53 protein-coding genes and 1 pseudogene are annotated in these 49,128 nt (G+C 51.9%); 19 read left to right on the top strand and 35 right to left on the bottom strand.

Annotated features, from left to right (window positions below):
• Positions 1-279 (bottom strand): annotated as a pseudogene (locus tag B2R29_RS12420) (aconitate hydratase); the annotation flags it as partial.
• A gap of 186 nt (positions 280-465) precedes the next feature.
• Between B2R29_RS12420 and B2R29_RS12415 the strand changes: the two are divergent.
• The gene (locus B2R29_RS12415) at positions 466-948 is read left to right on the top strand and encodes an FKBP-type peptidyl-prolyl cis-trans isomerase (RefSeq protein ID WP_301181358.1); all 483 of its coding nucleotides are present in this window, start codon (positions 466-468) and stop codon (positions 946-948) included.
• A 4-nt stretch (positions 949-952) separates the two neighbouring features.
• The gene (locus B2R29_RS12410) at positions 953-1,282 is read left to right on the top strand and encodes a TfoX/Sxy family protein (protein ID WP_301181357.1); all 330 of its coding nucleotides are present in this window, start codon (positions 953-955) and stop codon (positions 1,280-1,282) included.
• A gap of 29 nt (positions 1,283-1,311) precedes the next feature.
• Here B2R29_RS12410 and B2R29_RS12405 read toward each other — a convergent pair whose 3' ends face one another.
• Positions 1,312-2,712 (bottom strand): DEAD/DEAH box helicase, encoded by a 1,401-nt coding sequence (locus B2R29_RS12405; protein WP_301181356.1) that lies wholly within the window; start codon positions 2,710-2,712, stop codon positions 1,312-1,314.
• Positions 2,709-3,260, bottom strand: a complete 552-nt coding sequence (locus B2R29_RS12400; protein WP_301181355.1) for a YaeQ family protein — start codon at positions 3,258-3,260, stop codon at positions 2,709-2,711. The genes B2R29_RS12405 and B2R29_RS12400 overlap by 4 nt, the downstream gene beginning before the upstream one ends.
• Before the next feature lie 142 nt (positions 3,261-3,402).
• Between B2R29_RS12400 and B2R29_RS12395 the strand changes: the two genes are divergently transcribed.
• Together B2R29_RS12395 and B2R29_RS12390 are read left to right on the top strand one after the other, a co-directional pair.
• Complete coding sequence (locus tag B2R29_RS12395) at positions 3,403-3,783, top strand: helix-turn-helix domain-containing protein (protein ID WP_301181354.1); 381 nt, start codon at positions 3,403-3,405, stop codon at positions 3,781-3,783.
• Complete coding sequence (locus B2R29_RS12390; RefSeq protein ID WP_301181353.1) at positions 3,780-5,090, top strand: type II toxin-antitoxin system HipA family toxin; 1,311 nt, start codon at positions 3,780-3,782, stop codon at positions 5,088-5,090. The genes B2R29_RS12395 and B2R29_RS12390 overlap by 4 nt, the downstream gene beginning before the upstream one ends.
• A 51-nt stretch (positions 5,091-5,141) precedes the next feature.
• Here B2R29_RS12390 and B2R29_RS12385 read toward each other — a convergent pair whose 3' ends face one another.
• From B2R29_RS12385 to B2R29_RS12365, 5 genes are all read right to left on the bottom strand, one after another.
• Positions 5,142-5,606, bottom strand: coding sequence for a hypothetical protein (locus B2R29_RS12385; RefSeq protein WP_301181352.1), 465 nt, complete (start codon positions 5,604-5,606; stop codon positions 5,142-5,144).
• Positions 5,607-5,646: 40 nt separating this feature from the next.
• A complete protein-coding gene (locus B2R29_RS12380; RefSeq protein ID WP_301181351.1) occupies positions 5,647-7,590 on the bottom strand; it encodes a putative bifunctional diguanylate cyclase/phosphodiesterase in 1,944 nt (647 codons plus the stop codon).
• Positions 7,591-7,655: 65 nt separating this feature from the next.
• Positions 7,656-7,910 carry a DUF2789 family protein gene (locus B2R29_RS12375; protein WP_301181350.1) on the bottom strand — a complete coding sequence of 85 codons (255 nt, stop codon included), beginning with the start codon at positions 7,908-7,910 and terminating at the stop codon, positions 7,656-7,658.
• A 45-nt stretch (positions 7,911-7,955) separates the two neighbouring features.
• The gene (locus tag B2R29_RS12370) at positions 7,956-9,116 is read right to left on the bottom strand and encodes a fatty acid desaturase family protein (protein WP_301181349.1); all 1,161 of its coding nucleotides are present in this window, start codon (positions 9,114-9,116) and stop codon (positions 7,956-7,958) included.
• A 139-nt stretch (positions 9,117-9,255) separates the two neighbouring features.
• Positions 9,256-10,296: an AraC family transcriptional regulator gene (locus B2R29_RS12365; RefSeq protein ID WP_301181348.1), complete on the bottom strand. Its 1,041-nt coding sequence runs from the start codon at positions 10,294-10,296 to the stop codon at positions 9,256-9,258.
• A gap of 129 nt (positions 10,297-10,425) precedes the next feature.
• On the opposite strand from B2R29_RS12365, the gene B2R29_RS12360 reads away from it, so the two are divergent.
• Positions 10,426-12,153: an AMP-binding protein gene (locus tag B2R29_RS12360; RefSeq protein WP_301181347.1), complete on the top strand. Its 1,728-nt coding sequence runs from the start codon at positions 10,426-10,428 to the stop codon at positions 12,151-12,153.
• A 214-nt stretch (positions 12,154-12,367) separates the two neighbouring features.
• Positions 12,368-14,173 carry an acyl-CoA dehydrogenase C-terminal domain-containing protein gene (locus B2R29_RS12355; RefSeq protein ID WP_301181346.1) on the top strand — a complete coding sequence of 602 codons (1,806 nt, stop codon included), beginning with the start codon at positions 12,368-12,370 and terminating at the stop codon, positions 14,171-14,173.
• Between the two features lie 66 nt (positions 14,174-14,239).
• Here the strand turns inward: B2R29_RS12355 and B2R29_RS12350 are convergent, their stop codons facing one another.
• Entirely contained in the window at positions 14,240-16,063 is a 1,824-nt protein-coding gene (locus B2R29_RS12350; RefSeq protein WP_301181345.1) for a HAMP domain-containing protein, read from the bottom strand.
• Between the two features lie 255 nt (positions 16,064-16,318).
• On the opposite strand from B2R29_RS12350, the gene B2R29_RS12345 reads away from it, so the two are divergent.
• A complete protein-coding gene (locus tag B2R29_RS12345) occupies positions 16,319-16,960 on the top strand; it encodes an OmpW/AlkL family protein (RefSeq protein WP_301181344.1) in 642 nt (213 codons plus the stop codon).
• Positions 16,961-17,024: 64 nt separating this feature from the next.
• Here the strand turns inward: B2R29_RS12345 and cls are convergent, their stop codons facing one another.
• The 3 genes from cls to murI all read right to left on the bottom strand — a co-directional run bounded on the left by cls (position 17,025) and on the right by murI (position 20,039).
• On the bottom strand, positions 17,025-18,422 hold the full coding sequence (gene cls, locus B2R29_RS12340; protein ID WP_301181343.1) for a cardiolipin synthase: 1,398 nt from the start codon (positions 18,420-18,422) through the stop codon (positions 17,025-17,027).
• Positions 18,423-18,531: 109 nt separating this feature from the next.
• Positions 18,532-19,083, bottom strand: coding sequence for a GTP cyclohydrolase I FolE (gene folE / locus B2R29_RS12335; protein ID WP_301181342.1), 552 nt, complete (start codon positions 19,081-19,083; stop codon positions 18,532-18,534).
• An 83-nt stretch (positions 19,084-19,166) separates the two neighbouring features.
• Positions 19,167-20,039: a glutamate racemase gene (murI, locus tag B2R29_RS12330; protein WP_301181341.1), complete on the bottom strand. Its 873-nt coding sequence runs from the start codon at positions 20,037-20,039 to the stop codon at positions 19,167-19,169.
• Positions 20,040-20,155: 116 nt separating this feature from the next.
• On the opposite strand from murI, the gene B2R29_RS12325 reads away from it, so the two are divergent.
• Positions 20,156-21,154 (top strand): DUF484 family protein, encoded by a 999-nt coding sequence (locus tag B2R29_RS12325; RefSeq protein WP_301181340.1) that lies wholly within the window; start codon positions 20,156-20,158, stop codon positions 21,152-21,154.
• Between the two features lie 3 nt (positions 21,155-21,157).
• Here the strand turns inward: B2R29_RS12325 and B2R29_RS12320 are convergent, their stop codons facing one another.
• The 4 genes from B2R29_RS12320 to B2R29_RS12305 all read right to left on the bottom strand — a co-directional run bounded on the left by B2R29_RS12320 (position 21,158) and on the right by B2R29_RS12305 (position 24,637).
• On the bottom strand, positions 21,158-21,733 hold the full coding sequence (locus tag B2R29_RS12320; RefSeq protein WP_301181339.1) for a YceI family protein: 576 nt from the start codon (positions 21,731-21,733) through the stop codon (positions 21,158-21,160).
• Positions 21,734-21,855: 122 nt separating this feature from the next.
• Positions 21,856-22,338, bottom strand: coding sequence for a DUF2489 domain-containing protein (locus tag B2R29_RS12315; protein ID WP_301181338.1), 483 nt, complete (start codon positions 22,336-22,338; stop codon positions 21,856-21,858).
• A 246-nt stretch (positions 22,339-22,584) separates the two neighbouring features.
• Complete coding sequence (locus B2R29_RS12310; RefSeq protein ID WP_301181337.1) at positions 22,585-24,306, bottom strand: SulP family inorganic anion transporter; 1,722 nt, start codon at positions 24,304-24,306, stop codon at positions 22,585-22,587.
• A complete protein-coding gene (locus tag B2R29_RS12305; RefSeq protein WP_301181336.1) occupies positions 24,293-24,637 on the bottom strand; it encodes an ArsR/SmtB family transcription factor in 345 nt (114 codons plus the stop codon). The genes B2R29_RS12310 and B2R29_RS12305 overlap by 14 nt, the downstream gene beginning before the upstream one ends.
• 102 nt (positions 24,638-24,739) lie before the next feature.
• Between B2R29_RS12305 and B2R29_RS12300 the strand changes: the two genes are divergently transcribed.
• Both B2R29_RS12300 and B2R29_RS12295 read left to right on the top strand, forming a co-directional pair.
• The gene (locus B2R29_RS12300) at positions 24,740-25,606 is read left to right on the top strand and encodes an MBL fold metallo-hydrolase (RefSeq protein WP_301181335.1); all 867 of its coding nucleotides are present in this window, start codon (positions 24,740-24,742) and stop codon (positions 25,604-25,606) included.
• A 101-nt stretch (positions 25,607-25,707) separates the two neighbouring features.
• Positions 25,708-26,148: a DUF695 domain-containing protein gene (locus B2R29_RS12295; protein WP_301181334.1), complete on the top strand. Its 441-nt coding sequence runs from the start codon at positions 25,708-25,710 to the stop codon at positions 26,146-26,148.
• Between the two features lie 18 nt (positions 26,149-26,166).
• On the opposite strand, the gene ylqF is transcribed toward B2R29_RS12295, so the two are convergent.
• Positions 26,167-27,105 (bottom strand): ribosome biogenesis GTPase YlqF, encoded by a 939-nt coding sequence (gene ylqF / locus B2R29_RS12290; RefSeq protein WP_301181333.1) that lies wholly within the window; start codon positions 27,103-27,105, stop codon positions 26,167-26,169.
• A 137-nt stretch (positions 27,106-27,242) separates the two neighbouring features.
• Here ylqF and B2R29_RS12285 point away from each other — a divergent pair, with 137 nt between their 5' ends.
• The gene (locus tag B2R29_RS12285) at positions 27,243-27,434 is read left to right on the top strand and encodes a hypothetical protein (RefSeq protein ID WP_068439496.1); all 192 of its coding nucleotides are present in this window, start codon (positions 27,243-27,245) and stop codon (positions 27,432-27,434) included.
• A 108-nt stretch (positions 27,435-27,542) separates the two neighbouring features.
• On the opposite strand, the gene B2R29_RS12280 is transcribed toward B2R29_RS12285, so the two are convergent.
• Positions 27,543-28,160: a hypothetical protein gene (locus B2R29_RS12280; protein WP_301181332.1), complete on the bottom strand. Its 618-nt coding sequence runs from the start codon at positions 28,158-28,160 to the stop codon at positions 27,543-27,545.
• 116 nt (positions 28,161-28,276) lie between these two features.
• Between B2R29_RS12280 and B2R29_RS12275 the strand changes: the two genes are divergently transcribed.
• From B2R29_RS12275 to B2R29_RS12265, 3 genes are all read left to right on the top strand, one after another.
• Positions 28,277-28,594 (top strand): BolA family protein, encoded by a 318-nt coding sequence (locus tag B2R29_RS12275; protein WP_301181331.1) that lies wholly within the window; start codon positions 28,277-28,279, stop codon positions 28,592-28,594.
• Positions 28,587-29,243, top strand: coding sequence for an START domain-containing protein (locus tag B2R29_RS12270; protein WP_301181330.1), 657 nt, complete (start codon positions 28,587-28,589; stop codon positions 29,241-29,243). The genes B2R29_RS12275 and B2R29_RS12270 overlap by 8 nt, the downstream gene beginning before the upstream one ends.
• 85 nt (positions 29,244-29,328) lie before the next feature.
• Positions 29,329-30,699: a phosphate ABC transporter substrate-binding/OmpA family protein gene (locus B2R29_RS12265; protein ID WP_301181329.1), complete on the top strand. Its 1,371-nt coding sequence runs from the start codon at positions 29,329-29,331 to the stop codon at positions 30,697-30,699.
• Positions 30,700-30,729: 30 nt separating this feature from the next.
• On the opposite strand, the gene B2R29_RS12260 is transcribed toward B2R29_RS12265, so the two are convergent.
• On the bottom strand, positions 30,730-31,314 hold the full coding sequence (locus tag B2R29_RS12260) for a YecA family protein (RefSeq protein WP_301181328.1): 585 nt from the start codon (positions 31,312-31,314) through the stop codon (positions 30,730-30,732).
• A gap of 47 nt (positions 31,315-31,361) precedes the next feature.
• Here B2R29_RS12260 and B2R29_RS12255 point away from each other — a divergent pair, with 47 nt between their 5' ends.
• Positions 31,362-32,066 (top strand): M48 family metallopeptidase, encoded by a 705-nt coding sequence (locus tag B2R29_RS12255; RefSeq protein WP_301181327.1) that lies wholly within the window; start codon positions 31,362-31,364, stop codon positions 32,064-32,066.
• A gap of 28 nt (positions 32,067-32,094) precedes the next feature.
• Here the strand turns inward: B2R29_RS12255 and B2R29_RS12250 are convergent, their stop codons facing one another.
• From B2R29_RS12250 to B2R29_RS12240, 3 genes are read right to left on the bottom strand one after another with little or no spacing between them, the layout of a single operon-like run.
• The gene (locus B2R29_RS12250; RefSeq protein WP_301181326.1) at positions 32,095-33,135 is read right to left on the bottom strand and encodes a polysaccharide deacetylase family protein; all 1,041 of its coding nucleotides are present in this window, start codon (positions 33,133-33,135) and stop codon (positions 32,095-32,097) included.
• Between the two features lie 21 nt (positions 33,136-33,156).
• Entirely contained in the window at positions 33,157-33,798 is a 642-nt protein-coding gene (locus B2R29_RS12245) for a DNA-J related domain-containing protein (protein ID WP_301181325.1), read from the bottom strand.
• Positions 33,767-34,036, bottom strand: a complete 270-nt coding sequence (locus tag B2R29_RS12240; RefSeq protein WP_301181324.1) for a hypothetical protein — start codon at positions 34,034-34,036, stop codon at positions 33,767-33,769. The genes B2R29_RS12245 and B2R29_RS12240 overlap by 32 nt, the downstream gene beginning before the upstream one ends.
• Before the next feature lie 80 nt (positions 34,037-34,116).
• On the opposite strand from B2R29_RS12240, the gene greB reads away from it, so the two are divergent.
• On the top strand, positions 34,117-34,653 hold the full coding sequence (gene greB / locus B2R29_RS12235) for a transcription elongation factor GreB (RefSeq protein ID WP_301181323.1): 537 nt from the start codon (positions 34,117-34,119) through the stop codon (positions 34,651-34,653).
• 70 nt (positions 34,654-34,723) lie between these two features.
• The gene (locus B2R29_RS12230; protein WP_301181322.1) at positions 34,724-35,197 is read left to right on the top strand and encodes a hypothetical protein; all 474 of its coding nucleotides are present in this window, start codon (positions 34,724-34,726) and stop codon (positions 35,195-35,197) included.
• Between the two features lie 7 nt (positions 35,198-35,204).
• On the opposite strand, the gene ttcA is transcribed toward B2R29_RS12230, so the two are convergent.
• From ttcA to ccoN, 12 genes are all read right to left on the bottom strand, one after another.
• Complete coding sequence (ttcA, locus tag B2R29_RS12225; RefSeq protein WP_301181321.1) at positions 35,205-36,167, bottom strand: tRNA 2-thiocytidine(32) synthetase TtcA; 963 nt, start codon at positions 36,165-36,167, stop codon at positions 35,205-35,207.
• A 56-nt stretch (positions 36,168-36,223) separates the two neighbouring features.
• On the bottom strand, positions 36,224-36,718 hold the full coding sequence (locus B2R29_RS12220) for a hypothetical protein (protein ID WP_301181320.1): 495 nt from the start codon (positions 36,716-36,718) through the stop codon (positions 36,224-36,226).
• Positions 36,719-36,972: 254 nt separating this feature from the next.
• Complete coding sequence (fnr, locus tag B2R29_RS12215; protein WP_301181319.1) at positions 36,973-37,737, bottom strand: fumarate/nitrate reduction transcriptional regulator Fnr; 765 nt, start codon at positions 37,735-37,737, stop codon at positions 36,973-36,975.
• A 28-nt stretch (positions 37,738-37,765) separates the two neighbouring features.
• Entirely contained in the window at positions 37,766-38,443 is a 678-nt protein-coding gene (locus B2R29_RS12210; protein ID WP_301181318.1) for a sulfite exporter TauE/SafE family protein, read from the bottom strand.
• Positions 38,436-38,675, bottom strand: coding sequence for a cbb3-type cytochrome oxidase assembly protein CcoS (ccoS, locus tag B2R29_RS12205; RefSeq protein WP_301181317.1), 240 nt, complete (start codon positions 38,673-38,675; stop codon positions 38,436-38,438). The genes B2R29_RS12210 and ccoS overlap by 8 nt, the downstream gene beginning before the upstream one ends.
• Before the next feature lie 2 nt (positions 38,676-38,677).
• Positions 38,678-41,119, bottom strand: coding sequence for a heavy metal translocating P-type ATPase (locus tag B2R29_RS12200; RefSeq protein ID WP_301181316.1), 2,442 nt, complete (start codon positions 41,117-41,119; stop codon positions 38,678-38,680).
• The gene (locus B2R29_RS12195; RefSeq protein ID WP_301181315.1) at positions 41,116-41,610 is read right to left on the bottom strand and encodes a FixH family protein; all 495 of its coding nucleotides are present in this window, start codon (positions 41,608-41,610) and stop codon (positions 41,116-41,118) included. The genes B2R29_RS12200 and B2R29_RS12195 overlap by 4 nt, the downstream gene beginning before the upstream one ends.
• 95 nt (positions 41,611-41,705) lie before the next feature.
• Positions 41,706-43,145, bottom strand: a complete 1,440-nt coding sequence (gene ccoG, locus B2R29_RS12190; RefSeq protein ID WP_301181314.1) for a cytochrome c oxidase accessory protein CcoG — start codon at positions 43,143-43,145, stop codon at positions 41,706-41,708.
• 151 nt (positions 43,146-43,296) lie between these two features.
• A complete protein-coding gene (ccoP, locus tag B2R29_RS12185; RefSeq protein WP_301181313.1) occupies positions 43,297-44,211 on the bottom strand; it encodes a cytochrome-c oxidase, cbb3-type subunit III in 915 nt (304 codons plus the stop codon).
• A gap of 2 nt (positions 44,212-44,213) precedes the next feature.
• Complete coding sequence (locus tag B2R29_RS12180) at positions 44,214-44,390, bottom strand: cbb3-type cytochrome oxidase subunit 3 (protein ID WP_301181312.1); 177 nt, start codon at positions 44,388-44,390, stop codon at positions 44,214-44,216.
• Positions 44,391-44,394: 4 nt separating this feature from the next.
• Complete coding sequence (gene ccoO, locus B2R29_RS12175) at positions 44,395-45,000, bottom strand: cytochrome-c oxidase, cbb3-type subunit II (RefSeq protein ID WP_301181359.1); 606 nt, start codon at positions 44,998-45,000, stop codon at positions 44,395-44,397.
• Between the two features lie 15 nt (positions 45,001-45,015).
• Positions 45,016-46,443: a cytochrome-c oxidase, cbb3-type subunit I gene (ccoN, locus tag B2R29_RS12170; protein WP_301181311.1), complete on the bottom strand. Its 1,428-nt coding sequence runs from the start codon at positions 46,441-46,443 to the stop codon at positions 45,016-45,018.
• Positions 46,444-46,865: 422 nt separating this feature from the next.
• On the opposite strand from ccoN, the gene B2R29_RS12165 reads away from it, so the two are divergent.
• Positions 46,866-47,516 (top strand): alpha/beta fold hydrolase, encoded by a 651-nt coding sequence (locus B2R29_RS12165; protein WP_301181310.1) that lies wholly within the window; start codon positions 46,866-46,868, stop codon positions 47,514-47,516.
• Between the two features lie 215 nt (positions 47,517-47,731).
• On the opposite strand, the gene B2R29_RS12160 is transcribed toward B2R29_RS12165, so the two are convergent.
• Entirely contained in the window at positions 47,732-48,013 is a 282-nt protein-coding gene (locus B2R29_RS12160; protein ID WP_297533628.1) for an antibiotic biosynthesis monooxygenase family protein, read from the bottom strand.
• A 101-nt stretch (positions 48,014-48,114) separates the two neighbouring features.
• Here B2R29_RS12160 and B2R29_RS12155 point away from each other — a divergent pair, with 101 nt between their 5' ends.
• The gene (locus B2R29_RS12155; RefSeq protein ID WP_301181309.1) at positions 48,115-49,077 is read left to right on the top strand and encodes a helix-turn-helix transcriptional regulator; all 963 of its coding nucleotides are present in this window, start codon (positions 48,115-48,117) and stop codon (positions 49,075-49,077) included.
• Positions 49,078-49,128: the final 51 nt, after the last annotated feature.

Genomic DNA, 49,128 nt, shown 5'->3' with positions numbered 1-49,128 from the left:
CCCGGTGAAATCCTGCATCAGAACGCGGGCAGGGCGGTACTGAATTTCGCGGTCGGATGAGTGCTTGTCTAACCAGCCTGCAATGGCTTTGATGTCGTCCGTGGTGACTGTGTCGCCATCTTCGTTGCGGAGCAGGTTCTCCAGCAGAACCTTTAAGGACTTGGGCAACTTCTCAATGCCTTTCAGTTGTTCGGCCGCCTTGAGAAGCGAGTGATATTGGTAGGATTTGCCATCCACCTCTAGCGTGGACTGGGTATTCAGACTGTTAACTGTCGACATGCTCGGCCTCCATGAAATCCGTTAATCTGCCGCTATCATCACAGCGGCTGATGTATAACCTAGTCAATTAGGTGCGGATCAGAAGGACAAGTTCAGTCGCATTGGCAAGGTTTGGCCAAACAGAGTGTTCCAAATGTAATTTCTGAGATTAATCGGCATAATGTCGGTTAAATTTAAGGAGCCATTATGAATTTTAATATTGTTCTGATCGTACTCATCGTTTTGCTGGTGATCTACGCGTTGAAGCGCGCGGGTGTATTCAGTAAGGGTGCAGCAGAAAACGAGACCGTCGGCGATGCTTATTTAGCTGAGAATGCGTTACGCGGTGAAGTCACTCAGACCGACAGCGGTCTGCAGTACGAAGTGCTTACAGAAGGCGAGGGCGATACTCGTCCGGCAGCGACCGACACTGTGCTGGTGCATTATCACGGCACGCTGATGAATGGCTCTGTGTTTGATAGCTCAGTAAAGCGCGGTGAGCCGATTTCATTCCCGCTGAACCGTGTGATCCCGGGCTGGACTGAGGGCGTGCAGCTGATGACCAAAGGCGCAAAATATAAATTCTATATTCCTGCGCGTCTGGCTTACGGTAATCGTCAGGTGGGTACGATTCCAGGTGGTTCGTTGCTGATTTTCGAAGTTGAACTGCTGGATATTAATCCGGCCTGACTCTATGGCGTTTGATACTGAGCTTGCGGAGCGTATTCGCACGGTGGTCTGTCACTTTGGCCACTGGGACGAAAAGAAGATGTTCGGTGGGCTTTGTATCATGCTCAACGGTCATATGCTTTGCGGTGTGCTCGGCGACGAGTTGATGGTGCGTGTTGGCCCTGAAGACTATGACGCCGCGCTCGGCGAAGATGGGACGCGGGAGATGGACTTTACCGGTCGTCCGTTAAAGGGCATGGTCATGGTTGATGGCGCGGCAGTCGCTGAGCCAGAAGATCTGGAATACTGGCTTCAGCGCTGTAATCTCTTTGTGGGGCGGTTGCCTCCGAAATAATTCAGATCGCAGGCATAGTGTTCGCGTGTTTAATCAATCGATCTCTTGGTGACATTCTTACGACCAGAGAAGAGAGATCCTCCACGACCTTTAGGCTCTTTCGTTGGTGGCGCGGATGGTTTTTCTTTTGCACGGTTAGCGCGAGGCACAGAGCTCAGTTCCTGACTGCTTTCCTTACCTTGATTACCTTTTGAAGATTTTCCCTTTTCGGTCTTTTCTTTACCCGCTTTCGTTTTCAATGGCTTACGCAGGTTAAGCTTTCCTGGCCCTGTCGCTGGTACGCTGTGGTTTGGCACATGGCCGATAAGATCTTCGCGACGTAAGGCTCGGCCGATCAGGGTTTCAATGGCGGTCAGTGTGTCGACTTCGTGTGCGGCGACCAGTGAAATCGCGATGCCTTTTTCTCCAGCGCGGCCGGTACGACCAATACGGTGAATATAGTCGTGCGCGACCGGTGGCAGGTCATGATTGATGACCGCAGGCAAGTGTTCAATATCAATACCACGCGAAGCAACATCCGTCGTCACCAGTACTCGCAGGCGATGTTCACGGAAGGCATCAAGAATGTCGTTCCGTTCATTTTGTGTTTTGTCGCCGTGCAGTACTTCTGCTTGAATATTTTCTGCTTTCAGGTGGTCGGTCAGCGCGTCGGCGCCTTTCTTGGTCTTGGTAAATACCATGACCTGCTTCCATTTATTTTCAATCAGTAGTGAGGCGACAGCGTTGCCTTTATCGCTGTGATCGACCGGGTGTAGCCACTGACGGACATTTTCACTGGTGCGGTTGGCATCTTTCTGACCAAGTTCGATAGCGCCAGGCATAAGCTCAGAGGCAAGCTCACGGACGGCATTGTCGAAGGTGGCAGAAAACAGAAGGTTCTGGCGAACGTCGGGCAGTTTCTGGACGATGCGCTGCAGATCTTCGGCAAAGCCCAGATCAAGCAGACGGTCTGCTTCGTCAAGCACCAGGCACTGTAGGTGTTCAAAGCTGACGCGATGACGAATCATGAGTTCATACAGGCGGCCTGGTGTGGCAACAACGGTATCGGCGCCTTCGGCCATTTTATCTTCGATGGTGCGTGGATTCTGACCGCCGCAGAGAAGCAGACATCGATGACCGCAGTTGCGTCCATAGTCGCGGAAGTTCTCGGCCAGTTGCTGAGCCAGTTCGCGTGTTGGTGCGATGATCAGCAATCTTGGGTAGCGGTAGCCTTCTTCTTCAGTTCGGGGATGCTCGCTGAGTAGTTGCAGCAGTGGCAGCATGAACGCGGCGGTTTTCCCGGTGCCAGTCGGTGCCGCCGCCATCAGGTCTGTGCCGTCAAGAATATGCGGAATGGCTGCTTCCTGAATCGGTGTCGGTTCTTTGTAGCCGAGCGAATCCAGGCGCTTGAGTATGTTGGCATCGTGTAGGAGGCTGCGGAAAGTACTCATGACGGATCTCCACTGAAGAGTGTCTCGGGCGTGAATTCAATTGATTGTTCGTCATTCCCTAACCACATGGTACCGTCCTGAATCGTCGCTTGCAGTCGCATTGTGCGGGAGCATAGCGCTTCTAACTGAGTACAGGCGTCGTCGTCCAGTTTGATCACGCTCAGTTTCGGGTAGGCGTGTACTTTGTTCTCATGATGCTTCCACCAGACATCAAACGCATTACCCTGATAGCCGTACAGTTTCACTGCTTGCGCTTTGCCACACGCTTTACGCAGGCGTTTTTCATCGGGCTGGCCCAGTTCAATCCAAAGTTCTGTCTCATCGCTGTAGGTGCGTTGCCAGAGGTCTGGCTCGTCTTCGGTGCTGATGCCGCGGGTAAATTCCAGGCGCTCGTGAGCATTCAGGGCAAAGACAGCGATACGGGTCATCATCCGCAGGATGGTTTCTGAGGGATGCTGGGCAATCGTCAGGGTATGGGTCGCATAATAGTCGCGATCCATATCTGAGATCATGAGTTCAGCTTTATAGATGGTGGCTTTCAGTGCCATGCCTGTATTCCCGAGCGTAAGTTGCAAAGACGAAAGGTGCGTACTCTACTGTGATTGGCTGAGGTTGCATAGTAGAATTGCTTTTTTCACTAACGATCGTATATGATCAAATATTGTCATATATTGAATTAGGAGATCATAAATGAGTTTATATGATCTTGGACCATTGTCAGATCAGCAGATTCTGGCAAGGTTAGCCGGGCGGCTAAGAAGTGAGCGTCTTCAGCGTAATATCACTCAGCAGGCCCTTGCAGACCTCGCAGGAGTCGGGGTTGCTACGTTGCGACGCTTTGAAAGCGGAGAAGGTAACCTTAGCCTGCTTAATCTGATCGCTCTTCTGCGGGCGCTGGAGCTGATGAACTTGCTGGACGCATTGATTCGCGAGCCGGATATCAGCCCTATGGCAAGTCTTCGTGAAAAAGGCGCGGGCATCTACAGCGAACCTCCTTTGCGCCAGCGGGCAAGACCTGAATCCGGTCTGGCGGGTGATGCTGAGCGCTGGTCCTGGGGTGATGAAGAATGATCAGTCTGGCGGAAGTACAGCTCTGGGGGCGCACAATCGGTGCAGTGCAGTGGGACAACGAGCGTCAGCTCGGCGTGTTCGAATATTCTCCTGAATTTCTGCGCTCGGGCATAGCATTGTCACCTCTGATGATGCCGCTGAGACCAGGTCGCTTCAGCTTCCCCGGCCTTGCCCATGAAACCTTTATGGGCTTACCCGGTATGTTGGCGGATGCCCTGCCTGATAAGTTCGGTAACTTGCTGATTGATCAATGGTTGGTGGCACAAGGTCGCGATCCGGGGTCATTCAATCCGGTCGAGCGTTTACTCTACATGGGGCAGAGAGGTATGGGGGCATTAGAATTTTCCCCAGCAACACGGCAGCAAAGTTCAGATGGAAGTGCCGTTGAGTTGTCGCAACTCGTGTCTTTGGCGAATAAGGCTCTGAATCAGAAGCAGGGACTGGCCGTTGAGATTATTGAAGGAGAGGAAGACGCGCAGGCGTTGAATCAGATCATCGCTGTCGGAACATCGGCCGGCGGCGCAAGGGCAAAGGCCGTTATCGCGTGGAATGAAGAAACCGGAGAAGTGCGCTCGGGCCAGTGCGATACCGAGCAGGGCTTCAGGCACTACCTGTTGAAATTCGATGGTGTCGCAGCAAACCGGGACAAAGAACTGGCAGATCCACAAGGTTACACACGGATTGAATATGCGTGTTATCTGATGGCGAAGGCCGCGGGCATTGAGATGATGCCGAGTCGTTTGCTCGAAGAAAACGGCCGCGCACACTTTCTGACTCAGCGTTTCGACCGGTCGGACTCCGGTAAGAAATTGCACATGCAGACGCTCTGCGGTATCGCTCACTATGATTTTAATGTGGCGGGTGGATATTCTTACGAGCAGTGTTTCCGGGTTATTCGTCAGATAGTGAAGACGCAGGCCAAAGTCGCTCAGGAGCAGCAGTTCAGACGTATGCTGCTGAACCTTATGATCCGCAATCAGGATGACCATACGAAAAATATCGGCTTTCTTATGAATCGGCAGGGGCACTGGTCATTGGCGCCTGCTTATGATGTGACATATGCATACAATCCTGAAGGCGACTGGACGTCGATGCATCAGATGTCGGTGAACGGCAAGCGTGATGGTTTTACTCTCGACGATCTTATCGAATGTGGTAAGGCGGCAGACATTCGTGAACGAAAGGTAAGGGAACTGGTTGCTGAGGTAGAAGCTACAGTCCGGAAATGGTCGGAGTTTGCCAGTGAGGCGGGCGTCCCTGAGCGCTGGGCTGCTTCAATTGAGTCGACGTTTAGAATTTTAAATTAGATAAGAGATCGTTTTGGATCTCTTATCCTTATTTTTTCGTTTTATATATCGTTAATGATCTTTTGATTCATTCCACTTAAAGAGCAGTAAACGTACACGCTCATCGCATGGCTGGTGCCAGAAATTGGTGTCTTCGTACCATTCTCCCAGCATGTCCAGTCCCGGCTCAGCCTGGCATGCACCAACTTCGATCGATGATTCCTTACCGTAGGCGTCGTAAAGCTTCTCCAGCAGCAACTCGCAACGCTCGGCGTTGTCTGCAAGCAGAAATGGCTGGTCTAGATCGGCTTCCAGTTCACGAATAACCGACCACCCGGTTTCCCCCATCTGATATAGGGTGTCCTGTGAAATGCCGTGCAGGTCTTCAAGAGCAAAGTCCCAGTCGTCCCAGTCATCGTCGGGTTGAACCAGTGTGGTTTTGACGGTGCCATCAGCCAGTGACCAGGCAATCGCTACCGGGTGTGCGGTGTCTTCATATGAGCTGGCGTCAATCGCAATAAAAGACGGGTATTCCACGGCGGGCTCCAGTGATCAATCGGTTAAACAGGCGGCGAATTTACTTCGCCACTGGACGATGTGCAATATTGCAGTGCAATAAGTCGTCAGGGTGCAGGAACTGTTCTGCGTCAGATGCACTCACTGGGTGTCCGTAATAGAAGCCTTGAGCGAGATCGCAGCCATTGCGAATCAGAAAATCAGCTTGTTCGGCGGTCTCAATACCTTCGGCCACAATCAGCATATCGAGGTTTTTGCCTAACGTAATGATCGATGCGGCAATAGCCTGATCGGCGGTGCTCGTACTCAGGTCCTTCACAAACGTCCGGTCGATTTTGATGGCGTCGACGGGTAAGTTCTTCAGATAATTGAGTGATGAAAAGCCGGTACCGAAGTCGTCGAGATAAATAAATATGCCATGTTCTCTGAAATACTCGAGAACGTGGCGGGCATGAGTGAGATCCTGCATCAGCAGGCTTTCTGTAATCTCAACTGAGATCAGTGAGGTTGGTATGCCTATTTCTTTAATCGTGCGGACGATATCCAGATGAAAGTTCGGAATCAGGAACTGTCTTGGGGAAATATTAATGCTGATGTTGGCCTGGTAGCCTTGCTGGTACCACTCTTTTGCCTGGATGCATGCTTGCTCAAGAATCCAGAAACCAATCCGGCCAATCATGCCCGCATCTTCTGCGATATGGATGAAGCTCTCTGGTGATACGAACTCACCGTTAGACTTTGGCCAACGCAGTAACGCCTCAAAGCTGTGGAGGTGGCCAGTTGACATCCCTGGTCGTATATCGTGGAGGCATACCTTAGGTTGGTAATATAACTCCAGTGCGTTGCTTTCCAGAGCCTTGCGCAGACTGGTCTCAAGGGACATACGCTGAACGGCGATGCGTTCCAGCGATGGCGTAAACAGATGGTAGCAATTTTTACCATTCGCTTTTGCACGGTACATGGCGATGTCGGCATTACGCATAAGAATGCCGACTTCTTCGCCATCGGTAGGGTAGATGGCTATCCCCATAGAGGCGCCAATGACGAACTCCCTGCGTCCGAGGCGAATCGGATCACACAAGCGAAGCAGAAGATGCTCTGCGGACTCCAGTACTTCATCGTGGTGCTCGACGTGATTGAACAGTACGATAAATTCGTCACCGCCAACACGGGCCAGTGTGTCTCCTGGGCGCATTACCCCCTGAAGGCGTTGGGCGACCTCAATAAGCAGCTCGTCTCCGGTACTATGACCAAGGCTGTCGTTGATGGTTTTAAAACCATCCAGGTCCAGATAGCAAAGAGCAAAGCGTTTGTGTGTATCTGTGGCTTCTTCAATGGCCTCAGACAGTTTCTGCTGCAGGTGTACGCGGTTTGGCAAGCCAGTCAGACTGTCATGGTATGCCTGATAACTGATGGTCGCTTCTTTTTCACGTACTTCTGTAATATCGCGGATCATCCATATGAAGCCGGCAACTTCATGGTGGTGCCCGTATATCTCCAGTGTTGTTCCGTCATGAAATTTGTATTCATCAAACGATGATGTTCCAGGATCGCGGATCGCCGCTAGCTGACTATGCAGCTTCGTTTTATCGCTGAACAAGGAGCAGGAGTAGTGGAACAGGTCGGTACCAGAACGAGAGATGACTTCGTCCCGTGAGGTACGGAGTAACTCTACGTAGCGGTCATTGAACGCGACGACGTGATCATCGTTGTCGACGACAAGAATGCCTTCGTTTGACGCGTTGAGCGTGGCATTGAGTACTTCGTAGGACTGACTCAGTTCCTGCTGTGATTTTCGTTGGGATTCGAGGTTGCGGGTCAGAGTCGCGTTACGCTCCAGCATGGTACGCGCACTCTGCTCAAGCGTATCCATGAGGTCGGACCGTTGTTGATCCAGTAATTCGTAGGTTCGGTCAACGTCCCGGAGAAGCGCCTGAAAACTTTCAGGCAGGTTATCCTCTTCTCCGAGGTGCTGCTTTATGTGTTGCTCCAGCCTTTGGTGCATAGGGCCGCCAGGTACCTGTTTGTTTTTGTTCTTGTCGGTAGTGTTCGGGCAACCTGATTCAGTAATCAGGAGGGCCTGATATCCGCCGGTCGGCGCAGCAGAGAGTCGAGTGTGTCAGTCAGTTCTGCCCAGTCTTCGTCTTCCTCTGTTTTTTCTTTGAGAAAGGTTCGCTGGGAGTCAGAAAAGAAGTCCATCTCGTAGATCTTCTTACTGTCGGCAACCGGTTTATGCTGCTCAATAAATTTGTAGATCTGCTGGTCTTGGGATGGCAGCCCCAGCTGATCAAACAACTCGTTCATTGTGTGTACAGATGTTCCCATATTTGCCTCCGTCACCTTTTTTCAAAGCCTCAGGAGTGGGATGCATCAGGAGGCTCTGAGTTCCTCAGATCCGGTCGTGCACTCTGTACAGCCTGTCTCTTGTATCTTATCTGTAGTCTCTGCATTAAAAGCGCGCTTTGGAGTGCCCGGCACGGACAGTGCTTTCATGTGACGATAATGACCTTTAATTGCTGCCCACATAGTAGGGTAGGAACGCACTTCATAACCCAGCTCGGCAGCCTTGCTCTTAACCAAGGGATGCAGTTCAGCATAATGCACATGGCTGACCCTGGGGAACAGGTGATGTTCTGCCTGAAAATTCAGTCCTCCGAGAGCCCAGGTCAGAAAACGGCTGTCGGTGGCGAAGTCTACCGTAGTACGCATCTGATGTACGGCCCACTCATCCGGTAATACACCACGTTCGTCCGGACGGGGGAATTCAGCTTTATCTACGACATGTGCCAACTGGAAGATGACAGCGAACAGGAAGCCCAGAAAGGCGTGCATCAGAAGAAAGCCTAACAGTGCTGGGCCTGTTCCCAAAGCAGCCATAGGAATAAGCAGATACAGGGTCACATAGATGGCTTTCGATGCCCAGAACTCCACATGGTCAGCGAGCTTCATGCGGTGCGAATAATCCCTGCGAGCAATTTTCTGGCTGCCATAGGCTTTAAAATCCAGCGCAAAGAACCAGAACAGACTGGTAATCAGATACAGGAACCAGACGTAAAAATGCTGATACTTGTGAAATGGGCGATGCGGTTGATGAGGGCTCATCCGGAACAGTCCGAGTGCGTCGATATCCTCATCTGCTTCATCGACATTGGTAAAGGCGTGATGGTTGCGATTATGCTTCTGTGCCCAGTAGTAACGATTACTACCAACGAGGTTGAAGGACATAGCCATCAGGCGATTGAGCTTACGTGAACCGCTGAAAGATTCATGCGCACCGTCGTGCATGATGTTGAAGCCCACCAGTGCTGTAGCTACACCATGCAGCGCCCACGCGATGTAATGCATTGAGCCAGACAGGCCATAGATGAGCAGATAGCTTCCAGCGTACAACAGAGCAATAAAAATGGCTTTGTTATGGAGGCGGTCATCGCCGGTTTTCCTGATTCCTTTCTCACTGAAGAAGCGGGTCACTTCACCAGATAATTCCTGATATACCGGGCGTTTGCCGGACTGAAAGTGTACGTGAGACATGTTAATTATTCTTTTGTTATGAGGCCGCAGCCTGTGCTTTTCGGACGCTCGTATCTTCCACTTCCTTATGGACAATCAGCGCCTCAAAGTTATCGTTATTATACAGGTGTTGTGAAACTGTGGTTGGAAATATTGTGACTCAGGACACATGTTTGGTCAGTTTTCGGTAATTTAATGGTGTGATTCCCATCCATTTCCGAAACGCACGCACGAAGTTTGATGTATCTGTGTAACCCAATTGCTCCGCAATATCAGAAACCTTCATACTGGAGTTGCCAAGCAGTCTAGTGGCCTGTTCACGTCTTACTTCTTCAACCATTTTTCGGAAGCTGGTGTTGAGTTGTGCCAGCTGCCTGTTGAGGGATCGGGTGCTGATACGCAGGCGCTCTGCGACATCTTCAAGGGACAGGCCGCTGCCGTAACTGATCAGAAGTGTGCGGACGCGTGAAGCCAGATCAATATGCTCACCCGGTGCTTCTGCCAATAGTCGCTCGCATTCCTGCTCAGCGCTATGTCGAGCGACGCTGTTCGCTGTCGATACCTCGAGACTCAGAGCCGCCTTAGGGATGACAAGTTCGAACTGATCGCAGTTAAACTCGACGTCACAGCCTAACAGTTGTTCATAGAAAGCCACTGGTCGCTGTGCTGACTCGACGAGTCTGATGATTGGGGTGAGGATGTCATTGTTGCGGGTTAAAAAACGAGCAATCGTCACCAGCGTCGATAGTATGTTGTGTGCAATAAATGGAAAGGAGTCGGGCAGGGCAGCCGCTCTGATAATTTCCAGAGCGCACTCATCCTGCCCTTGACGAAATCGAATACGGGCCAACCCGGTACGGGTGCCTGCGTAACGTACCGCCAGCGAGAGACCTTCGCCCAGAGTTTCGCTTGCCATCACCGCAAAACCGAGAAAGCCATGGCTTGCGATGCTCATTCTTCGCCCATGCTCCAGCCCCAATAGCGGATCGTTTGACAGGCGATAGGCATTGCGTACGATCTGGTCGTACTCACGCGCTGAGATATGTGTGCCGGGTTGTCCAAGCGCCCGAGGCGAAATGCGGGTACTTGCGACCAGCTGTGCCGGGCTTATTCCACGGTTGGCCAGCAACTCCAGCAAGGGGATCAGGTACTCGTTGGTGAACAGCGGGTGAACAGCGGATATTTCCTGGCGTCCGGGCATGATAAACCTGATACAATGTGTGGCGATAAATGACCAAAATGATGTCACGAATATCACTTTCGCTCAAACTCGCTTTGCTTCATAGTCTGGGCGCCATAAAAAACGATCAAATAAACAGGGGAAAAACCTATGGATGCGTCTTTCTGGGACGGCAAACGTGCGCCCGGTATCGTTGATACCATCAATGTGAATGAATACGATTCGGTTGTTGAATGCATCGACAGTGCATTCAAGCGTTACGCTGACCGTAAAGCGTTCACCAGCGTAGGCTACACTCTGACCTACCGTGAAATCGACGAGTACAGTGCAGCATTCGCATCCTACCTCCAGAACCACACGACTCTGCAGCCAGGCGACCGTGTCGCGGTTCAGATGCCAAACATCATGCAGTGCCCTATTGCGGTATACGGTGTTCTTCGTGCCGGAATGATTCTGGTGAATACCAATCCGCTGTACACCGAACGCGAGATGCTTCACCAGTTCAATGACTCTGGTGCCAAAGCGCTGGTATGCATGGACATGTTCGCTAAGTCTGTGCAGAGCATTCTGCCAGAGACAGGCTTGAAGCATGTTATCGTGACCAGTCTTGCCGATATGCTGCCTTTCCCTAAGCGTCAGCTGATCAACGCTGCTGCTAAGTACATCAAGAAAATGATCCCGGATTATTCACTGCCAACGGCCGTGCGTTTCCGTAAAGCACTGAGCCTTGGTAAGTCTGCGGGCGCGCACAAGAAGAACCACATTACTGGTCACGACAGCACTATCGTTCTGCAGTACACCGGTGGTACGACAGGTGTTGCCAAGGGCGCTGAACTGACTAACCTGAACCTGATTGCCAATATGCTTCAGGCGCGCGCCAACATGGCTCAGGTTGATGACAACGGTAAGCCACTGAAACCTGCTGAAGGCGCAACTGTCGTTGCACCACTGCCGCTGTACCACATTTACTCGTTCACGGTTCACCTGATGGCTATGCTGGATTCTGGTGATCACAGCATCCTGATTGCAAATCCTCGCGATCCGGGCATGTTCATTAAGATGATCAAACCTCATCGCCTGGATGGCTTCGTTGGTCTGAACACTCTGTTCGTTGGTCTGCTGAACCACCCAGAATTCAAAGAATGTAATTTTGAACACCTGAACCTGACTCTGTCTGGTGGTACTGCACTTATGGACGACACCGCCAAACGCTGGAAAGAAACCACTGGCTGTGGCATCTCTGAAGGCTATGGTCTGACTGAGTGCTCGCCAATTGTTGCGGTTAACCCAGCAGCAGGCCTTGAACGTCTTGGTACGGTAGGTCAGGCGGTACCGGGTACGTCGCTTAAATGTATTGACGATCAGGGTAATGAAGTTGCTCAGGGCGAACGTGGCGAACTGTGCGTTAAAGGTCCTCAGGTGATGAAAGGCTACTGGAATCGCCCTGAAGCCACTGCAGACTCCTTCACTGAAGACGGTGAATGGCTGAAAACCGGTGACGTTGCTGTTATCGACGACGATGGTTTCGTGAAGATCGTTGACCGTATTAAAGACATGATTCTGGTGTCTGGTTTCAACGTATATCCAAATGAAATCGAAGAAGTTGTGGCGGCTCACCCAGCAGTAGAAAACTGTGCGGCTATCGGTATTCCAGATGAGAAGAGCGGTGAAGCCGTGAAGCTTTTCGTCATCTCAACCGATAAAAACCTCACAGCGGACGATATTAAAGCGCACTGCCGTGAAAGCCTGACTGGTTATAAACAGCCTAAGTACATCGAGTTCCGTGATGAACTGCCGATGACACCGGTTGGTAAGATTCTGCGTCGCGAACTGAAAGACGAAGAAGCTTCGAAAAATAAAGAAGCTGAGCCAGCGTAATCGCGCTGACTTCACTGCTATAAGAAACAGCCCCTCCTGCAGGGGCTGTTTTGTTTCTTGATCTACCTCAATAACGCCCCCAGAAAACCCCCTGAGTTACCACTGTGACACACTGTGTTGGTCATCGCGGCCAATGGCGAGCTACTTCTTCGACTGAAAGAATGCTGACTGTCTGTTTTTTCAACAGCTTGTTTTCTATTTGCGAGACAGTTTCATGATTCAATTTAAAGCACCACTGCGCGACATCAACTTTCTGATTAACGATGTATTTGATTATCAGAGCCACTACAAAAATATTCCGGGCGGCGATGAAGCGACGCCTGATATGGTTGACGCCATCATTGGCGAAGCTGCTCGTTTCAGTGAAGAGGTGTTATCCCCCTTATACCAGGTCGGCGATGAGGGCTGTCAGTTTAACGATGGTCAGGTTACGACTCCGGCTGGCTTCAAAGAAGCGTATCAGCAATATATGGAAGGTGGCTGGCAGGGGATGTCTGCACCTGTTGAATACGGCGGTCAGGGCTTGCCTCTGTCTCTGGGTGTGATCAAATCTGAACTGATCGGCACGGCAAACTGGGTATGGGGTATGTACCCGGGCTTGTCTCTGGGTGCGATGAACACCATCTACCTGCACGGTACTGAAGAGCAGAAGCAGACCTTCCTGGTGCCATTAACAGAGGGGCGCTGGACCGGCACCATGTGCCTGACAGAACCTCAGTGCGGTACTGACCTGGGCCAGGTGAAAACCAAAGCCGAACCAAATCCAGACGGTAGTTACAATATTACCGGTACCAAGATCTTTATCTCGTCTGGTGAGCACGACTTTACAGACAATATTATTCATATCGTGCTCGCGCGCCTTCCTGATGCGCCGGCAGGGACAAAAGGTATTTCTTTGTTTATTGTGCCGAAGCTGAATGTGAACGACGATGGCAGCGATGGTGAACCGAACAATGTGACCTGCGGTTCTATCGAACACAAAATGGGAATTCACGGATCATCGACGTGTGTAATGAACTTCGATGGTTCTAAAGGCTTTCTGATTGGCCCAGAGAACAAGGGCCTGCATTGCATGTTTACTTTTATGAACACGGCACGTCTGGGTACTTCTATTCAGGGTATTGGCGCAGCAGAGCTTTCTTTTCAGGGGGCACTGCCTTACGCCAAAGAGCGTCGTTCAATGCGGTCTCTGAGTGGGAAGAAGAGCCCGGATAAAGTGGCTGATGCACTGATCGTTCATCCGGACGTACGTCGGATGCTGCTGACCCAGAAAGCTATTGCTGAAGGTGGTCGTGCGATGTTGTATTACGCTGCCACTCTGGCCGATAAAATGATGGCGGCGCACAGCAACGGCGATATGAAAGGCTATGAAGACTGGGATGACAAACTGGGCTTCCTGACCCCGATTATGAAGGCGGGTCTTACTGAACTGGGTTATGAAGCAGCGAATCACGGCGTGCAGGTGTACGGCGGCCATGGCTTTATTAAAGAATGGGGCATGGAGCAGATCATTCGTGATACCCAGATCGCGAAACTGTATGAAGGAACAACCGGTGTTCAGGCGCTGGATCTGTTAGGACGTAAGATCCTTCTCGGGCGTATGAAGTCGTTTGATGATTTCCGTGCTGTGGTGTCTGAGTTTATTAAAACTCACAAAAACACCAAAGAGATGAAGCCATTTATCCGCCGCTTAAAGCGGGCAATGATCGCCTGGCGCCTGAATACGTTCCGTATTGCGTTTAAAGCAAGAAAGGATCGCGACATGGTGGGGGCTGCATCGGTCGATTACCTGATGTACTCGTGCTATATCGTTATGGCGTTCTTCTGGGCGAAAATGGCCGACGCCGCTTATACGAATATCGCTGAAGGAAAAGACGTTGGTTTCCATAAAGCGAAGATTCAGACCGCGGAATTTTACTATGATCGACTTTTACCTCGTGCAAAATCACACAGCAAAATGATGCTTAAAGATCCGAAGTCTCTGATGCAGATGGAAGAAGACAGCTTTGCTTTTCTGTGAGTAGCTAACAACAAAAATAATTACGGCCAGCAATTGCTGGCCGTTTTTTTGTCAGTGAATTACTGATCAGGCTTCTACTTCGTTTTCATCGTCGTCGTGCACCGACTCGTCAGAGTGATCATACAAGGCAATAGACAAATCGATGTCGAGTGTATTCTCGTTGCTTAACTGGCGGGTGAGTTCGCCATGAAAGCGTGTCCTGGTGATGTATTCAGCCAAACCGAAGTGCGGGTGAGGTGTTGCCTCATCCGTACCTTCTGGTAGTACCAGTGAGAAATGTACCTGAGCGGTAGCCCCTTTTACTTCAGCACTGGATTTGAGGAGGGTGGCTCGTTTCAGCATCGGTTCTCGCTCAAGGGTGAGGCTGATCAAAAATGATAACAGTCCGGCTGGCTCTGAAATCACCAGAGAGAAGGGCATTTGAGTCACAGTGCGAACGGACTTGAGAATCTCCGACTCGCGCAAGAGGTCGTCGAAGAGTTTTGGCAGATCAACAGCGCCCTGGCCCTCATTGATACAGTGGCGGAGGTATTCACGCATGACAGGCATTCTGCCGGGAAGGTCAGCACCTTCAGGGTAGTGCTCTTCCATTTCTGCAAGCAGCCACTTTTTAAATTCATTCGTCGACTGCTGGTTCATCTGGGCATTCTTCTGCTCAAGACGGGTTTCAAGACGCCTTATGGTATCTCTCGCTTTTTGTTGTTCTGTATAGAGCTGTTCAGTGCGTTCGGTCACCTTATTTTCAAGCGATGCCGCCAGCTCGTGAGCACGACGGGTCGCAGATTGTTCCCGAGTTTTATCCAGCATGCAGATCAACACTTCACGAGGGCGCGACTCGCTGAACTGTAGTGTCTGCATGGTGATATCAAAGTAGCATTTCTCGTTACGGAAGTTGGCGATGGTAAATTCACCGTGCAGGCGCGAAATACGACCAAGCAGTAACTGATTGATTTTCTCCCGCTGCTCAGGTCCTTTCAGACCTCTGACCATGTCGCGGATGTGCTCCATCGCGCTGGGCATGGATTCCAGCTCCTGACGGGTGGTTGCCAGGTGGCGAGCGAAGTGGTTGTTGCACTGCAGATGATCGGACTCGGGCAAATATCGCGCGAAGCCCAGAGAAGCATTGTCGATGGCGACGGTAAGTTGCTCTTTAGTCTCGACCAGTTGTTCACGAGCCTGTTCGCGTTCTTGCGCATCATTGCGCAGTGTTTCGCGCATACGGTTAATGGCATTAGCGACCATGTCGAGCTCGTCAGACCTTTTATGTTGGTCGTGGAACTGCAGTGGGTCATCCAGATTATTTAAGCTGAACGTGTGCGCCCATTGGGCCATGACATCAAGACGTCGTGTTATCAGCAGGCGCACCATAACAAGAATGAAAATAGACACAGAGAACGTCTTAATGAACTGTGTACCTATGATGGTAAGCGCTTTGTGCTTAAGGTCATCATAGAGCCCGGTGTAGTTCACATTCAGGTACAGGTTACCAAGTTCGTATTCTTGAGACGCGCTCTGGTGGGTCAGGGGGAATGAGTAGTGAAGGTCGGCTGCTGCATAGATGTCGCCAGCACTCTGAACCAGCTTTTCACGGCTTTCAATGTAGACGTAAACCACGCCAGGGAAATTAAGAATACCTGACAGCTGAGATTCGATCTGGCGATTGTCAAAGTTCCACAGGCTGTAACTGATACTTTCCTGGTAACTTGCATGGATCTGATCAAGGTTGCTGCGATACTGGTTGACGCCCCGGCGATAATCGGAATAGAGCACAAAGCCCGACGCAAGAACGCTGACAATAAAACTGAAAGCCAGTAGATAAGAAAGCAGACGCACGCCAACGTGGCTTTTCTGAACAAATTCCTGATCTGTTGTCTTCTGCGGGCTACTCAAGTCCTGTGTCCTGCAACATGAAAGTTATACTCATCTTGTAACTATAGGCCAGAAATTAAACTTTGACGACCTGCGTTCATAAAGGTCCGGTTGTCTGGCTTCATTCGCACATATATCTCTGAAAATTGACATAGATCGTGCTTCGCGACTGTGAACCGTTCGTTGTTGTTTGGTTTTTGATTTGTATCAAATGACGTTATTGTCAATTGCGTACTCTGGCTGTGTTTTCTATTGCACAGATATAAGGAGTGCGCGATGAAACTGATGAAAACCCTGATCGCTGGTGCTGTATCAATGGCTTTCCTTCCTGCTGTTCCCGCATTTGCATACGAAGCCGGGGATATTATCGTTAAAGCCGGCGTAATCAACGTTATTCCTAAGGATGGCAATGCCGATACCAGCGAGCTGGTGCCGAATTCAGAGCTGGATATCGATAGTGACATCCAACTCGGACTGACTGGTGTTTACATGGTCAATCAGTACTTCGGTGTGGAATTGCTTGCAGCAACACCGTTCGAGCACACGGCTGAAGGTGACGGTGGTGCGATTGATGGTGCGGATGTTCTGACTACGAAACACCTGCCACCCACTTTGTCTGCTCAATACTACCCTATGGGCGCGGATTCTGCGATTCAGCCATACGTCGGACTCGGTGTGAACTACACCTTCTTCTTTGACGAAGAGGACGATGCAGGCCTGGGTTCAAATGGGCTGAAACCAAGTTTTGGTTTGGCGTACAGCGCGGGGGTCGATTATATGATCGACGAAAAATGGCTGGTGAACGCTTCTGTCTGGAAAGTTGATATCGACACTGAAGTGAAGGGTGGAGCAGCCGATGGCCTCGACGTCGAAATCGATCCGATCGCCTTTATGGTTGCGTGCGGCTATAAGTTCTGATCAATCAACGCATCCAGATCACAGAAAACCGGGCTCTTGCCCGGTTTTTTATTGGTACTGGTTTTTAAAGTACGGGTGCGATTAAACGAAGCAGGCGTGCAAGAAGCTGTTTCCACCAGCGCTGATCGACGTGAGTAGGACGGCAATGCTCGAGGTCATCAAGCATCATGGCTTCAATTTCGTCAGCAAACTCTTTGTCTTTAATCAGAGCACCTATTTCAAAATTAATGCGCAGCGAACGGTTATCCAGGTTGGCGCTGCTGACACATGACCATTCGTCGTCAACGAGCATAACTTTCTGATGTAGGAAGCCCGGTTCGTAGGTGTAAAACTGAACCTGAGCTTTTTGCAAAGAAGCAACATAGCTGCGATTGGCCTGTGCCACCATCCAGTTGTCTGAGACACCCGGAAGAATAATTCTGACATCGACTCCGCGCAGACCGGCCAGTTGCAGCGCAGCATAGACATTCTGATCGGGAACGAAATACGGACTTACTATCCAGCAACGCTCTTTGGCCGTATTGATCATATGAGTAAAAAAGAGGCTGCCGCTGTCGTAGTAATCCGCAGGACTTGGGTTGATGCACATCACTTTACGCTTACCCATGATCTGAGGCTGTTCCCAGCGCAACAGTGGAGCGTCACCGGTAGCCCACATCCAGTCTTCGCTGAACGACAACTGAAAGGCCAGAGATACCGGACCAGAAACACGCATGTGGGTGTCACGCCAGTGGCCGATTTCAGGATCTTTACCTAAGTACTCGATGCCCACGTTGTGGCCGCCTACGAAGGTGATGTGATCATCGATAATTACTAACTTACGATGGTTGCGGAAGTTGATATTGGTACGGTTGCGAAGTTTCAGCGGATTAAAGCGTGATACCTCAATCCCTACATCCGTCATCTGTTTGATGAATTTTTTATCCAGACCGCCTGAGCCAATTTCGTCGTAGAGCAGATAGATCCGGACCCCCTCAGCTGCCTTTTGACAAAGAACATCTGCGAAGCACTGGCCGAGAGCATCATCACGGAAGGTGTAGAACTGCACGCAGACGGTATGTCGAGCTGTTCTTACTGTGTTAAGGATGGCATTGAAGGTCTCGTGACCATTGATCAGTAATTCGGTGTCGTTACCGTCGAGCATAGGTACGCGAAAAAGACGCTTTAGAGGCAGGGTAGTTTTGTCTGGGGATAGCTCAGCGTCGTTCAGCGTTTTTCGGATTTGCCTCTGACGTTGTGCGAGTCGTGTGTCTTTCTTGCGGCGGGCACGGCGATAGCCGCGAAACCGGCGACTGCCAAAAAACAGGTAGACGGGCAATGCACCGAGTGGAAATAAAACAAGGGCGAGCACCCAAGCAGCCGTTCCCTGAGCGGTTCTGCCTTGCCACAAGGCATCAGCAGCGGCGGCGATACCGCCGATGTACAGAAGGATGGGCCACACCCACCAGGCAAATGCTTCCATAATATTCCTGAGAGAACCTTAGGTCGTGCTGAAAGGCGCATCAGCGCCTTTCAAAGTGGGAGTGTCGACCGTTGCGTGGAGCAAGTGCTTAAAGACCAGTACCGAAAGATCAGAGGCCGACGAGCCTCATGAACTCCTCACGGGTTGCCTGATTCTCGCGGAAGTCTCCTTTCATCACCGACGTTCGCATCATTGAATTCTGCTTCTGCACACCGCGCATCATCATACACATGTGCTTGGCTTCAACAATGACACCTACACCGCGGCAGCCAGTCACTTCTTCAACGGCCTCTGCAATCTGTTTCGTCATGTTCTCCTGAATCTGGAGTCGACGGCCGAACATATCGACAATACGTGCGAACTTCGAGAGGCCAAGTACTTTACCATTAGGCAGGTAGCCAATGTGGCACCGCCCGATAAAGGGCAGCATGTGGTGTTCGCACAGTGAGTAAAACTCAATACCTTCTACGACGACCATTTCGTCGTTGTCGCTGCTGAATACGGCACCGTTTACGACTTCGTCGATTTTAGTTTCGTAGCCGCTGGTCAGAAACTGCATTGCCTTGGCAGCTCGTTTAGGGGTATCGAGCAGGCCTTCACGAGAGACGTCTTCGCCCAGTTCAGTTAATACGTCACTGTAGAGTGACTCTAATTTCGACATTTTGGTTCCGTCGCTTATTCAGATTTCAGGTAATGGTACTTAATTTGAAGAAACTTATACAGGGTTTTGTTCTTGTATAAGTTTTAGTCTGTCTTGGGCCAGCGGAATGGCATCCACTCCAGGTGCTCGCCGTAATCAGTCAGGTAGCCTGCAACGCCTTGCGGCACTTGATTTCCGGTCCAGTGCAAACTGGTGCGACGTGCCCTGTTTTCCTGGCTGATTGCTACTACCGCTTCGTGAGAGTTGCTCAATGAAGTGGCAACACGAAGTATTTTATCGGTCTGGCGCGCAATGGCTTCACCCGAATCAATCCAGTGATGAGTCGGCCAAAGACGTTCTAACTCTTTACGTAGCAATGGGTAATGTGTACAGCCAAGCACAATGGCTTTCATATCCGGATATTGTGCCAGCCAGGGCCCAAGGTGGGCCTCAAGCTCTGAACTGACATCGTCTCCCGAGATCGCACGCTCCGCATAACTGACCAGCAGTGGGCTTCCAAAGCGGTGAACTTCGAAGCCATCAGCGAAGTCTGAGATCAGGTTGTCAGTGTAAGAACGTTTCACGGTCGCGGGGGTTGCCAGCAAGCCGAAAGAGATATCACCGGCTTCACTACAATGCCCAGCGGCGACTCGTACAGCAGGGACAACCCCCACGACAGGTATGTCCAGTGCTTCCCGCAGCAGTGGCAGTGCGAGCGTGCTGGCGGTGTTGCAGGCGAGCACGAGCACTGCAGGATTCAATTGTTCGACCGCGGCCCTGCATAATTCAGGGATACGGCTTTCAAGATGGCTATCGACCTGGTTGCCGTAGGGGAAGCAGGCGGTATCCATCAAGTAATGAAAATGGGTATTGGGGAGCTTTTTACGGACCTCACAAAGTATCGACAGACCACCGGCGCCAGAGTCAAAAATCAGAATGCTGTCATTTCGGGAAGTGTCAGGCGTGGAGGTAACCACTGAAGAGAAGTCCGCAGGTTAGTCAGTATTGCCGGCATTCTATCAAAGAAATTTCGCTCATGCCGGGCAAAAATCAGGACAGCGTCTACACTGAGTGCAACGGGAGAGGACAAACCTTGGAACTAGCGGAATTACTCGAAAACGCCCGCCGCAATGAAGCGCTGCTGAAGCGTCTACAGGCGTTTGAACTGCAACTGCTGTCAGCTCAGAACTGGCAGAATTTTCTGACCTTACTTCTTGAAGCTTTGCCTTCTCAGTTTGATCTCGACGCTGTCAGTCTGCGCATCTGTGACCCAGATGGAGAACTGAAAGCGTCTATGCTCCAGTCTCTCGACATCGATCAGGGTGCATTGCTCAATCAGATCGAATTCAAAGTCAGCCTGCCAACCAGCAAGGCCGATGTGATCGAAACACCACCACCATGGCGCTCAGGGTTACGCCTGCCTCTGATGCGAAACGGTGAGTACATCGGCCAGCTGTGTATGTTCTCTTCTCGTGAAGATCGGTTTACCGCTGGTATGGCGACGGATTTCATGCAACACCTGGCGGCGGTGATCGCTGCCTGTTTGGTGATGGTTCGCCAGTCAGAAGCTCAGGCGTTGATGGCGCTGACTGACCCGCTCACCGGCGCTGAAAATCGTCGCGGTTTCGATCGTGTTTATCGCAGAGAGTGGGCAAGAGGCCAGCGTCAGCATCATGTTTTTGCGATGGTGTTGATGGATATCGATCACTTCAAAAAGGTCAACGACATTCATGGCCACGGAACGGGTGACCGCGTTCTCAAAATATTGTGCCGGACATTAAAGGCGACCATTCGTCCAACCGATCATATCGGCCGCTTAGGGGGAGAGGAGTTTGCGTTGATTCTGCCGGGTTGTCAGCCGGATCAATTAACGGCCGTCGTTTCACGGGTTCAGGAATCGATTCGCAGGATGTCGGTATTGAATGACTCGGGAAAGCGGGTGCCCGTGACGGCATCAGGCGCGTTTATAGCGGTGACGCCGCGGCCACATCAGGACTTATCGGTCGAGCAGGTACTCGATCATCTCGACAAATACCTTTACAAAGCAAAGGCGGCTGGCCGTGATCAGTTCCTGCCAGCTGCCTCAGCGTGATGATTACTCTGGAGTTTCGGTAAACAGCAGAGTAAAGGTCACAGGAACGGTGGTAGAGATACGATCCAGACCTGCAATTTCTCTTAACGCCTCAACACCTTTCGCTAGCTTAAAGTCGTCGGCATTTATCAGAATCGGTGACTGTGTGGTCACAACAACGTGGCCGTCTGCAGCGGCAGTCGCGAGAATGTCGGCTTTAACCTCTTTCTTCTCACCATGAAGCTCAAGTGTCAGCGGTAATACCGACGTTGCTGTCTCTCCATTTTTTAGCGCCAGCATCATTGTGTCTGGCAGGTTGGCTGAGACGGTCGCTGTCGCATAGTCAGAAACATTGAAAAGCATCGACTGCATACGTTCATTGCGAATTTCGATGCCTGTCTCGACACTGCTCAGGTCGATGGCTATCTTAGCACTGCCCTGATCGCTTACTGAACCTGATACCTGAGTAAATTCGTGCACTTCGGTGATGTTGGTGTTCTTCGTACTGAGAAATTTCACCGAAGAGTCCGGGCTAAGCGTCCATTCAGCGAAGCTTAGCGGTGCGGCAAGAATAAGGAGAGTGGAGGTCAGCAGTTTCATAAGTGGTTCTCGTTAACGTTTAGTCTGAACTTTGACACGAAATCTCCGCAAGGTTCAAGGCAGGCTTTACGAATCGATTTCTTGTTTATTTAATGCTTTCTGATGCGGTCTGTTAATGAGAGTCACTGAATAAGGGTCACTTGCGGAAATGAATACGTACTCAGCCATTTAAGATCACGCTCAATCGTTAAACGGTTGTCATGCTCCAGAGTCAGGCGCTCTTTATCAATCTTAAACTGCTGCTTAGGCGTCAGGGCTTTGTATTCATCGAGAATCGGCATTGCGCGCGTGGCCGTGTGGTGCGCCCGGACACTGGCAAGCTCTTCCATCTCCCATACATCCGGGTCGAGTCCTTTCAGCAGGTATTCAAGGCGCAGCACTCCCTCTGTGATATCGCATTGCTGCTGAAGCACAGAGCGACTGACGAAACGGATGTCTGAAATCAGTTCTTCCTGGTGCTTTCGAAGCTGCAGCGCTGCTTCTGCTTCCTCACGCTCCTGCTCCGCTTCAAGTGCCTGAACTTTGCGCGTTAAGCGCCACGCGTACCAGGCGAGGGGAATAATTACCAGAATGGCGAGAGGGATAAGCAGAGTGGCAAGTGACATGAACACCTCGGGTCAGAAACAACAGTTTCTTCATGATAACCTCTGTCACCCGCCGGCTGAACCCCGCCTTACGCTTCCAGACGCGCTGCTTATGATTGATCCAGCAAACAGCGTCTGGCTATGGAACCCTCACGATAACGGACTGTAAAAACCGCTCCCTCGCGATGACGATTGATCTCAAAGCGCTCGTTTCTGGTTTCAGTGGTTGCCTTGTTGTGATCTCTTTTGCGTATTGTCCCGCTAACGTCAGATGATGTAGTTGTCATCGCTGTCCTCCCCGATTGAGTGGCCGAGAGCCACCATGGCTTCATTAATTGTGAAGAAAACCTGTCCGGGAGCAATCTTCTCTGCGAGGTGGGTTTTGTTTAACTGATCCATAACTGGACCCTTAAATTCTGCAAGATGGAGAAGAACAGACCGTTCTTTGAGTCGGTTATTGAGAAGTTCAAGTGCTTCGAGACCGCAGTAGTCGATGTGGTTGATCGCCGTACCCACCAGGACAACATGCTTTATATCGGGTCGACGCACGACACGTTCCAGTACGTAATCGATCAGATAATCGCTGTTGGCGAAATACAGGTTTTCGTCGACGCGAATGAGGGTGACATCGGGTAGGGTCTCTACAGCGTGACGTAATACATTACGGAACTGCAGCGTTCGCGGTATACGACCTATTTCCGCAATGTGAGGCTGACTGGTACGGCGTAGATAAATCACCAGAGACACGATAACACCGGCAATGATTCCAGACTCTGCATCCGTGATAATGACGAGCGCGAAAGTCGTTAGCCAGACGATTCCGTCGCTGCGTTGAAAATTCCAGGCATTCAGCCCGTCGCGCCAGCGGAAAAGGGGCCAGGTTGCAACAACGATCAGGGCACCGAGTGCTGCGTGGGGCAGATGCTGAAACCAGCTACCAGCGACAAGGCACACGAGCGTCATAAAGATAAAGGTAAATATCGCCGCCCATTGGCTCAATGCCCCGGCCGACTGCATGACCATACTGCGGCCAAAGCCCCCTGCCACAGGCATTGCATGACTGATCGCCGCGGTCAGGTTCGCCGTTCCGAGGGCCAGTAATTCCTGATTAGGCCGGATTCGATTGGTTTGATCACGAGCCATGGTATTTGAGATAGACAGGCTCTCAAGATAAATAATCAGGCCCAGAACAGCAGATGGCAGTATCAGTGCCTGCCAGTTGAGATCGGTTATGGTAGGTAATGATAGCGATGGAAAGCCGGACGGAACGGCGCCGACGGTCGCCAGCGGTGGCTCAATAAACAAAACCAGTAGTGTGCCTGTGGTGACCAGAACCAGTGGACCGGCCCGGTTAGTCAGTGTTTTCAGGGGGGCGGGTAGTGCGAAGCGCGCTGTCAGTGCGGGAGTTACTTTTTGCCAGAAAACCAACAACAGAGCGCCGCTGAACGCAGTGACGAGCGGCCACAGAGCAATGTCCTGCCAGTGTTGCGACGCAAAGGCTACCGGGCTCCAGCCAGGTCCGCCTCTTGGTATATCAAGGCCAGTGAAGTACTTCAGTTGGCTTAGGATGATCACGATCGCCGCAGCACTGGTAAAGCCAGAGATGACTGAATGACTGATAAAGGACGTCCAGGAACCGAGGCCGATAGCAAAGAAGATGAATAGCCAGGTACCCGTCATACCCGCAAGTAACGTGGCATAAGCGGGGTAGTCTGACGCATCCGGGCTGACCACGCCATGAAGCGAGCTGAGAGTCATTAACGAAATAATGGCAACCGGGCCGACGGCGAGTGTCGGGCTGGAACCCAGTAGCGCGTAGGCCAGTAACGGCAATAGAGAGGAGAACAGTCCGGCTTCAGGGGGAAGCCCTGCAAGAAACGCGTAAGCCACTGCTTGCGGAACCAGCATCACAGCAACCACCAGGCCGGCGATAAAGTCGGGCAGTAGGCCCTGGCGGGGCAGCGGGTAGAGCGTATTACTGATCTTCACTACTGACAGGCCCGTATAATCGGTTGAGCAGGGAGATAACATCCGCGGCACGTTGATCCCCAAGTCGATAAAACATGGATTGAGCTTTTCGGCGACAGGTGACAAGTTGTTCGTTACGAAGCCAGGCCAGGTGTTGAGACATGGCAGACTGACTCAGCGGCAGTATGCTGCAGAGTTCGGATACCGAGACTTCTCCGCTTCGTAGCGCACACAGAATACCAAGCCGGTGTTCATTTGCCATGGCCTTAAGCAAGCGCACCGCGGCTGCCCGGTTATTGTCATGGCTCAGGCTATGGGCTGAACCATGGCTTTGGCTATTGGCGTCTTGCATGGAGGTTGGCCTCGTACGCAACGGGTTATTTATTCTTTATTGCTGAATAAGAATATTCTAATATAATGATTCTATCAAGATGAGTTACCACGCGGGGAAGATATGAGTCACACCATTCAGAGCTATATCCATGAAGACACGTCGACCTTCACGCATCTGCTGGTGGATACTGGAACAGGTTCATGTGCCATTGTAGACCCTGTTTTGGACTATGATCCGAAATCAGGGAAGACAGATACGGGGTTTATCGACCAGATATTGAGTGACATCGAATCCCGTGGACTGGATCTTAAATTGGTTCTGGAAACCCACGCCCATGCTGATCATCTGACCTCTGCGGCCTACATTCGAGATAAGACCGGCGCCAGTATCGTTATCGGCCAGAAAATCAAAGGCATTCAGACGACCTTCGCGTCGATCTTTAACGAAGGTGAAACCTTCAGGGCGGACGGCTCTCAGTTCGATATTCTGTTGGCGGATGGTGCAGAGTTAATGCTCGGTGATACCCGTATTCACAGTATGGCGACACCGGGTCATACGCCCGCATGCGCGAGTTACGTTATCAATGATACCGATGTATTCATCGGTGACACCTTGTTCATGCCGGATGTCGGTACGGCGCGCTGTGATTTTCCCGGTGGTGATGCGGGTACGCTCTATGATTCGATCCGTAAATTACTATCGCTGGGGGATGATGTGGTTCTGCATATGTGCCATGACTACCCGCCAGAGGCGCGTACCGAGTTGAGAAGCGCAGTGACGGTCGGGGAACAGCGCCGTGATAACATTCACGTAAGCGATGAACACAGTCGTGATGACTTTATTAAAATGCGTACCCAGCGAGACAGTGGTTTAGCGATGCCGCGCCTGATTTTCCCGTCGCTGCAGGTGAATATCCGCGCTGGTGACTTCCCTGAGCCAGAAAATAACGGCGTCAGTTACCTGAAAGTGCCTCTGAATCAGTTCTGATGCGGGTTTTTGTTATTTATCCGTGCCCCGGAATTGGCATTCTCAGCGGCTTCCGTTAGTCTGAGGTGAACAGCAGACGCTAAAGCAATAAGGAAAACTACATGCTGGTGAACAACCGTTGGGTTCGTGCAGGCGGTAGCCTGAAGGAAAAGCCGATCAGTATTCAGTTCCGCGAGGACTGGCAGATGGCAAAAGATTCCGGCCTCTATGGCTTATGCGTTCAGATTGCCTGGAACGCAGAAAGCCGGGATGAAAGCAGTGGTTTTCCTGCGACAGAAGAACAGGCACGCATCGTTGCCTTCACCGAACAGTTGCAGGCGCGCCTTGAGCCAGAAGAAGACTCTGTGGTGGCAATGATGATTACCCATGATGGCATCAATCAGTGGATTATCTATACCCGTGACCTTGAGCAACTGAAAACAGGCCTGGATGCTATTCCAACCGACAACGGCCTGTATCCTATTGAGGTCGTCGCTGATGAAGATCCCGATTGGGAGACCTTTATTCAGGTGCATGGGCGTATTACCAGCGAAGAGGCTTAAGCGTTACTCTTCGTTTTATCATTCTTCCTTGTGGTGCCGCTTTCCGCGTGATTCTTCTTTGGCAGCGGCCTCTCTGGCAGCTGCCGCTTCTGCTTTAAGGCGCTCTATTTCTTCCGATTCAACCTGAATCATCTCAGGTGTTTCCATGCTGATCCGGCCGATTTTCCCGGCGCGTAGTTCGTGCAAAACGATTTCTGACGCTTTGTGCAGATCGACGATTCCCCCGGCCCGCAGGCAGCCGCGTTTGGCGGCAATCGTATTCAGGAGCTGCTCTGCATTTTCTGGAGTGTCTTTCAGCTTGAACCGCGTCGTCAGTTCTTTTTCATAGGCTGTGCGTAAGTAATCCAGGGCAAACATGGCGACATCGGTATATTCTATGGCCGTGTCTTTCACTGCACCGCTGGCAGCCAGACGATAGCCGCTGAGTTCGTTCTCAAATCGTGGCCAGAGGATTCCGGGGGTGTCGGAGAGCACAATCCCGTTTTTCAGGTCGATCATCTGGTTGGCTTTGGTGACTGCAGGTTCATTGCCTGTGCGGGCGATGTAACGGCCAGCGAGCGCGTTGATCAAGGTTGACTTTCCGACATTTGGGATGCCCATGATCATTACACGCACCGCGCGATTCTTTTCCAGTTGGCCCTGACCGACTTTTTTAGCCAGGGCAATCAGCTGCTTAACCTGCTTTCTGTCTTCAGCGACCAGCGGAAGGGCCTGGGTGTGTGCCTGTTCCGAAAAATGGCTGACCCACGCGTTTGTTGTCGCGGGATCGGCGAGGTCGGCTTTATTCAGCACCTTGATCGTCGGCTTGTCACCGCGAAGCTCGTTAACAAGAGGGTTGGTGCTGGAGAAGGGCAGGCGAGCATCCAGAACTTCGATGACCAGATCAATGTCTGGCATCGCCTCGCTAATTTTTTTGCGGGCTTTGTTCATGTGCCCGGGGAACCAGTTAATGGCCATTGTGCGCTATCCCGATTGACGTTCGCTCAAGAAAGCGACACATTGTAATGCATGGCAGTGCAAGAGTAACCTTCCTCTGATTGTCATAATCAGGTGATACAAAGCATTGCTAAGGATGATGGGATTGGAGACAACCTATGGATCTTTTGCCTGTAGACATTATTGATACTGCGCGCAAGCAAGGCAGACACGCCTCGGCAACCGTTTCTGGACGCCGGCGTGAAGGTTTTTTACTTGGAAATCGCTTTGTCTTTTCGGATCAGAGTGAAGTTCTCTGGATGCAAGCCGGTCCGGGTGAATTCCGGGAATTGAAGATCTGGCGTAAATAGCCAACCTGGCTCATTTTGAGTTGAGGTAACAGTCGGCAGACACTGCCGTAAAACAGAGGCCGCCCAAGAGAGTGGGCGGCACAGAGTCTTTTGCGCTTCGCGTGTCACTTATTCTGCGTTGGCGGTCTGCTGTTCTTCGTCGTACTCGTTCGCTGCTTCCGTCTGAGTTTCCAGTGCGGCTGGTGCTTTTTCGATTGCGCTGGTTTCAGGGTAGTGGGTCGACTCTTCATTGCTGCTGTCTTCAGCGGCCATTTCAGGCGTTGCCGCCGGCTCTTCAGCCTGTGGCTTCGGCGCTTCCTGTTTGTTTGCCATGGCGGCTTCTTTCTCGGCCTGTTTCGCGGCTTTTTCGCGCTGCTTTTCTACTTTAGCGATCTGGCGATCCTGCTGTGCCCAGTAACCTGTGCGGAACTCGACATCACGCACGCCGTTCTCTTCCGCAATACTGTCGGCGATTGACTTAGCAGCATCGTCGGCATCACGTGCCATCAGTTTACGCTCTGTGGCATCAATGCATGAGAAGAGATCTAACAGCGCACTCGAGAGTACTTCCTGGGCAACATCATCACGACCTTTGCGGAAACGGCGCGCAATCATGCCCAGCATGGCCAGATCATTAGCATCAAGGCGCAGCTTCAGTTCTGCCAGAGAGAGTTCTTTCTCGCGTTGCTCACGCTCTTCTTCGTAATATTTTCCAATCAGGGCGTGGGTCTGTGTGGTCTCAGTCATGGTTGATGGCGTCCGTAAAGTGATTCGCAAACGCGTACTTTAGCGATAACCCTCATTGGTGTGCAACTGCGAGAGAGTCGTTTATGATAGGCCTAATCTAAGTAGTCAGGTGATGTATGAGTCAGGAGCGCACAGCACAGCTAATCGAGCAGAAATTATCGGCCCTCGAACCTCAGTTTTTGCGAATCGACAATGAAAGCCACATGCACTCCGGTCCAGCCACGGACTCCCATTTTAAGGTGACTCTGGTCTCTGCTGCGTTTGATGGCGTCCGCACTGTGGCGCGACATCAAAAGGTGTATGGCCTCCTCAGTGATGAGCTGGCAGGGCCGGTACACGCTTTATCTCTTCATCTTCATACACCTGATGAATGGCAGACTGATTCAACCATTCCCGATTCTCCCGCCTGTATGGGGGGCAGCAAGCATGATTGATAAATTGATCAGGCTCTCGCTGGCTGTTACGGCACTGGTGTTCACATCATTGGCTGCTGCCAGTGACTGGGAAGAAGTGGCCTACGACAAAGACGAAGATATCCGCGTGTTCACCCGGTTTGTCGAAGGCTCGGATATGAAAGCCTTTAAGGGCATTACAACCATCAAAAGTACAGTGACTGCACCGGTGGCTTTACTGCAGGACGTTAAGCGCGCACATGAGTGGGTATTCAATTGTAAGGCGATGGACCTGATAGAAGAGCTAGCCCCCAATAACGCTACTTACTACACCGTCACCTCGATGCCCTGGCCTGTGAAAAATCGCGATAATATCAGCGAATCACTGGTCACTCAGGATGCAGACACCGGCGTGGTGACTGTGACCATTCAGGCGCGTAATGATATTTTCCCAGCGAATGACGATCATGTTCGTGTGCGCGAACTTGATGCGACCTGGACGCTGGAACCACAAGCCGATGGTTTGTTAAAGGTAACGTATGAAGCGCATGCTGACCCCGGCGGTGGCTTGCCGTCATGGTTGGTGAACAGCTTCGTCGTTGAAGCCCCCCTGAATACTTTGCGTGATTTCCGCGAGCTGGTGGTCGATGAAAAATACCAGTCGGCCTCTCGGGAGTATATAACGCACTGATTTAAAAAGGCTTTTCGGTCTTTGTAATATTACTGTCATAAAAGTCAGGTACTCTCCGGCGCTGGTGAATAGAGTAGTACCTACTATGCGCATTTTTGTATTTGTCACAGCACTGTTGTTATCTTTCTCCGCTGCGCCTTCTTTTGGTCAGCAGCCGGCGTCACTCTTCGGTGACATGCCATCTGGCCGTTATCAGCATCTTTTCAGAATCGATGGTTCTAACACGATTGGTGCAGAACTTGGTCCAGCTTTAGCCGAAGCTTGGCTGACGAGCCACGGAGCAAGTAAGTTGTCGCGTGTTCCCATGGCTGAAAACGAAATCCGCATCACTGGCTACCTGGAAAGTATTGGCTCTCATGTCATTATTGATATTGCGGCCCACGGCTCTGGCACGGGGTTTAAAGCGCTTTCGAAAGGGCTGACTAACATTGCGGCTGCGTCACGCCCGGTGAAAGCCAGCGAAGCTGCCATGATACCCACCGCCGATCTGACCAGTGTCGATAGCGAACATATTGTTGGTATCGACGGTCTCGCGATTATTGTTGATCCATCGAATCCTATCAACGCGCTGAGTGTTGAGGCTCTGCGCGATATTTTTTCTGGCAAGGTTGCAAACTGGGCTGAAGTCGGTGGCCCGGATATGCCTGTCAGTATTTTTGCACGTGATGATAAGTCGGGTACCTGGGATAGCTTCCGCCATATGGTTTTAGGCAAAACCCTATTGGCTGAGAGTGCCGAGCGGTTTGAATCGAATAATGACCTGTCTGATCGTGTCAGTGGTGTACGAGGGGCGATCGGGTTTGTCGGCCTGCCTGCCGTGCGTCAGTCGAAATTACTGTCTGTGTCGGTAGGTGATGTGGCTGCTCTGGCGCCTGATCGCCTGACCGTTGCTACCGAGGATTATGCGCTTTCCCGTCGTCTCTATATGTATACGGCGGGTAAATCGGATAACCCCTATGTGCGTGATTTCCTTAATTTTGTCGCAACAGATGGTCAGCAGCAGGTTGCTGCAACGGGCTTCATTTCTCAGGATGTCTCTGCGGTTCGCCCGGAGAACACCGCCAGTCTGCCCTCCGAGATTCGTCAGCGTGTTGAAGGCGCGTATCGCCTGAGTGTTAATTTCCGCTTTAAAGATGGCTCTGCGCGACTCGATAATAAAGCGCAGCGCGATGTCGATCGCTTGGTTAAGTACTTGAGTAAAAATCCGGACGCCGACGTCATGTTGTTTGGCTATGCCTCCGAGAGCGATGATCTGAACCGTGCTCATCTTTTGTCTAAGCATCGCGCTATGGCGGTGAGTCGCGCACTGAAGCAAGAAGCATTGTATCCGGACGAGATAGACGGCTTTGGTGCTGAAGCACCGCTGGCAAGGATTGAAGGCAATGATGGTCGTCAGAAGAATAGCCGGGTGGAGGTCTGGATTCGCCCCCCACATGCAATCGCAGAAGCGCTATAGCGCTTCGCGATTGAGGACGCGTCGCTCAGTTCAAGCGGCGCCGTGCATCATAAGGTACAGTTCGACGATGGCTGCTGGAATGTTTGCACACATGCGATCGGACAGGTCCGCGTCTTCATCGATATCCGCCATTTCTGGCTCATCCATAAACAGCCCTGATGCATACATAATCGGAAACAGGTGCTGAGCGACGATTTCTTCACGATCGGCGTACCAGGCTTCTTCATTCAGCAGAACGGCCGACATAAAGCCCATTGCCCAGCTCTCAAGGGGCGGTTCATTTTCGTCATCAATCAGAGTCAGGTCGGTAGGCACCGGGAAATCCTGCCCAGAATCCAGCCATGCCTGAATTTCTTTTGAGAGCTGGCTCATCAGGGTATCAACTTCCTGACGCTCAGCCTTCGAGAAGCCCGGCTGCGCTTCAAACGCACAATCCCACAGGGTTTGTTGATCCGTGCCAGAGGCACCAGACGGGCCTGTAAGAAGGCCGGTAATAAAGCCGTGAACAGCGAAGAAATCAAAGCTATCGTTGCGCTCAGCTTCGTCTTCAAGCAGAGTGCCGAGTCGTTCGAGTTCTTCTTCGGTAAGGGCTGGGATACTATTCAGATCAGTCATAGATTCAATATTCAGATTTACTTAATTCGGGCAATCGTATCAGGCTTATGAGACAGCGGAAATCCTACCGACAGGAATTATGGTTAGATGTTGCCGGTGAAAGCGTAAAAGTGCTGCTCAGTGCGTCTGTTCGGAAGTCGATTCGCCTGCAAGTGAATTCAGAAGGTGATGTTGATATCCGAGTGCCCGTCGGTACGCCCAAGAGCGATGTACTGACCTTTGTTCGCCGGCATGAGAGCTGGTTGAGCGAGCGTCGGGAGGCGGTGAAAGAACGTGACCGTAAGCGCAGTGCGTCTGTGATGCTCTATGGCCGTGAGCTGCCGATTATGGAGAGCGCTCTGGGGGAGTTTCTGGTCACTGATCAGCAGGTGTGGATGCCGCTGGAGTGGCCTCAGGAAAAGCGCGACAAAGCGCTTGATAAGTGGCAGCGAGAAGAGGCCCGCCACTGTTATACACGTTTAATCGAGCAGTGGTGGCCGAGATTCGCGAAACCCGGCCGCGAGCGCCCTGTGCTTCGAATTAAGCGGATGCGCACCCGTTGGGGAAGCCTGTCTAAAAAAGGCTATATCAATCTGAACCTGGCTCTGTTGTCACTTCCAGAAGATTTGATTGAGCTGGTGGTCGTGCATGAGCTTTGCCATCTTGAGCACTTCGATCACGGCCCGGGGTTTAAAGCGTGTATGACTTCATGCCTGCCCGATTGGCGCGCGCGCGACAAGCGCATAAATCAGGCAGGTTTGATGTTGCTTTAACGCTGTCGGAAATCCTTTACGCAGGGTCTCAGCGATTGCTTACGTCAGTATTCACCCAAAGCTGCGAGTACCAGTAATAACGCCCGGGTTGACTGAGGCTTGGCGCCGTACAGTTGTAACGGCCACGCCCCGCAGTGATCTTGGTAGGTTGCTGCATGGTAACGGTCATAGCGTCGCCATCCGTGGATGTTTCAATATCTAATTCCCCAGCACCCGCGGCATAACATTGCAGCTGAGCGGGTTTAAAGTCGTGTACGGCAATAGTCAGCGTCAGTTCCGGTGGGTTGTCTGCCAGTACCGGGTCCTGTACCTGATCGGCTGAGATAGAAAAGGGCAGGCTCATAAGCTTGGTTGCGAGAGTGTCGGTGTTGGCATATGCCCCTGACGCCGGAAAGCGCGCGATAACCTGAGGGTGAGCACTTGTACCAACGGCACCGCTTTGTTGGCCAAGCGCGATGTAGCCGTGGTCTTCAAGCCATTCAGCCATCTTCAGGGTGTACTCCCCGTATGGGTAGGCAAACATCCGTGTCGAGCTGCCTGTTTCTTCTTTGATACGTGCTTCCGCTTGTTTGATTTCTGTCGCCCACCAGTCTTCGGCATCTACGCCCTCTGGGGTCTCCAGCAGATAAGGATGGCTGCGAGTGTGATTCGCGATAACAGCTCCGCCATCTTTGATCTCACGCAGTTGAGCCCAGCTCATCATGTCGGCGTATTTCTTATCCACCGGGTCAGTACTGGTGAACATCGTAAATGACCAACCGCGCTTTTTAAGTTCAGGCCAGGCATTCTCGTAAACCGACAGATAGGCGTCATCGAACGTAATAGCGACCGCACGTTCAGGAAGGGGCTCGCCTGTCATGACCGACTGCATAGCCTCTTCAAGGTTCACGACTGACATCTTTTTTTCTTCAAGTAATGCCATGTGTCGACGAAAGGTTTCAGGCGATACGCTGGTGACTGCCGGAGTCGATGCATCGACGTGGTGATACTGAAGAATCACCAGGGCATTGGCTAAGCCCGGAATCAGGATCATTAAAACGAGTACTGCGTAAACGAATCGTTGTGTCATAGGGTCCTCAGTGGTATCTGCTCAGGCGTGACGATACTTCAGTCGCTGATACGCGGAGCTTACCCGGCGGAAGGTCTCAGGGTCACCACCTTTGTCCGGGTGGTGTTGATTTGCAAGTCGCCGGTATTGCTGTCGTAAGCTCTGGCGATTCACCGGTGGCGTCAGTTCGAGCGTCGTCAGATCGTCATCGTAATGTTCAGGTATGACCATCCGTTGCCAGAAATCGTTCAACAGAGCTTCAACGCCTTCCTTATCTGTATTGAGGTTGTTCAGATCGAGATAATACTCAGCGAGTGGGTCATGCTGCCCCGGCAGTTCGTTTTGCGGTGTGTCGTTGATAGGTGCCAGACCGATATCGAGTGCGCTTATCTCAAGGTAGCCGCGTCCGTCTTTAAACCAGCGATCACGCAAACGATACAGGGCATGCATCACAATGAAGTTAGCACGGAACAGAGTCATTGAATCGCTCAGTGCATCTTCACGGAAAATGCCTTGCTCTGGCTTTTGCAGCCATCGGATTAATTCGTATTCCGGGCAGCGGTGACCCTCGGCGAGGTAGGTCGCCAGCAGGTCAGTGACCAGGTTAAGAGTGTCTTCTTCCATGCACACAAGGTAGCACAGTGCGGGTGGATCAGCCTTGTCTGTCGGGGTCTGTTTCTTCAATGACCCGTCTGACAAAGCCTGGGAGTTTCGGGCTAATAAGGTTCAGGCGTTGTGAGGTGATCGGATAACGATGGCGAATCCGTTTCAGGAAGCGCGCCAGTGCGGGAATGGCCGGCACCAGTAACGATACGCCAAGAATGATCATCAGCAGGCCAACGGGTACAGGCAAAGGCAGAACGAGTAGCCCGGCAACGATCAGAAGGACGCCGCCGACAAGAGTTACACTGCGTCGAATCATTAGTTATGCTTTGGAAAAGCCTCAAAGGGCGCGTGCAAGTGATGTATGCGCTCAAACTACTTACCAGATGTTGCAATACGATGACCGAACATAAAAAGCCGCTGCCACGCCGGGCACACCTGATTACTCCGGGGGGCATGAAAGCGCTTGAAGACGAGCACGATTTTTTATGGCGCCGCGAACGCCCAAAGGTAACTCAGGAAGTATCCGACGCGGCGAAACTGGGAGACCGCTCAGAAAACGCGGAATACATTTACGGTAAGAAGCGACTGCGCCAGATTGATAGTCGCCTGCGCTTTCTTGGAAAGCGGATAGAGGCCGTCACCGTGATTGACCGGCCGCCAGCGGATCTCGATAAAGTCTTTTTCGGCGCCTGGATTGAACTGGAAGACGAAGAGGGTGAGATGCTGCGCTACCGCATCGTGGGTGAAGATGAAATCGACTTACCCCATGGCTACATCAGTGTGGATGCGCCTCTGGCGCGTGGTTTGATTGGTAAATTCGTTGATGATGAGGTGACGGTGCGTTTGCCCAAGGGTGAGACTACCTATTGTATCGTCAGCGTTCAATACGAGCGCCCTGAGTGGGATTTGCGGCCGATGCCCGAGTTCTCTTGAGCGCTATCTGCTGAGTAATGTGACGCCGGGGCTTGGATGAACTAATCTTGAGCGAAGGAGGTGCATTATTATGCAACGATGGCTGCTTATGCTACTTGCGATACCGGCCCTGGTTCTAGCCGATAATCATGGGAAACACAACGCTGATTCAAAAGAGGCGCTCTCAGAAGCCTATGTGATGCCGGTGTGGGTCGACGCAGTGACTCAGGTGTGTCCATGGAAATCGGAAGACGCCGAAGGGTATATCCGCCTGATCCGCAAGCAGAATGAAGATGGCAGTCACGGCCTGTTCGTTCAATGGTTGCGAAAAGGGATTGCTGGCGCTCCGACTGCGGCCGTATCAACGCTCGCGGTCGAACCGCTTGAGCACGACTATCTGGTCAGAATTGAGATGCCATCACCAACGCTGGCGCGCGATGCGTGCCGTCTGAAAGCGTTGGCCGAAGATATGATGAACGAGCGCCGTTACGAATTTGACCTGCTACTCCGGGGCCCTGGAGACATGCAGGTCAACGTCAAGCGTATGCTGGGCGGCGGAGTCTGAATCTGAATCAGTCGTCCGACATCAGAAGGTCGATTCGGGTACCCAGGTGGCTCTTGTCCTGCTCATCCTGAAGGCCTTCGAAATTCCAGAGTTCACGGTCACCCAGTTGAGATGGAGCAACGTTGCATACCGCGGCGAAGATATTCTCACTGCGACCAGGTTGCTCTTTCTCCCACTGAGCAAGCATCCCTTTGATATTCTGACGCTGCAGATTTTCCTGAGAGCCACACAGGTTGCACGGAATGATCGGGAATTCCTTCTCAGCAGAAAACTTTTCAATGTCCTTCTCTTTGCAATATGCAAGAGGGCGGATCAGAACGTGTTTCTTATCATCGCTCAGCAGCTTTGGCGGCATAGCTTTGAGCTTACCGCCGTGGAACATATTCAGGAACAGGGTTTCGATAATGTCGTCGCGGTGGTGGCCCAGGGCAATTTTGTTAGCACCAATGGATTCGGCAAAGCCATACAGAGTGCCGCGGCGCAGTCGTGAGCAGAGGCCGCAGGTGGTTTTCCCTTCAGGGATGATCTCTTTCACGACGCTGTAGGTGTCTTTTTCGATGATATGGTAGGGCACGCCCACCTTATCAAGGTAAGCAGGCAGGATGTGCTCAGGGAAGCCAGGCTGCTTCTGATCCATATTGACGGCGATAAGCTCGAAATTGACGGGCGCACTTTTCTGCAGGCTCATCAGAATTTCCAGCATGGTGTAAGAATCTTTGCCACCAGACAGACAGACCATGATTTTGTCGCCGTCTTCAATCATCCGGTAGTCTTCGATGGCTTTGCCGACATTACGGCGCAGGCGCTTCTGGAGCTTGTTGAATTCGGTCCTGGATTTGCGTTCAGCTTGATTCTCTGCGGCTTCAGTTGTTCCCGCAGATGGCTCAACGGTCGCTGGGTCGAAGACCTCAGGCTGATAGCCTTTTTCAGGTTGCGAAACAGCAGATTCAGACACGTTTACTTCAGACATATAACACCCCATGCATAGGGTGCGCTTTATATCAGAATGTGGTGATTATATAAACATCAGGCCACAGCGTGACTGGATTCGACCAGCTCTTCGTAGCGTTGAACGAAGTCCTGAACGGTGAGGTCGTCACGGGTGTGGTAGCAGTTTTTCCAGAGTGTTGCCAGGTGCAGCACACTGGCGCCGCGCGGTAGGGTGAACTGTGGGTGACGAACGTAAGCAAGCCAGGTAACGGCAGTCGCGTAGGCCAGGTTGGTTGTTAGTTCGGCATGCGGGTTATCCAGAAATTCTCTTTGGCTGGCAATGCCACGCACCTTACTGGCCAGTTCTGGCCGCTCGGCGAGATAGTCGTCCCAGATGTGTCTGTGGGTCAGGCCGTGCAATCGGTAGATGCCTGAAGTGCGTTGCCCTTCTGTTTTCAGAAAGGCCCCCAACTCCGACTCAATGGCGGCAGTACCCAGCAACAACAACTCAGCGTCTGCACTGTTGGCATCCAGCTTCTGCAGCGTCGGACGAATAACGTACGTCCGGAAATCCTCAGCATCTATACCCATCAGAAACTCCAGGGAGTAATTTTTGGCAGTTAACGGTAGTGCAGCAATTAGCGTACCTGTTTGGCTGGCCGTGAGATAAACCCTCGCTATCAGGTGTTTACTCAATCGTACTGCCTGATACGGTAAGCATAGTGATGCAGGTCGCAGGGGGAGGCAAATATTTGCGCAGTGTGACCAATGTCTGATATTGCGAGCGAGAAAAGGATGAGCACAATCCGTGTGCTGAGCGATATTTATAAGCGCCAGAACTGAGATCAGCTCTCTGTCTGGTGCAGACACTCATCGTTGGCGCGTGTAAGTCCGGCGAGATCAAACAAGGTGTCGCTGTCTTTCAGGATAATTTCCTTACCCTGAGTCTCGATCAGTTCGTTTTTCTGGAAGCGAGTGAAGACACGGCTGATGGTTTCTACCGCCAGACCCAGATAGTTACTGATGTCGACACGTGACATTGGCAGACGGAAATGCGTCGCTGAGAAGCCACGGCGCTGATAGCGCTGAGAGATATCAAGCAGGAAAGACGCAACGCGCTCTTCAGCGTTTTTCTTACTGAGTAGCAGCATCATGTTCTGATCATGGCGGATTTCGGTGCCCATGGTCGTCATAAGCTGACGGCGCAGGTCTGGTAATTCATCGGCCAGCTGCTCGAGCTGCTGTAGCGGAATTTCACATACTGTGGTCGTTTCCAGCGCTTTTGCCGTCAGTGGATAGGTGCCAGCGTTGTAGCCAGACAAACCGATCAACTCGCTCGCCAGGTGGAACCCGGTAATCTGTTCTTCACCGTTACTTGCCAGTGTGTAGGTCTTAAGGGCGCCCGTGCGGACTGCAAAGACAGACTGAAATTCGGTGCCTTGCTGAAACAGCAGCTGACCTTTCTGGATAGGGCGACCCCGCCGAATGATATCGTCCAGACGCTCCATATCATTTTCGGTCAATGAAAGAGGCAGACACAGCGCATTCAATGAGCAGGTCTGGCAATGAGGCTGCGCTCCACGTAGCGGAGCATTAACTGACATTTTCATAGGCAAGAACGATCTCAAGTACGATAGATCAGGCGGCTGTAAAGCTGGCAGGCTGCCACACAGAAGCCAAAGTCCAGCAACCATAACCGATCAATAATAGACCCGCAATATAACGTGACCACTGGTGACGAATTATGTTCATTACCGATGCCGATGCGAGCCCTGCAGATAATATGGCTGGAAATGTACCCAAACCGAACACAAACATGGTCAGAGCCCCCATTGCTGGTTCTCCGTTGGCAGCTACCCAGCTAAGCGTGCTGTAGATCAGACCGCACGGAAGCCAGCCCCATAACATACCGAGAATCCATTGGCTTGCAGGGTCTGAACGACCGAGGCGTTTCTGCGCGTGCGGTTGAATTCTTTGCCAGAACAGTTGGCCAAACTGCTCAATGCGCGTCAGCCACAGTGCCCAACGGGCGATGTAAAGGCCCATCAATATCAGCATCACTCCAGCGACTGAGCGTAACGAGAGCATCAGGGTGTCGTGCAGGCTGGAGAGCCACAGTCCAAGGCTACCCACAAGCAGTCCTGCGAGGGTGTAACTGGTGATGCGGCCAAAATTAAACAGTAGAGATGCTCTTACTCTGTGCTGAGTATCAAGCTGCCCAGCGGCCGCTGCGACGCCACCGCACATGACCAGGCAATGGCTGGCGCCAAATAAGCCGAGCAGAAGGGCGGTGAGGAGCGAGAGGGGTTCAGTCATTCGTCGTCTTGTCTGGCTTACTGCCCGAATCAGAATCCGACTCTGAATCGGCCGTTTCAGCAGTGCTGTCTTCGCGGCGCTCGTTCAGGTATTCATCGTCGTCGAAGAGTATTTTGTGCGCGGGCGAGTCGAGATCATCAAACTGCCCCCCTTTGACGGCCCAGAAGAAAATAGCCACGGCAATAGCGAGTAGGGCAATCGACAGAGGAACCAGTACGTAAATAATATCCATGATCAGTTCTCAGCAGTAAGTGCAGTCGGGCGGCGGGTGAGTCGCAAGGCATTCAGTACGACCAGCAAAGAGCTGAATGACATGCCGATGGCTGCCGCCCAGGGCGGAACCAGACCAGCTGCCGCCAGTGGTAACGCAATCAGGTTGTATAGTAACGCCCAACCGATGTTCTGACGAATGACATTGCGGGTTTTGTGCGATACCGACAGGGCATCAGCAATCACTTCCAGTCGACCGTTGGTGAGCAGAGTATCTGCATTGGTTTTTGCCAGGTCAGTCGCTTCATTGACGGCCAGTGACACGTCTGCACCAGCCAGGACCGGGACGTCATTAATGCCATCTCCTACCATAAGCACGCTGTCGCCCTGTTCTTGCCACTCGCGTACGATGGCGAGCTTGTCTTCCGGGCTGAGGCCGTTACGTACATCGGTAATGCCTAGTTCATCAGCAACCAGAGTCGCAGATCTTGACGGGTCACCGGTGAGCAGTGCGACGTCAATTCCACGAGATTTCAGGGTGTCTATTAACGGACCAGCGCTGCGGCGCACGGTGTCGTTCAGGAGGAACCAGGCTAGCGGTTGTTTATCGTCAGCTAACAACAGCCATTGGCCGGATACGCTTTCAGGCGGCAAAATACCATCTGGCCAGACGAAATCCGGGCGGCCGAAACGAAATCTGTAGCCATTAACCTGACCACTGACCCCCTGACTCGGGTGATGCTGAATGTCTTCGGTAGGAAATACCGGGTAATGACGAAACGCCTTAGCAATCGGGTGGCTGGCATGCTGTTCAAGAGATGCGACTACCGAGGCCAAAGTATCCTGATCCAGCTCGATATTGTTTTCTCTAGCGCCCGCGACTGGGCGGACTTCCGTCAGGGTCAGATGACCCAGTGTCAGGGTGCCGGTTTTGTCGAACACTACGCGATTTACCGACTGCAGTGTCTCTAATACATGCCCTTTACTGATTAACAGGCCGCGTTCACGCAGAGCTGTTGTCGCTGCAGTAAGGGTCGTTGGTGTGGCGAGAGAGAGGGCACATGGGCATGTGACTACTAATACCGAAAGTGCGATAAAGAACGCGTGATCGTTGCCCTGAAACATCCAATAGCTGAACACAGAGGCCGAGATAATCAGAACCGCAGCGACGAAGCGGCTGGCAATGCTGTCGGCAATAAGCGCGACTTTGGGTTTTTCCTGCTGGGCTCGATCCATCAGGCGGACGATGGTCGATAGCTTTGCATCCGCGCCCGTGGCCGTAACCTGCATTACAAGCGGGCTTTCGACGTTCATGGTGCCGCCAATCAGAATGTCACCGGCTTGTTTGTTGAGTGGCATGTATTCGCCCGTCAGTGCCGATTCGTCGACGGTGCTCTGGCCATCAATCACAACGCCATCCGCAGGAACTGGGTAACCGGGTTTGAGCAACAGGCGGTCGCCGGTCGTGATGTCGCCTGCGGCAATGATCTCTTCGCCATCGGGTGTTTGCTTAAGGGCAACATTCGGTAGCAGCGTCATCAGGTTATTACCGGCTTTCCCCATGCGGTGCCGGGCACGCATTTCCAGAAAGCGCCCGAGTAAAAGCAGGAAGGTAAACATGCAGACTGAGTCAAAGTAGACCTCAATACCCTGATTAAAGGTGCTCCAGATACTGGCGCAAAAGGCGAGAATAATCGCCAGCGATACAGGCACATCCATGGTCAGATGTCGGGTTTTTAAATCCCGGATCGCAGCATCAAAAAAGGGCCGGGCACTGTACAACACGACCGGAAGCGTCAGAATCATTGATGCGAAGCGCATAAATACTTCGTACTGCTCCGCCATCCCTGCGTACAGGGGCACCGCAAGCATCATCACCTGCATCATTCCGATACCCGCCACCGCAAGGCGCCGTATTGCTTTTTTCCCTTCGCGTTCGCGTTGCGCGTCATCTGCCGTTGATGAAAAAGGCGCAGCTTTGTAGCCGAGACGGTAGATGGCTTCGAATATCTGGGATAGCGCGATGTCGTTGTTATTCCACGCTACGACGAGGCGGTGGTTCGAGAGGTTAAGCGTTGCACGTTCGACCCCTTTAAGCTGGTTAATTCTGTGCTCAATGAGCCAGGCACAGGCGGCACAACTGATACCGTCGATGATCAGAGTCGCTTCTTTCTGATCTCTCTGAGTTGCAACAAACTGCTTTTGCAGCGCTTCACTGTCGTAGAGGCTGAGAGACTCCCGCGCGGTCAGAACCTCATCGTCTTCGTTGGCAGGTGAGATTTGCGGGAGTTCTGTGCGGTGGCGGTAATAGTCTTTCAGACCAGACGCAACGATGGTTTCGGCCACGGCTTTACAGCCTGGGCAGCACATGGGTTCTTCTTTGCCATCGATGATGGCCGTCCACTGCTGGCCTGCTTTCAGTGGTTCTCCGCAGTGAAAGCAGGGCGTACGGAGGCTTTGCGTCATTGAGTGACTGTCTGAATCTTCTTACCGTTTTCGATGACTGTACGCGCTGTAACGCGCCATTCCTGATCTGGACTGGTCAGCCAGATGACACGTTTCTGTGGCAGCTCCAGTTCATTGGCCGCAACATATTGGCCCCCCGGAGTGCGCTGCAGGAAGAGCGTCAGGTCGCGATCTTCCAGGGTCGGGTGAATAAGTTGTAGCTGCAGAGAGCCGGGCTCTTCATCCGCGATTGATGTCGCGTTAACGATAATTTCGTCTTCGGTGAAGGTCAGGTCAGCCTGAACATTCAGACGACGGGCGCCTTCGTGAAAACGTTGATCCTGGGTGTAGCTCATACCGTCTTTGTAGTAGCTGTTACTGACCAGAGAATCCTTTGTATCAAGTGCCAGCGACAACATAATGAAGCCCCATACTATGGCGGCAAGCGGTACTCCGATAACAAGAAGCATCATGGGTTCTTTGTACCAGGGTGTTGTTGTTTCGCTAGTCATGCAGAGTATCCAGGGAGAAAAATGAAAAATCGCCCAAGTGTAACCACTTGGACGATAGGGCTCCAGTGCTTCTGTGTCAGGAAGTTATATGACGTTTAAATCGCTCGTGGCGCGATAAAACGGCTTTCTTCCCGGGTCACTTCTTCACCGGTTTCCTTGTTGGTAATGACGAACTCGATGTCGGTCTTGCTGGCTGAGGTTTTTACCTCGTCAGGGTCGATTTCGAGGTTGATCGTGGTTTCTTTCAGCTCGTTGACACTCAGGTCATACTCGGTGTCGCCAAGTAGCTGAATACCATCAAGACCGTCGACACTCAGGATGTAGGTATGAGGCTCCTGCGACATATTCATCATCTTCAGGGTGTAGGCATTCTGAATCGTGTCGTTTACGGTGATCTGATAGAGGCGACCGCGGTCGCGCTCGATATCCAACTCAAACGGTGTACGATCGAGAATCGCGTACCCCAAACCACCCATCATAAGAATCATGGCTCCGGCGTAACCAAAGAGACGAGGGCGAAGGATATGGGTCTTCTTGCCTTCAAGTTCATTCTCCGTGGTGTAGCGGATCAGGCCTTTTGGCTTATCGAGTTTCTCCATGATGTCGTCACAGGCATCAATACACAGTGCGCAACCAATACACTGGTATTGAAGGCCGTCGCGGATATCGATACCGGTCGGGCAGACCTGCACACACATTGAGCAGTCTACACAGTCGCCGAGTTGTTCCGTATTGCTTTCGGCTTTCGCTTTTTTACTGCGCTTGCCGCGAGGCTCTCCACGGTTGTAATCGTAAGAGACCGCTAAAGTATCGTTGTCGTACATGACCGATTGGAAGCGAGCGTAAGGACACATATAAATACAGACTTGCTCACGCATCCAGCCAGCGTTGAGGTATGTGGCTACGGTAAAGAAGCCGATCCAGAAAATACCCCACGCACCGACGTCACCGAAAGTGAATATATCGACAACCAGTTCGCGAATCGGTGTGAAATACCCCACGAAAGTAACGCCGGTCCAGAAGGCAACGACCAGCCACGCTGTATGCTTCAGTGCTTTTTTGCGCAGCTTCTCTGGTGACATGGGGGCTTTATCCAGCTTCATGCGCTGGTTACGAGTACCTTCAGCGCGTTCCTCAATCCACATGAAAATAAATGACCATGCCGACTGCGGACAGGTATAGCCACACCAGACTCGTCCGGCAAAGTTGGTAATGGTAAAGAGGCCGAACGCACAAATAATCAGTGCCCAGGAGAGCAGCATGAAGTCTTGTGGCCAGAAGGTAACGTTAAAAATATGAAACTGGCGTGCAGGCAGATCAAACAGAACGGCCTGGCGGTCTCCCAGATTGATCCAGGCAGTGCCGAAATAGCCCAGCATTAATGCCCAGAGTGACCAGGTACGAAGTTTCTGGAAAAAGCCTTCAACTTCACGAACGTAAATTTTCTCGCGCTTTTGATACAGGCTGACGGTCTCCGGATTCTTATCGGATTTACTGCCAGAAGGGGTGACGTCTTTGACCGGGATTTTACTCATAACTACTGATCACCTTGTCTTTAGAAAACTCTTATATAACGCATTGATTATATAGTTTTCAGTCGGTGGCCGGGATAAAAAAAGCGGCCCGAGGGCCGCTTTTTTAGATTTTCTTGCTCTAGCTCAAGAGGGGAGCGGAGCCCCCACCTGATTACTTGTCCATAGACAAAGAGTAGACATACGCAGACAGAACGTGAACCTTCTCTTCGCCGAGGATCTCAGCCTGAGCTGGCATTCTACCGGCACGGCCATAGCGGAGAGTGGTTTCAATCTGCTTGGTAGAACCACCGTAGAGCCAGATTTCGTCAGTCAGGTTAGGTGCACCAACAAGTTGGTTACCTTTGCCGTCTGCACCGTGACACGCAACACACAGCATGTCGTACTGTGGCTTCGCTTTGGCAGCAGCGTCTGCATCATGCTCAAGACCTGACAGGCTACGAACGTACTGAGCCATGTCTTTGGTGCCTTGTTCGCCCAGAGCGGCTTCCCAAGCAGGCATTGCTGCCTGACGACCGTACATGATGGTCTGTTTGATCTGTGCAGGCTCGCCACCGTACAGCCAGTCGTGGTCCGTCAGGTTAGGGAAGCCTTGTGCACCCATCGCGTTAGAGCCGTGACATACCGCGCAGTAGCTTTTGAACAAACGACCACCGGTCTGCATTGCTTCTTCGTTCTGAGCAAGCTCAGCGATTGGCGTTGCCAGGTAGCCTTCGTACAGAGGTGCGATTTTTTCATCGAACGCCTGAACTTCAGCTTTCCATTGGTTGGTCTGTGTCCAGGTAACGTCTTCGCCGTCAACTTTAACGGTACCGACACCGTCGAAGTTAGCCAGGCCATAGATACCGATGTAACCGAAACCGAATACGATGGTTGCCCAGAACATACCTACCCACCAACGTGGCAGAGGGTTGTCCAGTTCTTCAATACCGTCGTATGAGTGGCCGGTAGTTTCGTCTGTTTCTTCTTTCTTCTGACCTTTACTGGTGTAAACGATCAGGATACCGCAGGCAATCATGGACCCGATGACAATCGCCTGGACCCAGAAACTCCAAAATGAGCTCAACATAATTATTTACTCCGATCTTTATCGTCGTCCGCGGGCATTTCTGTGTTATCCCGGAAAGGGATATCGCCGTCATCCTTGAAGCGTTGCTTACGGCTGGAACCGTAAGCCCACCAGATGATGCCAATGAAAGCGATCAGAGCGAATACTGATCCAAGGCCGCGAACGTCGTTAATATCCATAGGGTTACCGTTTAGTGACGACTGTGCCCAGCTGCTGCAGGTAAGCAACCAGAGCTTCGATTTCGGTGACACCGTCAACCGCGTCTTTTGCACCTTCAATGTCTTCGTCTGTGTACGGTACGCCGACCATACGCAGAGCTTTCAGCTTGTTAGGTGTATCACGACCGTCGACCTTGTCTTCGAACAGCCACGGATAAGATGGCATGATCGACTCAGGTACTACGTCGCGCGGGTTGTACAGGTGCGCACGGTGCCACTCATCAGAGTAACGACCACCCACACGGGCCAGATCAGGACCAGTACGCTTAGAACCCCACAGGAATGGGTGCTCGTAAACGTGTTCACCTGACGTAGACGGAGGACCATAACGCTCAGTTTCTGCGCGGAACGGACGAACCATCTGGGTGTGACATACTGCGCAACCTTCGCGCATATAAATGTCACGGCCTTCAACCTGAAGTGCAGTCAGCGGCTTCAGGCCTTCAGCAGGTTGTTGAGTGTTCTTATCAAAGAAGAGTGGAACAATCTCAGCGAGACCCGCCCAGCTCAGTGCGATAACAATCAGCACCACCATGAGCGGCAGGTTCTTTTCAATATTCTCGTGCTTAATCATTTACCAGACTCCTTAAGCGTGTGCTGCAACCGCGGCTTCTTTCTTAGCGTCGCGGGTGGTCATGTAAACGTTGAACAGCATGATCAGCATACCAGTCAGGAAGAAAGCACCGCCCAGTACACGAACTACATAACCGCCGTGTGAAGCTTCAACAGACTCAACGAAGGAGTAGGTCAGAGAACCGTCTTCGTTAACTGCGCGCCACATCAGCCCCTGCATGATACCGTTCACCCACATCGCTGCGATGTACAGAACAGTACCGATGGTCGCGAGCCAGAAGTGAACATTGATCAGGCCGATAGAGTACATCTGGCCAGCCTTACGGCCGAACATAATAGGAATCAAGTGATACAGAGCACCGATAGATACCATCGCAACCCAACCCAGAGCGCCTGAGTGTACGTGGCCGATAGTCCAGTCAGTGTTGTGCGACAGCGCGTTTACTGTCTTGATCGACATCATCGGGCCTTCGAAGGTAGACATACCGTAGAAAGACAGAGACACAACCAGGAAACGCAGAATAGGGTCGGTACGCAGTTTGTGCCATGCGCCAGACAGCGTCATCATCCCGTTGATCATACCACCCCATGATGGAGCCAGCAGGATCAGAGACATAACCATACCTGAAGTCTGCGCCCAGTCTGGCAGAGCAGAGTAGTGCAGGTGGTGAGCACCGGCCCAGACGTAGATAGAAATCAGTGCCCAGAAGTGAACGATCGACAGACGGTAAGAGTAAACCGGACGACCCGCCTGCTTAGGCACGAAGTAGTACATGATACCCAGGAAGCCTGCAGTCAGGAAGAAACCTACCGCGTTGTGGCCCCACCACCATTGAATCATGGCGTCTACGGTACCGGCCCATACAGAGTATGACTTGGTCAGTGACACAGGCACTGCCAGGTTGTTACCCACGTACAGGATAGCAATCATGATCATGAATGCCGCGAAGAACCAGTTAGCAACATAGATGTGGCTTTCTTTACGGATAGCCAGCGTGCCAAGGAAGTTCACGACGTAAGCAACCCAGACCAGAGTCACCAGAATATCGATTGGCCATTCCAGTTCTGCGTACTCTTTAGTTGAGGTCAGACCCATCGGCAGAGTGATTGCAGCTGAAACGATCACTGCCTGCCAGCCCCAGAAGGTGAAGCTTGCCAGGGTGTCTGAAAACAGACGTGTACGACAGGTACGCTGAACAATGTAATAGGAGGTTGCGAACAGAGCGCAGCCGCCAAAGGCGAAAATCACCGCATTGGTGTGAAGAGGACGCAGACGTCCGAAAGAGAACCAAGGGGTATCAAAGTTCAGTTGAGGCCATGCCAGCTGAGCAGCGATGAGTACACCGACTGCCATGCCAACAACACCCCAGACAACAGTCATGATGGCAAACTGTCGTACCACCTTGTAGTTGTATTCTGGATGGTCAAATGCTGTGCTCATGATCAGATTCCATTAAACAGCGAGGGTTAGAGGGTTAAAAAATCGGCGCAATTATCGTCGCTGGCATCCCCATTTGCAAATAATCCATGTAAAAAAAGTGCCATAAATACAGCGGCTTAGGGCAGTTCTTACACGAATGATAATCAAATGAGAATCAGTCGTACTGACGATTGGTGGAATGTCTGACAAGTTTACGTGCCTCGCCAAGGCGTAAAACTCAGACCCAACCTGCGCATACTCCAATTTTACCGCACTTCGGCAGCCCAATTGCAGCCCCTGCATGGTATTACTGTCGTAAACCGGAGTATTGACCCAGCTCAAGCCTTGACGCAGAACGCCTGAAAGCCAGAATACGCGCCGTCAGAACCACCAATTAAGAAGCTTGAGAAGCGTCAGCCAGAAGAATAGAAGAGGAGTACCATATGGCCAGTGAACAGACACAGGAAATGCTCGACTGCACCATTATTAATGGGAAAGAAGGGTTGCCGACGCTCATACTGGCTCACGGAGCCGGTGCCGATTTATCGAGCGAATTCATGACAGACATGGCCGGCCGAATCGCTACGCACGGCGTTCGAGTTGTGCGCTTCAACTTCCCTTACATGATCAAACGAGCACAAGACGGTAAAAAGCGCCCACCCGACCGCGCGCCCAAACTGATTGATGCATACAGCGATTTAATCGAAGCACTGAACACTCCCTGCGTGATTGGCGGCAAAAGCATGGGCGGGAGAATCGCAAGCATGCTTGCCAACGGGAGTGATGTCCCGGCACAGGTGCAAGGGTGCATCGCTTTAGGCTACCCATTCCACCCACCCGGTAAGCCAGACAACTTAAGAACTGAACACCTGCTCCGGCTTACAACCCCCACGCTCATTGCCCAGGGTACGCGTGATGCGATGGGCACAAAAGAAGAAGTCTTGGGTTGCGGGTTAGATAAGACACTCGAACTGGTCTGGCTGGAAGACGGCAACCACGACCTGAAACCAAGAAAGGCATCTGGTTTTACCCATGATGCCCATCTTGAAGCGACAGCAAAACACGTCGCAGACTTCGTAAAACGCTGCCTGTAGGAGGGGATCATATCCCCGACAGTGCCTAGAGATACAGCCTCCTTGTAGGAGCGCTTCAGCCAGCTTGCCTGGCTATGCGCGAAAACTGCATGAGTTCAGGCGATGGTTAATGTGGGAGCGAATCAGCCGCAGGCTATTCGCGAAACCCATACATGTAGGAGGGGATCATATCCCCAAACCCTGTCCGGGGAGCAATCCCGACCTACCTCCGAACATCATGCCGTCAGAATGGTGATCTTTTCTTGCGTCTCCAGAATCGGCTGAATCGACGCAATCACATTTGCACGCTCTGGCGACTTCGCCCAAGCCTGCCAGGCCTCAACGCTCGTCCAGTTAGTGATAATCATCCGACGGTTCTCTTTCTTAACATCTTTATAGCTGGCACCTGAAACATAACCCGGTGCTTCGAGAATCGCGCGCAAGGTATTCTTTACCGCCGCTTCATAGGTGGTTTCCATATCGGCCGCAATCTCACGCTCGATAATCACTTTAATCATTACAGGGACTTCCTTCTGATGTGTCTGAATATCAAGTAAGGTATGGGCCGAAGGTGTCTATTGCAACCACGAAAACCCAAAAAGCGGAACAAAGAACCAATATGGCCAGCAGCGACCTCATCCAGCGACTCCATCGCCTGTTCTCAGAACAGACAACAGGCCTTAACACCATGATGCTCGGTGCAGAAACAGGCGTTGGTCCGGCTGAACTACAAAGTGCGTTGCAACAACTTAAAAGCGACTACAACGCTCCGCTCGAATACGACACCGACAGCCGCACCTACCGTTACGGCAAAACGCAGGAACAAAGCTTCGAACTGCCGGGCCTGCAACTCACCGCGACCGAACTTCGAGGCCTGGCCATCGTTCTTAACATCCTTAATGACCTGAACCCCGGTCAGGGCAGTGGCGAACTCAACCGCATCCATGAACAAGTATCACGACTGACCGAAGAACGCGGAGTCGACCTTAGCGAACTGACACAACGCATCCGCATCCTCAGTGCCACGCGCCGTCCGGTAAACCAGAACATCTACCAGCAAGTCAGTGACGCACTCTTCTCCCGGCGACAGCTCAACATCCACTACGTCGCCAGCGACCAAAGCCTCAGCGAACGTAACGTCAGCCCGCAAACCCTGGTTTACTACCGCGACCACTGGTACCTCGACGCCTGGTGCCATAAGCGCCAACAACTACGTACCTTTATGCTCAGTCGCATCAATAGTGCCTACCAGACGGGCGACGCGGCGAAAGAATTCGATCAGAAAGAACTTAACGACCACTTTCACAACAGCTACGGCATATTCTCCGGCGGCGAACAACACACCGCCGAACTCATCTTCATGCCCGGTGCCGCCCACCTCGTCGCACAACAGCAATGGCACCCCGACGCCAAAGGCCAATGGAAAGGCGACGAATACCATTTAAGCCTGCCATATAACGACCAGCGCGAACTGCTGCGAGACATGCTCTCTTACGCACCCAACGTCATCATCACCGCACCCGACGACCTCAAAGCCGCTTATAGAAAACGACTGCAGGAAGCGCTGAATCGCAATTTCTGACGCGTCTGCCGCATCGCATTTGTTGTGATGTAGGAGGGAAGCTTCTTCCCG

The organism is Thalassolituus sp. UBA3500 (assembly GCF_002377545.1).
In the GTDB taxonomy this organism is placed as follows: Bacteria; Pseudomonadota; Gammaproteobacteria; order Pseudomonadales; family Oceanobacteraceae; genus Thalassolituus.
Note: the sequence above shows the minus strand (reverse complement) of the source record. Positions and strands in the feature narration are given on the sequence as shown.

Bases quoted from the DNA above. Each gene is read 5' to 3' on its own strand.
- B2R29_RS12415 (WP_301181358.1), top strand. From the start codon at position 466: ATGAATTTTAATATTGTTCTGATCGTACTCATCGTTTTGCTGGTGATC.
- B2R29_RS12410 (WP_301181357.1), top strand. From the start codon at position 953: ATGGCGTTTGATACTGAGCTTGCGGAGCGTATTCGCACGGTGGTCTGT.
- B2R29_RS12405 (WP_301181356.1), bottom strand. From the start codon at position 2,712: ATGAGTACTTTCCGCAGCCTCCTACACGATGCCAACATACTCAAGCGC.
- B2R29_RS12400 (WP_301181355.1), bottom strand. From the start codon at position 3,260: ATGGCACTGAAAGCCACCATCTATAAAGCTGAACTCATGATCTCAGAT.
- B2R29_RS12395 (WP_301181354.1), top strand. From the start codon at position 3,403: ATGAGTTTATATGATCTTGGACCATTGTCAGATCAGCAGATTCTGGCA.
- B2R29_RS12390 (WP_301181353.1), top strand. From the start codon at position 3,780: ATGATCAGTCTGGCGGAAGTACAGCTCTGGGGGCGCACAATCGGTGCA.
- B2R29_RS12380 (WP_301181351.1), bottom strand. From the start codon at position 7,590: ATGCACCAAAGGCTGGAGCAACACATAAAGCAGCACCTCGGAGAAGAG.
- B2R29_RS12375 (WP_301181350.1), bottom strand. From the start codon at position 7,910: ATGGGAACATCTGTACACACAATGAACGAGTTGTTTGATCAGCTGGGG.
- B2R29_RS12370 (WP_301181349.1), bottom strand. From the start codon at position 9,116: ATGTCTCACGTACACTTTCAGTCCGGCAAACGCCCGGTATATCAGGAA.
- B2R29_RS12365 (WP_301181348.1), bottom strand. From the start codon at position 10,296: ATGCCCGGACGCCAGGAAATATCCGCTGTTCACCCGCTGTTCACCAAC.
- B2R29_RS12360 (WP_301181347.1), top strand. From the start codon at position 10,426: ATGGATGCGTCTTTCTGGGACGGCAAACGTGCGCCCGGTATCGTTGAT.
- B2R29_RS12355 (WP_301181346.1), top strand. From the start codon at position 12,368: ATGATTCAATTTAAAGCACCACTGCGCGACATCAACTTTCTGATTAAC.
- B2R29_RS12345 (WP_301181344.1), top strand. From the start codon at position 16,319: ATGAAACTGATGAAAACCCTGATCGCTGGTGCTGTATCAATGGCTTTC.
- cls (WP_301181343.1), bottom strand. From the start codon at position 18,422: ATGGAAGCATTTGCCTGGTGGGTGTGGCCCATCCTTCTGTACATCGGC.
- folE (WP_301181342.1), bottom strand. From the start codon at position 19,083: ATGTCGAAATTAGAGTCACTCTACAGTGACGTATTAACTGAACTGGGC.
- B2R29_RS12320 (WP_301181339.1), bottom strand. From the start codon at position 21,733: ATGAAACTGCTGACCTCCACTCTCCTTATTCTTGCCGCACCGCTAAGC.
- B2R29_RS12315 (WP_301181338.1), bottom strand. From the start codon at position 22,338: ATGTCACTTGCCACTCTGCTTATCCCTCTCGCCATTCTGGTAATTATT.
- B2R29_RS12305 (WP_301181336.1), bottom strand. From the start codon at position 24,637: ATGCAAGACGCCAATAGCCAAAGCCATGGTTCAGCCCATAGCCTGAGC.
- B2R29_RS12300 (WP_301181335.1), top strand. From the start codon at position 24,740: ATGAGTCACACCATTCAGAGCTATATCCATGAAGACACGTCGACCTTC.
- B2R29_RS12295 (WP_301181334.1), top strand. From the start codon at position 25,708: ATGCTGGTGAACAACCGTTGGGTTCGTGCAGGCGGTAGCCTGAAGGAA.
- ylqF (WP_301181333.1), bottom strand. From the start codon at position 27,105: ATGGCCATTAACTGGTTCCCCGGGCACATGAACAAAGCCCGCAAAAAA.
- B2R29_RS12285 (WP_068439496.1), top strand. From the start codon at position 27,243: ATGGATCTTTTGCCTGTAGACATTATTGATACTGCGCGCAAGCAAGGC.
- B2R29_RS12280 (WP_301181332.1), bottom strand. From the start codon at position 28,160: ATGACTGAGACCACACAGACCCACGCCCTGATTGGAAAATATTACGAA.
- B2R29_RS12275 (WP_301181331.1), top strand. From the start codon at position 28,277: ATGAGTCAGGAGCGCACAGCACAGCTAATCGAGCAGAAATTATCGGCC.
- B2R29_RS12270 (WP_301181330.1), top strand. From the start codon at position 28,587: ATGATTGATAAATTGATCAGGCTCTCGCTGGCTGTTACGGCACTGGTG.
- B2R29_RS12265 (WP_301181329.1), top strand. From the start codon at position 29,329: ATGCGCATTTTTGTATTTGTCACAGCACTGTTGTTATCTTTCTCCGCT.
- B2R29_RS12260 (WP_301181328.1), bottom strand. From the start codon at position 31,314: ATGACTGATCTGAATAGTATCCCAGCCCTTACCGAAGAAGAACTCGAA.
- B2R29_RS12255 (WP_301181327.1), top strand. From the start codon at position 31,362: ATGAGACAGCGGAAATCCTACCGACAGGAATTATGGTTAGATGTTGCC.
- B2R29_RS12250 (WP_301181326.1), bottom strand. From the start codon at position 33,135: ATGACACAACGATTCGTTTACGCAGTACTCGTTTTAATGATCCTGATT.
- B2R29_RS12240 (WP_301181324.1), bottom strand. From the start codon at position 34,036: ATGATTCGACGCAGTGTAACTCTTGTCGGCGGCGTCCTTCTGATCGTT.
- greB (WP_301181323.1), top strand. From the start codon at position 34,117: ATGACCGAACATAAAAAGCCGCTGCCACGCCGGGCACACCTGATTACT.
- B2R29_RS12230 (WP_301181322.1), top strand. From the start codon at position 34,724: ATGCAACGATGGCTGCTTATGCTACTTGCGATACCGGCCCTGGTTCTA.
- ttcA (WP_301181321.1), bottom strand. From the start codon at position 36,167: ATGTCTGAAGTAAACGTGTCTGAATCTGCTGTTTCGCAACCTGAAAAA.
- B2R29_RS12220 (WP_301181320.1), bottom strand. From the start codon at position 36,718: ATGGGTATAGATGCTGAGGATTTCCGGACGTACGTTATTCGTCCGACG.
- fnr (WP_301181319.1), bottom strand. From the start codon at position 37,737: ATGAAAATGTCAGTTAATGCTCCGCTACGTGGAGCGCAGCCTCATTGC.
- B2R29_RS12210 (WP_301181318.1), bottom strand. From the start codon at position 38,443: ATGACTGAACCCCTCTCGCTCCTCACCGCCCTTCTGCTCGGCTTATTT.
- ccoS (WP_301181317.1), bottom strand. From the start codon at position 38,675: ATGGATATTATTTACGTACTGGTTCCTCTGTCGATTGCCCTACTCGCT.
- B2R29_RS12200 (WP_301181316.1), bottom strand. From the start codon at position 41,119: ATGACGCAAAGCCTCCGTACGCCCTGCTTTCACTGCGGAGAACCACTG.
- B2R29_RS12195 (WP_301181315.1), bottom strand. From the start codon at position 41,610: ATGACTAGCGAAACAACAACACCCTGGTACAAAGAACCCATGATGCTT.
- ccoG (WP_301181314.1), bottom strand. From the start codon at position 43,145: ATGAGTAAAATCCCGGTCAAAGACGTCACCCCTTCTGGCAGTAAATCC.
- ccoP (WP_301181313.1), bottom strand. From the start codon at position 44,211: ATGTTGAGCTCATTTTGGAGTTTCTGGGTCCAGGCGATTGTCATCGGG.
- B2R29_RS12180 (WP_301181312.1), bottom strand. From the start codon at position 44,390: ATGGATATTAACGACGTTCGCGGCCTTGGATCAGTATTCGCTCTGATC.
- ccoN (WP_301181311.1), bottom strand. From the start codon at position 46,443: ATGAGCACAGCATTTGACCATCCAGAATACAACTACAAGGTGGTACGA.
- B2R29_RS12165 (WP_301181310.1), top strand. From the start codon at position 46,866: ATGGCCAGTGAACAGACACAGGAAATGCTCGACTGCACCATTATTAAT.
- B2R29_RS12160 (WP_297533628.1), bottom strand. From the start codon at position 48,013: ATGATTAAAGTGATTATCGAGCGTGAGATTGCGGCCGATATGGAAACC.
- B2R29_RS12155 (WP_301181309.1), top strand. From the start codon at position 48,115: ATGGCCAGCAGCGACCTCATCCAGCGACTCCATCGCCTGTTCTCAGAA.